The sequence below is a fragment of the Paenibacillus sp. BGI2013 genome (assembly GCF_002843485.1).
Lineage (GTDB): Bacteria > Bacillota > Bacilli > Paenibacillales > Paenibacillaceae > Paenibacillus > Paenibacillus amylolyticus.
In genome coordinates this window covers 173,014-230,684 of the sequence record NZ_PJFA01000006.1, presented here as the reverse complement: position 1 = coordinate 230,684, position 57,671 = coordinate 173,014, and the positions used below count along the sequence as shown (strand labels likewise).

Below are 57,671 nucleotides of genomic sequence, written 5' to 3'. Positions count from 1 at the left end.
ATCTGGGAAGTACCTGAGCCAATGTGGATTCCACCGGAGAACAGGTCGCTATTCACCATTCTGGATTTTGCAGATGAAGTCACTGAAATGAAAAGTCCTTATATTCCATTTGGTGCAAATGTGGCTTTTCGTTTATCTGTCTTTGATCAACTGGCTCCCTTCCGTGAAGATCTTGGAAGAGTGGGGAATAATCTTCTCTCCAGTGAAGAGAGTGAGTTAATTGCAAGAATACGGACAAAGTTCAAGGTATATTACACGCCATACGGCGCGGTACAACATAAAGTAGCCAAAGAGCGAACGACAAAGAACTGGTTTCTGCGCCGAATCTATTGGCAAGGTGTGAGTGATGCCATTCGTGATCAGGATCGTGGTGTTGTGCGTACGGCCAAACATGGCATCAAGCTTGCACAGGGGATCACAACCTCACTGATCTACATTTATAATTCAGATCGGTTCACACGTCAGCTTGCCAAAGTATGTTACCGAAACGGCATGATTGTTGGGTCGCTTCGTCAAAACAGTAAGGGATGAGGATCGCTATGGCGCAAGTTGCACTTCGCAAAGTATTCAGAGGAAACGGCTTAATGAGTGCCATATTTCAGACAAGTGGGACCAATCTGCTCGTCATGACACTGACGATGCTGTCTTCCATTTTGACGTCACGCATGTTCGGGGTAGAGGGAAAGGGTGCGTTTTCGGCCATTCTATTCTGGCCTGCGCTCTTAACCGGATTGGTCGGATTCGGACTACCCACTTCTATCATTTATAACATCAAACAGAGCGCAACCGAGAAGAGTGCACAGTATGTTCGGTTAAGCTTTCTTTTTCAAGTTCCGGTGTGCATCATCATTGGTATTGTGGCCTGGTTTGGATTACCTTTCTGGCTCTCCAGCTTTCCGCCGGAGGTCGTGCAGATATCGAGATGGTATACGATTGCAACCGTTCCTGTACTTATTGTCATCAATCTCATATCAGCCCTCTCGCAGAGTCGGGAGAAATTCGCTGTATATAATGGTATCCGGTTAATGATCCCCCTGTTTAATGTAGGCGGGCTTTTTGTGTTATGGGGCCTGGGCATGCTGAGCATTCAGCTCGCGGCTGCGATCTATTTTGTAACCAGCTTCTCCGTGGTGGCGTGGGCTATCTATGCCAACCGTAATGAATTAAGACTGAGATGGTTCAAGGATCGGGTGGACCAGAGTTCGGCCAAGAAACTTTTTGGTTATGGCAGCAAGGTGTATGGTGTTGAATTGTTAGGAACGCTGTATACCCAGTTTGATAAAATCATTATTTTGGCTTTGCTCACCCCGCGTGATTTTGGACTGTATTCCGTCGTATTTGCGTTATCCCGAATCTACAATGCGGTTCAGACGGCCATTAGCAATGTTGTTTTTCCAAAAGTGACTGGATTGCCCCAAGAGCAGATTATTCGAACAGTTGGCAGAGCCTTCCGCATCTCGCTCATGGTCATGATGATCATTGTAATACCCACCATGTTTGTGGGGAACTACCTGATGGGTCTTCTGTTTGGCTCCGAATTTTTGGAAGCGAGCGTAGCATTTTATATTTTGGCTGTGGAATGCATTATTGGTGGTGGCTCCTGGATTCTGGCATCCGCATTTAATGCACTTGGTCGGCCTGGACTTGTGATGATCAGACAGCTCATTGCACTCTCGGTGACGGTGGCTTTGTTCTTTGTATTCACCCCGCTGTGGGGGCTCAACGGAATTGCAATTGCTTTATTGATCGGGTCCATTGTACGAATGGTGGTTACTGTGGCTGCGATGAAGATTGTATTTAAGGTGAAGTTTGCCGCCATGTTCTATGACAAGGAAGATCTGACGTTTCTCTATGAACGGTTAAATAAAAAAAGAAGAAGAGTCACCCAAGGAGGAGATGGAGATGCTGGGCACTAACAATATTCATCCAATGGAAGAGTTGAAGGGACATTTACGTCAGATTTTGAAGGTCATTCCACCGCGTACCGAAATCTATTATTTGGATTACCCGGTGCATAGCAATGGTGGCGACTTGTTGATTATGAAAGGTACTGAGGCTTTCTTCCGGGACAATGATATTCATGTACGTGCCAGATACAGCATTCTGGATTGCCCTTTATCCCTCAAGGTTCCGGAAGGTATCACGATTGTGTTGCACGGGGGAGGTAACTTTGGTGATCTGTATCCTGCCCATCAGAAATTGAGAGAACGAATGATTGCCCAACATCCGAATCACCGGATTGTCATTCTGCCACAGACGATGTTTTACAAGAGTGATATTGAATTGAAAAAGACAGCCCAAGTATTCAATCGTCATAAGGATGTACACTTTTTTGTCCGGGACACCTTATCTTATGAGATAGCCAGTAAAGAATTTCAACAAACCAATGTGTATCTATCCCCGGATATGGCGCATCAGTTGTGGCCTTTGAAGTCCAAGAGCAAGCCTACCGCAGAGATGTTGTATTTCTTTCGTAAAGACATTGAGAAAACTCAGAATCAGGTGCATTACGAATCCGTCAGTGGACCTAAGGCCACGTTTAAAGACTGGGAGACATTGTACAACCGGGTAGACCGGAAGATCATTCGCATGATTACATCCCGGTTGAAGTCAGGGAAAGGTAGCTCTTTCGCCCGCTGGTTGTGGTACAAATACTCTGATCGGATGGTACATACGGCCATTAAGGAATTCAATCAATACCGAACCATCACGACATCCCGTCTGCATGGACATATTCTGGCCTGTCTCCTGGATCAACCGAACATCCTGCTGGATAATTCATACGGCAAAAACTCGAATTATTATGCAGCTTGGACCAAGAGCAATCCGGCAGGCAGACTGGAGTCCAATCAGACCAGCACATATAACAAGCCAACCGAGACAGGCAAGGGAGCAAGTACGGTTGTGTTGTCGGATGGTGCAGCCCTATGAGAAGTATTCTGTTATCCGGCGGTTCTGGCAAACGTCTCTGGCCGTTATCCAACGATTCCAGATCCAAGCAATTTCTTAAAGTTCTTCATGGGCCAGAGGGAAGTCCGGAATCCATGGTACAGCGGGTATGGCGACAGCTGAATCATGCCGGACTTGCATCAGAGGCGCTTATTGCGACCAGTTTGCCACAGGTGGAGATTCTGACTTCTCAGCTGGGAGACGATGTGAGACTGGTTGTGGAGCCTGAGCGCAGAGATACGTTTCCTGCGATTGCGCTGGCAGTCTCCTATCTGTATTCCGTAGAGAGTGTGAGTCTGAATGAGACAATTGCAGTGTTGCCTGTGGATCCCTTTGTTGAAAAAGAATTCTTCGAAGTGCTGGCAACCTTACCGGAGATGCTTGATAAGTCTGGTGCTGATCTGGCCTTGATGGGAGTTGTGCCGACATACCCGTCAGAGAAGTACGGATACATCATTCCGCAATTCCTATCTTCCAGTGAAAATAACAATGAATACGTGAATGTAGCGAAGTTCCAGGAAAAACCCTGCGAATCCGATGCGGTCCTCATGATTGAGCAGGCCGCATTATGGAATTGCGGGGTTTTTGCTTTTAAACTTGGTTATTTGATTAATCTGCTCATTGAGATGGAACTGCCGATCCAGTATGACGAGATGCTGAAGCAATACGAAAGATTGAACAAGATCAGTTTTGATTACCAGGTTGTCGAGAAGGCAAATCAGATTATCGCTATTCCGTATAACGGCTTCTGGAAAGATCTAGGCACGTGGAACACACTTACGGAAGAGATGGGAAGCTCGGTAGTAGGAAAAGGGTGGATTACGGGAGATTCCCTGAATACCCACCTGGTCAATGAATTGAACATTCCGGTTGCCATATTGGGCTTGTCAGATGTGGTGGTTGCCGTGAGTCCGGATGGCATTCTGGTCAGTGACAAAGAAGCCAGCCCACGGATCAAGGAAATCTTGAAGAATGAGGATCAACGCCCCATGTATGAGGAGCGTAGGTGGGGTTGCTACCGGGTTCTGGATTATACAAGAAACGAAGCTGGCGGCGAGGTTCTCACCAAACGAATCTGCATCAGTGCCGGGAAAAACCTGAGTTATCAATACCATTTGCTTCGCAATGAGGTATGGACGGTTGTATCGGGAACAGGGGAATTGATTCTGGATGGGCAGAGCCGAATGATCGGGCAAGGAGATACAGTGATCATTGACCGGAGTATGTTTCATTCCGTCAGAGCCGTTACGGAACTGGAGATCATTGAAGTACAGATCGGCAGCCAGCTGATTGAGGAAGATATCGTTAGAGTGTCTACCGAATGGCAGGACATTGTTCAGACATATGTGAAGCACGCGTAACCAACACATTAGAACATGGGGGAGATTATGGAATGAATATTACGGTGATTGGCACAGGGTATGTGGGTTTGGTATCGGGCGTATGTTTTTCGGAACTGGGAAATAACGTGATCTGTGTCGACAACAATGTGGAAAAAGTGAATATGTTAATGGACGGTCATGTTCCGATCTATGAACCGGGTCTGAAGGATATCATGAATGCCAATATGAAAGCAGGAAGGCTGTCCTTCACCACCAACATTCAGGATGCTATCAGTCGTTCGGATATCATCATTATCGCGGTGGGTACGCCATCCCTGCCTAATGGCGAAGCAAATCTGAGCTTTATTGAGCTTGTCGCGCGAGAAATAGGTTCTTATATGGATAATTATAAAATAATAATGACTAAAAGCACTGTTCCTGTCGGAACTAACGATCGTATTCAGGAATGGATCAGCAGTTTGACGAATCATCCATTCGACATGGCATCGGTACCGGAGTTCCTGCGAGAAGGTACCGCTGTCCAGGATACGCTCTATCCTGACCGGATAGTCATTGGGACACATAGTGAGCGGGCAGTCGCCACGTTGAAAGAGCTGCATCAGCCATTAACCGATCAGATTATTGTTACGGATATTCGCTCGGCCGAAATGATTAAATATGCATCCAACGCTTTCCTGGCAACCAAGATCTCATTTATCAACGAAATCTCTAACATCTGTGAAAAAGTAGGAGCAGATGTCAGCCGTGTTGCCGAAGGCATGGGCTATGACAGACGAATCGGTGCCTCCTTTCTCAAGGCAGGCATTGGTTACGGAGGTTCCTGTTTCCCTAAGGATACACAAGCTCTGATTCAAATTGCAGGTAATGTGGATTATGACTTCAAACTGCTGAAGTCCGTGGTGGAAGTGAACAAAGATCAACGCTTCAACATCATTCGTAAACTGGAAGATGCACTAGGCTCACTCGAAGGGAAGGAGATTGCCATCTGGGGGCTTGCTTTCAAACCAGATACCGATGACGTTCGTGATGCTCCGGCGATTGAGATCATTCAACGTTTGCTTGAGCAGGGAGCGGTGATTCGGGCATATGACCCCATCGCTACCGAGAACTTCCGCAAAGAGGTGGATTCCCCATCCATTACGTGGGAAGAGCGTGCCATGAAAGCGGCGGAAGGTGCTGATGCACTCTGTGTTCTGACGGAATGGAAAGAGTTCATGGAGGTTAATCTGACTGATTTGGCAGCGCATATGAATCAACCCATCCTGATTGATGGAAGAAACATCTACGGAGAAGATCAGATTAAAGATACGTCCTTTCAATACTACTCCGTTGGTCGTCCAGGTCTAACCAATATCGATGGAAGAAAAACGGCAGTCATCTGACGGAGGCCATAACATGAGACGCGGGATCAAAATAACATTAGGTGCCATTTCCCTTGTTGCAGTTGTCATGATTGGATATTCTGTGTATCTGTATTCGCATGTTAAATCAGCGGCGGATCAAATGTATGAACCCCGGGAACCCATCAAGCAGGTATCTATTGTAGACCAGCGGGGTGGGGGAGATTTCCCTGTGGACATGGAGAATGAAGAACCTTTTAATGCTTTGATTATGGGTGTGGATGAACGTTCCAATGATCGGGGGCGCTCCGACACCATGATTGTATTAAGTGTTAATCCTGCGAAACAATCCGCACTTATGTTTAACATTCCCCGAGATACCAGAACGAATATTGTTGGTCACGGCACGGAGGATAAGATCAACCATGCCTATGCTTTTGGGGGCGTTAACATGTCTGTGCAGACCGTGGAACAATTGCTCAACGTTCCCATACATTACTACATGAAAGTGAATATGGAGGGCTTTGCACAAGTCATCGACATGGTGGGTGGAGTGGATGTGAATAACCCGTTTGCATTTGACTATGAGGGTTACCGGTTCGAGCAAGGGAATATTCATCTGGATGGTGAAGCTGCTTTGGGATTTTCGCGGATGCGTTATGATGATCCGAAGGGAGATCTCGGGCGGAATGACCGCCAGCGGGAGATCATCAAACAAGTGCTGAAGAATACGGTTCAGGTATCCAACGTGTTGCAACTGGAGACGTTGCTGGACGAAGTCAGTGCTCACGTCAGAACCGACGTTACCTTTGATGAGATGAAGCAGATGTTCTCCAATTATCGTTCGGTACTGGATCATATTGAATCCGTTGAGATTAAAGGCACGGGCAAGAAAATAGACGGAGTGTATTACTATATCGTGGAACAATCGGAACGAGACAGGATACATCAGATGATTGAAGAACATTCAAAATGATCGGATAGGGCGGTGAACCAGATGCGTATCTCCAGGCTAATGAAATTGTCCCTGATTGTGCTACTAATGTATATGCTCATGATACCGGCAAGTACAAATTATGTTCAATCAGCTCAAAACTATCAATGGAAGAATATACCTATTGGTGGTGGGGGGTACGTTACAGGCGTGGTTATTCATCCGACTGAGCCTGATCTGGTTTACGCTCGAACTGACGTTGGAGGAGTATATCGGTTGGATGCAGCTTCAGGAGATTGGGTCCCACTACTGGATCATTTTGGAGATGAGGACAGCAATCTGTACGGCGTGGATGGAATTGCGCTGGATCAGCAAAACCCCAATGTCGTGTATATCGCTGCTGGGAAGTACGGGAACGTGGGGCCGAGTGATATTCTGAAATCCACAGATCGGGGAGAGACCTGGATTCGAACCGGACTTAATCTTCGTAATGAATCAAATGGAAATATCCATCGAGCCATGGGAGAGAGCATCGCGGTTAATCCCACGAACTCCAATTACCTGCACGTGGGTACACGATATGATGGATTGTACACTTCCAGTGATGGTGCAGCCACGTGGAGCAAGGTATGGGATGTACCTAGCGGGCTATCTGGTGAGGGAATTCGAAGTGTAGCTTATGGATTGAATCCGGTGACGAAGCAAGGTCAAGTTGTGTATGCGGGGGTTCGCGGCATTGGTGTGTATAGCAAAGCACCAAGAAGCAATGGGCAGACCACTTGGCAACTTACCGGGAGAAGTCCCGAATATCCTGCACGTATGACTGTGGCGAAGAACGGGACGTTGTATGTGACCACGGATAATCAGGGCGTCTACAAGTTCAATGGTGTGCAGTGGACAAATATAACACCCAGCTCCAGTTACTCATCTTATTATGGAATCACGATTGATCCCAATAATGATAATCACATCCTGACAGCCGTTCGAACAGGCGGAGATAATCTGCCACTGTATCGTTCCGTTAATGGCGGACAGAGTTGGACAACAGTGAGCAAAACGCTGGTATCCAAACCGTCCTGGTGGACACCCAACATGTTTTTCTCAGCCACATCCAGTATCAAGTTTGATCCACATAATCCGGGCACCGTATACGCTACAGACTGGTTTGGCGTGTACAAGACGGAAAATATCAATGGTACCAATGGATTGACTGGCAATACAGCGAGTACTTGGGAAGCCATTACCGATGGTCATGAAGAAGTCGTCGCACTCACGGCATCCACACCACCTCAGGGTGTTTCATTCTTTAGTGGTTTAACGGATCAAGTCGGATTTAGACATGAAAATGTAACCGATGTTCCTCTTAATAAAATCCCGCTCTCAGGTATGCGAGAAATTGTGAGTATTGACTATCACGAGGCAAATCCGAATTACATGATATTTCTGGGAAGCAGTGACTGGTATGGTACCACCACACGTTTATTTGTCTCTTCCAATAACGGAGTTACGGTAACTCCAATGAATGTTCCGGCTGGCTCCAAACTGGGGAGGGTCGCCTACTCGGCCATCAATCCAAATGTAATTGTTTATTACCCCCAGACCGGTAATCCGGTCAGAAGCACGAATCGTGGCGCAACATGGCAAAATATGAATGGTGCCCCTTTTCAGGCCATCGGGGGGAATATGGTCTTTGCCTATAATCATCCACTGGCTGCGGATCGCATCAATGGATATAAATTTTATATGTATGCTGCTGGTTATCTGTATCGGTCTACGGATGCAGGTGCAAACTGGTCCAAAGCGAATACGGTTCGCCTTCCGATTAATACGGATATCAATACAAGCTTCATTAAAGTCGAGGCTGCACCTGGCGTGGCGAATAATGTATGGGTGAGTCTGGGAACCGATGGATTATATGCATCAACGAACTCGGGAAATACATTTTCCAAGATCCAGGGTGTGCAGAATTCCAAATTATTTGCCTTTGGTAAAGCTCAGCCCGGCAGATTGGTTCCAGCTGTCTATGTATATGGCACCGTAAATAACGTGCATGGATTCTTCCGTTCCGATGATATGGGGGTAACCTGGAATAATATAGGTCCTTTAGGTAATGGAATCGGGCTGGGCAATGAACCGCAAATTATGGCGGCAGACCGTCAAATCTATGGTCAGGTATATGTAGGTACAAATGGCAGAGGCATGTATGTTGGATCAATAGAATAACGAGAGAGATATGAAAGTGGTGAAGATCAAAATGATGGAGGAGGGCTCCGGGCGCACGAGACAAAAGCATGTACGAAGAACGTACGGATTTCTCATTGCTCTGCTGTTGATTGTGATCTGGATTCTGGTCATCTGGTCCATGTCCACGCAATCCTCTCAACAGCAAGACATTCAGCCTTGGCTTCATAAATGGTCTCAAAAATTGCACATCGGTTTTACACTTCCCGATGTGCAATTCACTTACGGGGAGTATGAGTATTCGCTGAAGCAACGGCCGTATGATTTTGCAGAGTTCATCTTTCGCAAGAGTGCGCACTTATTTGTATACGCTGTGCTCGCCGTGCTTGTGTACGGCGGGCTGCGGTACAGAAGAACATCCCTTGTGACGAGTATCGTTTCTGCTCTGGCTGTGGTACTTATCATCGCATCCATTGATGAGTATATTCAGCAGTTCAGCCCGGACCGGACAAGCTCGATACGTGATGTTGGAGTAGACTTGCTCGGCGGCTGCTGTGGGATTGCCATATATGCAGGACTTCAGTCCATGATCCGAAGGATCAGAAAAGGAAAGCGTACTTCCATTCACAGCGAGTGATTTCCCAGGAAATTAGATGTATCGTTCAACTTCTACTTGTCTGCCATCCATCATAAGTATGGAGTAGGACAAGGAGGACTGGACATGCTGCGAAGAAGGAACCGGAATGCTTTGCTCAAAAAGATCGGGTTCATCGCGATCATTGTATTATTGCTGTGGTTGATTGCCAGAACCATTCCGTATCTGTTTCAGGCAGATACATCGGATGAAGCTGCTGCTGTTGCCGAAGAGTTTTACAAATATGAGCAGACGGGTGACTTCGGCAGTTCATGGGAACTCTTTCATCCCCTGATGAAAGAGCGGTTTCCCAAGAGTGCTTACGTACAGAACAGAGCACATATATTTATGCAGCACTTTGGCGTGGAAACGTTTGAGCTGGAGATGGAAAAGCCGGAGCGCGAGTTCGATGTAACCGTGATCGATGGCGTTAAGCCATTTTCTGAAGCCTACAGAATCCGGGTCACCCAGAAGTACTCAGGTACCTTTGGCCAATTCGATATTGTGCAGACCTGTTATCTGGTAGAGGATGGCGATGAGTGGACCTTACTTTGGTATTATCCAAATCAGAAAAACGAGGATACCTCGCAGGTCGACAATAGTGACTGATCAGGAAATAATATTAACCCATACATTGAACCGAATTGTATCATTTACCTCACATGAGGCTCCATAAATGCGAGACTTTTGTCGCATTTATGGAGCTTTTTTTGCGTTTTGCTTGTTTTTATGGCTGCAAAGCCTTGACATTAGTCCCGGTGTCAAGTAAATTACGAGATAGATACAAAATGTATCAATTTTCAGCGTCTAACGACAAATAACAAGGACTTCTAAGCTCCTTGTGAGGGGAAGGAATATCATTGATCGAAACGGGCCGCTTTTACTGTGTCAGTTGTGGGATGATTGTGTCGGTCACTAGAAGCTCTGTCGAAATGAAGGAAGAGGGCAATGGAGGCAATCACGTATTTCGCACCGGATTCTACCGGAGTGAAATGCCGCTTGGATGCTGTGAAGCGTGTGTAGTTGAAGCGAAACGTCAGGGGAAATCCCAGTTTGCGGGGCAATATACTAAAGATTATGATACACTATGTGCATATGAGAAACGGGCATGAATGATGTGCTCGTCCATGAAGGAGGGGATTGAATGCAGCAGGAGCCGGTCGTCCGGATTCAGGGCGTCAGCAAGATCATATCCTCCCGATCATTGGTCAGCGACCTGACTCTGGATATTTCTCCGGGGCAGGTTTTTGGTTTTTTAGGACCTAATGGCGCGGGAAAAACAACGACGATTCGAATGATGGTTGGACTGATGTCCATCAGTAAAGGTGACATTTTCATCTCGGGACACAGTGTAAAGAATGAATTTGAGAAGGCGGTAGCCCAGGTAGGAGCTATTGTGGAAAATCCGGAAATGTACAAGTTTCTGACCGGGTACCAAAATCTCGTTCACTTTGCTCGCATGTCGCCGGGAGTTACGAAGGAACGTATTGCGGAAACAATTGAGCGTGTGGGGCTCACAGCTCGTATTCACGATAAGGTCAAAACCTATTCACTGGGCATGCGCCAGCGTCTGGGTGTCGCGCAAGCGATATTACATAAACCGAAGCTGCTTGTACTGGATGAGCCGACCAATGGTCTGGACCCACAGGGTATACGGGAACTGAGAGATTATTTGCGTCAGCTCACCCAAGAGGAAGGCATTACGGTCTTTGTATCCAGTCATCTGCTGTCAGAGATGGAACTGATGTGTGATACGGTTGCCATCATCCAGAATGGCAAGTTGATCGATGTAAGAAACCTTCGGGCTGAAGCAGGTTCGGATGCATTAATCGAAGTTGCTTTTGAGCTGAATGATGCAGATCGTGCTTCGGATCTGATTCAGGGTGCTGTCGTACAGGGCAATGTCCTGGTGATGCGGGTGTCTCGTGAGCAGATTCCGGATATCAATGCCAAGCTGGTTAGCGAAGGGTTTCAGGTGTACGGTATTCGTAACGTGACTCACACCCTGGAAGAACAATTCTTGCAAGTTACTGGGGGTGGAGGCATTGGGTAGTTTTGGTAATCTGATATTGAACGAGAATATGAAAATTTTCCGTCGTCCCCGTACCTGGATCATGTTATCAATTCTGGCGCTGATCTCGCTATTAATGCCAGTGTTACTGCGAGAAGGCATGGGGTCCAATGAAGTTTTGTACTGGGAAGCGGCTGTAACGACCATCCAGGTTACATTTTTCCTGAACACGATCTTTTGTGTCGTGATTGCAGCGGAATCGGTCGCAGGCGAATTTACCTGGGGAACCATTAAGCTATTGCTGATCCGTCCATGGTCACGAAGCAAAGTTCTTGCTTCCAAATATCTGACCGTCGTTGGCTTCAGTATTGTCAGTACATTGCTGGTCATCGCGATGGCCATGCTGATGTCTTATATCCTTTTCTCCCATGATGCTCCGGGAGGAAGCAGTAGTCCGGCTACGAATGCTCTGACGTTATGGGGATATTTGTACGTTGATCTGTTCATTACGCTTGCGATTGCCTTTATGGTGTCCTCCGTATTTCGTTCAGGTGCACTTGCGATTGGATTATCCCTGTTCATTATGTTCTCACAGAGTATCTTCTCACTCATATTCAATCCGGTCCGTTATGAGTGGGCCAAGTATGTTCTATTCAACAACATGGATCTTAGCAAATACATGACCTCCGGGGCGGATTTTGCGCTAATGGGTGGTCCAAGTGCAGGAATGACACTGGGTTTCTCCATTGCAGTTCTGGCGGTGTATTACGTTATTTTCATGGTGATTTCCTGGGTTGTATTCAGCAAGAGAGATGTGGCAGGCTAACGCCTGCTTCTTTTTTTTGCTCCAATGTTTGTTTTGGAAAGAAAATAAGTGTATATTCAGCATCGCCTGTGGCATGACTGTCATTTAAGGGTACTTAGTATCAGTAGCGTTTTTCATAATTCGAATTTCACCGCTCACAGGTACAAGATATAGACGAATAGGATCATTTCGATCTCTATCTTGCTGATTGGAAGACGCTCAGGGGATTTATGAAAAAAGCTCTCATAAGTAAATGACTAGATATACATATGAACGCCGCAGTCACTTTGGCAGAGCAGCGCATGGAGGGATCACGTTTCTTGATAAATAACAAGTTCTATCGCATATGCACAGCGATTATTCTGCTGCTTCTCATCGTGTATCTGGGGGAAAAAGTGAACTTTATTTTCAGCCCCCTGACCTCACTGATTCACATCATCATCATTCCGCTGCTGATTGCTGGTTTCTTCTATTATCTGCTGCGCCCGCTCGTCGATTATATGGAAAGGCATAAGATCAAACGTGCATTGTCAGTTCTAATTATTTATGTCGTAATTGCACTAATACTTGCAGGTTTTAGTGTGCTCGTATGGCCTTCCCTGCGTGAACAATTGATGAATTTCGTGGAGAATGCTCCAGCGTTGGTCACTTCACTCAGCGATCAGTTGAATGCACTTGAAAGGAGCAATGTTGTATCCAGATACCTGCCTGATGATTCCAATCTATTCTCACGATTATCCGATGTTCTGAGCCAAGGGATCACTCAGGTAACCAATTATGTCTCCGGGTTATTCTCCGTGGTATCCAATCTGGTTATTATTCTGGCAACGTTCCCGATCATGTTGTATTACATGCTTAAGGAAGGCAGCAAGTTTGGAACGAATCTAACCTTATTGTTGCCAAGACATTATCGGAAGGATGGGGAAGAAACCGTCCATGAGATCGATGAAGCACTAAGCAACTATATTGTTGGCCGGGTTATTGTTAATGTAGCCTTGGGGATCCTGATGTACATCGGTTTTCTCATCTTAGGTTTGCCTTACGCATTGCTGCTGACGGTTGTATCGATTATTCTGAACTTCATCCCTTATGTGGGTGCTTTGCTGGCAGCTATTCCAGTTGTCATTGTTGCGTTTATCGAATCACCTTCGATGGCGATCTGGTCACTGGTCATCATTGTAATCGCACAGCAAATTCAGGATAACCTGATCTCACCGTATGTCTATGGCAAACAGCTCGATATTCATCCACTGACTACCGTTATCCTTTTGCTCGTGGGTGCTGACCTGGGAAATATCTTGGGTATGATCATCGTGATTCCCCTATATATGATTCTGAAAATTATAGTTCGCAAAATCCATTATCGGATTGTCGAAGATAAGACTGAAACTTAAATGGAATTTGAAATACAACGCTATCATGTGTGCCACTACTAATGTTTGTTATTGAATCACATCGATAAGCTCATCAGGATAAGCCGCATATCAATGGTGAAGGGGCAAGCAAGTTTGCCCTCGCCATTGGTATGCGGCTTTTTTTATACATATTGCTCACTCATGTTATACCTGTTATACTTGATATATAACAGACAACAAAAGAAGGTGAGCCCTTGATTATTCAACTGGATATGCAATCCGAACTTCCCATCTATTCGCAACTTGTTTATCAAATTATTGAAGGTATTGCTAGTGGTGAGTTACAGCTAGGTGAGGCGTTACCTTCGGTTCGGAATTTGGCCGCAGATATCGGTGTTAACCTTCACACCGTCAATAAGGCTTATACACTACTCAAGCAAGATGGATACATTCTGGTTCATAGACAAAAGGGAGTTGTAGTGAACCCTGATGGAATGCCTGGTTTAACGGATGATTTTTTGAAAAAGCAGCAAAGAGAATTAAGACCGATTATTGCGGAAGCGATCTGTCGTGGAATGACTAAAGAAGAATTATCTGCAGTGTTAGACCAAATGTATGATGATGTGAAGATGGGTCACAACAAAGAATAATGGAATCAAGGGAGTGTGTTATGTATGCAGCTATTTAGTATATTACCTATCATTTTAATCTTTGCTCCATTAGCCTTACTTCTATCCTTTACACCATATCTGACAAGGGAAACCATTAGCTTTGGGGTTACGGTAAGTCAATATAATTACTACACACCCATCTTACGTAAGCTAAGAAGTACGTTTGCTACAGTAAGTCTGATCGGAAACGGGATGATTATACTTGTCTGTCTGTATTTTCTCCGATCTGCTCATGCAGATTCTACCGCAATGATTACCGGTGTTAGCACAATGATATTTATTGTGTACTGGGCAGCGCTACACATCTTATTTTATTTCAAGATGAAAAAGATAAAAGGAACACTTACAACTGTAGAAGCACCTCAAAGAGTGAAAATCGATACCACCTTCCGCCAAAATAGACTCACCTATTCCAACTATTGGTTTCTCATTCACATGGCTATTATTGCAGCCGTTGCGATCATTTCGATCCTGAATTATAAGGCACTACCTAACGTCATTCCAATAAAATATGATCTTCAGGGCCATGTCACTTCCAGTGTGCCTAAAACTTACCTCTCGGTACTGGCTATTAATCTTGTACAGCTAGGAATCATTGCACTTATGATGTTGGTTAACTGGAGTATTAAATCAAGCAAACAACAGCTTACTACGTCTAATCCGGGCCAATTTGCTGCTAAAAATATTCAATTCCGCCGTAAATGGTCCCTATTTACGCTTGTAACAGGCTTACTTCTTACCATCTTATTTTCCTTCATTCAGATCAATATGTTCGTCCCTAATCTGGTCTTGTTAACAGTTATTAGCTTCATCACTCCTGTGGTGATCGTGTTAGGTGTTGTATGGCTGTCTCTCACAGGCAGACAAGGCGGTGGCAAAATTCGTAATCAACAAGAGGATCACGAACGATCTAAGGAGCAGCCTGTGAATGACGATGATTATTGGAAGCTTGGGTTTATTTACTTCAATGCCAATGATCCTTCTTTAACCATAGAAAAGCGTTATGGAATAGGCTGGACAATTAACTTCGCTCGTCCACTATCTTGGGTCCTGTTGTTATTCATCATTGCTATTGTTGTTATAAGCATAGTCCTGAGCCAATAAATGCTCATAATGCTATGCATATAATAGATGAAATTAATTATTAGGAGGAGTTATTACAATGAGCAATTGGAAAAAGCTATTACTTTCTCTTACTTTCGTAGGTCTCATCCTTCCGGTAACATCCATCTCAGAAGCTGCTGAAAAATCCGCTGGTAGTGAAAATCTTGTTCCTATTCGTGAGATTGCAGAAAAGAATGGGGCAGAGGTATCTTGGCAACAAAAGACAGGAGAAATCACAATACGAAAAAGTGAGCTTACGATTGTAGTTAAGGTAGGAGAGAAACAGGCGATGGTAAATGGGCAAGCCATATCCTTAGACAATCCTGTTCAGTTAACGAAAGGAACTACCTATATGGATGGGGCATTTCTTTCCGAGACGCTGAAGGCAGCACCTGAGGATATATTCATTTCCCTTATTCGTGAGGGCGATGGCAAGGAGGCTGTCAAGTATGTTCATACCTCTGTGAGTGGAGTGTTGTCACCCACGTTGTTGAGTCAGCTGTGGGGAGCTTTAGAAGGACAAAATGGCAAAATTACAAGTGAAGCCATAGCTAAGCATGTAGAAAATAATACAGTGCATCGCAATGTTACCTATACGTTCAAAACAGAGCTAACTCGTTTAAATATTACGGTCAGAATGAATCATAACGGACTTGTGGATGATTTGCATATTGCCGCCGCTACGCCAGATGTGTATCAAAAACCAAGCTACGACGACCCATCTACCTATACAGAACAAGACATTACGGTTGGTCAGGGTGATTTAGCTTTGCCAGGGACATTAACTTTGCCCAAGGGAGAGGGACCTTTCCCTGTTGTCATTCTGGTACACGGATCTGGGCCTAGCAATCAAGATGTTGCCATTGGTGGTGCAAAGCCGTTTCGCGATCTTGCGGTAGGTTTAGCTTCACAAGGAGTTGCTGTATTAAGATACGATAAGGTCACGTATGAGCATACCTATAAGGTGGCTTCACAGCCTAAATTTACATTAAAACAAGAGAGCGTAGATCAGGTAAACGATGCAGTGGAATTGCTTAAAAAGAATGCACATATTGATTCTACAGCGATTTTTGTAGCTGGACATAGTCAAGGCGGGTTTGCAATGCCGTTAATCATTGCTGAGGATAAGCAAAATGATATTGCAGGAAGTATTTTACTTGCTGCACCAAGTAGTAGTTTTGTGGATGTGCTTACCGAGCAGCAGGACGAATTGGTAGAGCGGATGAAGCAGCTTGGTTTAGACACGGATGTCATTCAAGGGCAAGCTGATTTTTATAAAAATGTGGCTGCGATGGTTAAAGATCCAAAATATTCTGTAGATCATCTTCCTGAGGCGTTTCCACTTCAACCTGCTTATTGGTGGTTTGAGCAGAGAGATTATGTGCCTGCGGAACTGGCTAAAACACAAAATACACCTATGCTTGTTATACAAGGCGAAAACGATGTACAAGTGTCTATGAATCAATTCCAAACCTGGAAATCGTCTCTTCAAGGTCATTCCAATGTAACGTACAATAGCTATCCAAAGGTAAATCATCTTTTATCCAGCTATGATGGGCTTTCAATCGGTCAAGAGTACGCTGAGCCATCTAATGTCTCCAAAGCCATTATCAATGATATTGCGAAGTGGGTATTAAAATCAAACTAAAAACGGGAGTTCCATTCTTGGGTTGAATGATAACTTGAAGAAGTGACGGATAGGGCGAGATATAATAAGAAGAGGAGCACTTACCAAAATAGGCAAGTGCTCCTCTTCTTATTTATAAATTTGCTTTATTTAGACCAATTGGACTCTTTCTCGTCTTCATCTGTATAATCAGACATGGTCAGTGGTTCCTTGGGAACAACGGCCACTTTGTAGAACCGATTTTTGTCTTTTTCCAGCAAAACAAAGATTAGATTCTCGAACTCATATTCTTCCTGTTCGTTCATCTCGGGACGATGGCTGTAGAGCCATCCACCAATGGTGTCCCACTCATCTGCATCCAGGCTGGACATAAACATGTCGTTCACCTTCGATAAGGAAACCTTGCCATCCATAATGACATAGTTCTCATTGATGACTTGAATATCTTCCACTTCGTCTGCGTCGAACTCGTCGCGAATCTCACCAACAATCTGCTCAAGCACATCCTCGATGGTTACAATTCCGGAAGTTCCTCCATATTCGTCGACAAGTACGGCGATATGTACGCCATCCTTCTGCATTTTCTTGAGCAAGTCCTTCACAGGAGTTGTTTCGTGAACAGCCGATACAGGCTGAATCAGGGAGGATAGATCAACAGGTTCATCGTTTCCGTAAAGTTCCAGGAAGAATTGTTTCGTATTAATGATACCGATGATATCGTCTTTACTCTCATTCACTACTGGAAAACGTGTATATTGTTCTTCACGAATGATCTCCAGGTTTTCCTCGTTTGTTCTATTCACATAAAGGCAGACCATATCGGTCCGGGGTACCATGATTTCTTTGGCTAACATCTCATCAAAAGCAAAGATCCGGCTTACATAACCGAACTCGGCTTGGTTGATTTTACCACTTTCAAAGCTTTCATTAATGATGATCTGCAACTCTTCTTCGGAGTGTGCATCTTCATGTTCAGAAGCAGGTTTGATTCCGAACAGTTTCACCAGTTGGTTCGCTGAGCCGTTTAACAGCCAGATAAAAGGATACATAATTCGGTTAAACCAGATGATAGGTGTAGACGTCAGCAGTGCAACAGTCTCGGCTTTCCGGATTGCAATCGTTTTTGGAGCGAGTTCACCAACCACAACATGCAGATACGTGATGGAAGCAAACGCGATAACAAACGATAAGAATGAAGAAACCGCCTCAGGAATTTGCAAGCTTTCAAACACAGGGTGGAGAATCTTCTCTACCGTTGGTTCACCCAGCCAGCCCAGTCCCAGAGATGTGATCGTGATTCCAAGCTGGCAGGCAGACAAATATCCGTCCAGATTGGCAACGGCTTGTTTAACAGCCAGCGCACGCTTGTTTCCTTCTGCAATCATTTGATCGATCCGGCTCGGACGAACCCGTACCAGAGCGAATTCCACTGCAACAAAAAACGCCGAAAGTCCTATCAAAAAAGCAACCAATACTAAATTTAACGCATACCTCTCACTTTCCATTCACTGCTCTTCTCCTTTAGGTAATAAGTTTTTAACGATTATTATATCTAATTTTACGTAAGAAGACCACCTCAAGACAAAGAAATGAGGAAGAGTCTGGAAGGTGAAATGAGCAGATTGGCGTCACAATGCGAATCTGCTCCATCATTAAACTGATATGTAGAAGGTAACACAGTCAGAATATACAATGAACGAAGTACAAATTTGAATTTCCAGAATCAAGTATTCCGTCTGCTTATGTAAAGTTTTATCTAAGCAAACGTTACGAATAGGGGGTACATTGGGTATCTATGATTAGCTGTATACATAATCGTCAAAGATGTGTAGGTGAGAGAAAGGCAAGGCCATGAAGCTTGCCACTTGAGGAGGAAGCCGAATGTTCTGGCTGGTCATTATATTACTCGTATTTATTTTCCAGGCAGCCACAATTCTTTTACTGGAATTTCGTAATCCGGCTAAAGCTGTGGCTTGGCTGTTTATTTTGTTCTGCGTGCCTTTGATCGGTTTTGTGGTGTACTATTTCGTGGCGCAGGACTATAACAAACGAAAAAAACTCCGCAAGGGTGGATCGCGCATCTTCCGTGAAATGAAGGAAACGATCTGGGAACAAGCCCACATCATTGGAGATGTCGAACAGATGCCTGGCGATCGTTTCAGCCACCAGCATCGATTGTTTAACCTGTTATCCCATCTGTCGGAGAGCCCGATTACAGGTTGTAACCACAGTACGGTGCTCACAAATGGTGAAGAGGCGTTTGCGGCAATGCTGAGGGAAATGGAAAAAGCAAAGCACCATCTGCATGTGGAATTTTACATTTTCCGTGATGATGTCATCAGCACCAAGTTTCAGGATGTCATGATTCGCAAGGCTCAGGAGGGCGTGAAGGTTCGGTTTATTTGTGACGGTCTCGGCAGTCACAAGATGAGCTGGAGTTTTATCCGCAAACTGCAAGATGCAGGTGTGGAGTTTCATTATTTTCTACCGCCACTGATTGCAACGATTGACCGAAGAGTCAACTACCGGAATCACCGTAAAATTGTTGTTGTGGATGGACAGGTTGGTTTCGTAGGTGGCATCAATGTAGGCGATGATTATCTTGGACAATATCCGGAGATCGGTTTTTGGCGGGATACACATGTGCAGATTGAGGGAGATGCCGTATATTTCCTGCAAAGTACATTCCTGAACGACTGGAAATTGGCTTCCGGTGAGCGAATTACCGAACCCCAACTTGCGGAATTATTTCCACCCCATATCTGTAGCGGGGAAGAACGAATTCAGATTCTGGCCAGTGGGCCGGATCAGGACTGGGATGCCATTCAGGAAATGTGTTTTGGGGCCATTTCGGTAGCTTGTGAACGGATATACATTACCACACCTTATTTTATCCCTGATCCTGCCCTGTATGAGGCACTCAAAACAGCTGCTGTCAGTGGCGTTGATGTGAAAATTATCATTCCATATCAATCCGATTCAAAGCTTGTTCATTTGGCATCCCTTTCATATGTAGAGGAACTTCTGCGAGCAGGTGTTGAGTTCTTCCAATATCGCAAAGGTTTTGTACATGCCAAAGTGATGATTGTGGATGAGTTGCTTGCAACGGTAGGCACGGCCAATATGGATATGCGCAGTTTTTTTTGCAATTTTGAGTTAACGGCTGTCCTGTTCGAGTCCTCTCCGATTCGTCGTTTGATCACTGACTTTGAACGTGATCTCGGGGAATGCAGTCAGATCGATGGGGAGTTATTTCAGAAGCGTTCACGACGGCAAAAAGCCGCAGAAATGCTTTCTCGGATGCTTTCACCGCTTCTTTAGCCGATTTAGGGCAGATTTCTGAAGATAAGTTCACTTTTTGTGAATTTATCTTCTTTTTGCTAAGTATTTTGCGCAAATTTGATCTTTTATGATATAATAGATATATAAATCATGTCTTGGCGAAGGAGGGGAGTCTGCGGGAAAACAGGCTCCCTTTTGCTCTCTTTTGAAAGTGCAAACCGGGATGAATAACATTTTGAATCCATTTTATATCGCCTTTAGATGCTTGCGCTGTATAGCCGGGGCACATATAGAACGCAGTTTGCTGTTCTCCATATGTAGATTCACCCTGAGTATTTAAATGATTTATAAAATGGATTCACACACTGATTTAACGGGGGGGATACCATGTCCAATGTAACGGTGAAAGAACTAACAGCCAAGCAAGCTGACCGCGGGGTCAAAAGCTCGGTGTTTACATTAAAGCTGCTGCAACGTATTGTGATGATTCTGATCGGTGCTGCACTAATGGCTGTATCGCTTGAAGTGTTTCTCGTACCGAATGGTGTTATTGATGGTGGGATTACGGGGATTTCAATTATGGTGTCAGAACTTACACATCTGCCACTCGGAGTGTTCCTGACCTTGCTCAACTTGCCTTTCCTGATTCTGGGTTACAAGCAGATTGGTAAAACATTTGCGTTATCCACGCTGCTGGGGATCGTGGTCATGTCCATCGGGACATCATTATTGCACCATGTGCCTGCATTAACACCAGGGGAGCCTTTGCTCGGAGCTGTATTTGGCGGATTGATCCTGGGTGTGGGTGTTGGACTTGTCATTCGGTCTGGCGGTTCACTGGATGGTACGGAGATTGTGGCGATCTTGCTTAGTGAGAAGTCACCTTTGTCTGTAGGACAGATCGTATTGTTCATTAACGTGTTTATTTTTGCAGGTGCAGGATTTGTATTCGGCTGGCCGAATGCCCTGTATTCCATGATTGCATATTATATTGCGATGAAGATGATTGATATTGTGAATGAAGGACTTGACCAGTCCAAATCGGTATGGATCATTAGTGAGAAATATCGTGATATCGGTTCAGCCCTGACAGACCGTCTTGGTCGTGGTGTAACTTTCCTGGATGGAGAGGGCGGATTCAGCGGCGACGAGAAAAAGATCATTTTTGTCGTGATTACCCGTTTGGAAGAAGCGAAGCTGAAGACCATCGTTGAAGATTGGGACCCGCAAGCCTTTGTGGCTATCGGTAACATTCATGACGTGAAGGGCGGACGTTTCAAGAAAAAAGGTATCCATTAGCGATTGATATATACATGAATGATAATAGCCGACACCCTTGTGATGAGGGAGTCGGCTATTTTTTCTTCAAATGTTTGAGAATGAGCTCTACCGGTTGGGGTTCAACAGCTGCGATTAAATCACCGGTTTGGTTCAAACGTTCAATAATGTTCATCAGATGATAATCCTGGATGGAGACGTTGCTTCTAACCTCATCCCAGGTAAGGGGTGTAGAGACAGTGGCACCTGATTTGGCACGTGGTGTATAGGGAGCGGCAAGGGTCTTGCCTCCATAATGCTGGAGATAGTCAAAATAAATGCGGTCTCCACGGTCCTTTTTAAGTCGTTCCAGTGTGAACAGATCCGGGTGCTTCTGAGTGACATATTTGCCGACGAAATAACCAACCTCTCTCAATTCATCAAAGGTTACACCTTGCACAATGGGAACGATGATCTGAACTCCTGTTGCGCCCGAAGTTTTGGGAATGGACCTCAGACCAAGGGAAGTCAGGGTTTCGCCAACGATGAGTGCAGCTTGCATGATCCGCGGTTCATGTTCCTGAGAAGGGTCCAGATCAATCATCCATTCACTGGGCAGATGGCTTCCCACAGTATGCAGAGAAGGATGAAATTCAAGTGCAGCCAGATTACCAAGCCATAACAATTCGGGAAGTCCATTCATGACCACATATCGGATGCCGTCGTGAACTTCAGTGCGCACATAATCTGGTACGGGCTCAGGGGCATTCTTTTGATAGAAAAATGTTCCTCCAGCGCCGTGGGGATACCTTATCGTGGTGAGAAGTCGATTGCTCGTATACGTGAGCAGATAAGGAGCCAGAGCGGCCAGCTTTTGCAAATAGATGGCTTTGGTAACACCCGCTTCCGGCCATAAGAGCTTGTCCGGGTTGGTGACCGTCAGCTCAGTGCCTTCTATTATGATGGTTCCTTGGATCTTAGGGGCCATACAGGACACCTCCTATTGTGTAATGAGTCTTTGAATCACTAGGCTGAAACACGAGTGGTGCGATCTTCTCCTCATTGAAGAAGCTGGTTCGCCAGACAATCCTCACGGGTTACATCCGCGAAGGTCTGAATACTGGGATGGCGCAGAGTGTGATGATGAGTCAGCTCCATATATTGCACTTTGACTCCTATTCGCGGTTCCACCCAGGTGGTCTCTGCACTGCGCTCGGGTACATTATGGAATGGTCTGTCCTGCCTGATCAGAGGCTCGACTTGATGTGTGAGTTCCCGCCACGTATTGGAGTTCAGTTTGCCAGTCCCAACATGACCAATATAGACAAAATCAGGCCCGTCATATACACCGACCGCAACTGCATTCACAATACCGCTCCGGTACGTGACTCCCCCGATCATGGCATATACGTCATGCATGATTTTGACCTTCTGCCAGCGCTGATCCTTGCCCTGTATGCCATAACTGCTGGTGAGATCCTTGCAGACAATGCCTTCCATCTGATGTTGTCTCATGACCGTAAGCAGGGAAGCGGCATCAAGTGTATTGGTGACCTCCTGAACATGGGGAGCGGTGTTAAGGACCTCGTGCAACAGGCGCTGTCGATCCGCCAAAGGCTGATCCGTCACCCATTTCCCCTCATAGAACAGGATATCAAATACCATATATGTGACCGGAATCTGATGTATGGCTTGGGCGATACCTTCGGGTCTGCTCATCCGATCCCGCCGCAGAACATGATAAAACGAAGGTTTTCCGGTGTCTGGGTCCAGCGCAATAACTTCTCCATCCAAGATATAGGAGGAGCCTGAGCATAGATTGCGAGGTGTTACCAGCTCGGGATACTGTGCGGTTCGATCATGTAATCTGCGATTCACCAGACGCAGCTCCTGCCCGTCCTCATAGGCAAGCATACGGACTCCATCCCACTTGATCTGGGCAATCCATTGCGGCCCTGTGGGCAAAGTATCTCTGGATATGGGTTCGAACGGAATCAGCGGTTTGAACATGGGGAACTCCTCTCTCGTACACCAATTAGCTCAGGTTAATTCGGAATTTTACTATATTTTTTGAAGCGGGACTTCATATGATGCACCAGAATGAGCAGTAACGGAAGTGCTATACCACAGGTCAGATCCCAATCAATCCAATAGGGAATAACGACCTTGAGATAAAAGTTCTCGTTTGGAGAGATTAGAATAGACATGGCGAGAATAAGCATGGCACCCGGCAGGATCAGCGAACGGTTACTGGACAAGCGAAACAGGTGAGCGACGCCCAGGACAAAACCGTAAAAGAACAGAGCGGCTTTGAAGAAAACAGCGATAATCCAGACCGATGCTATGAAAGCTTCGATGCGTTGCATAAAGTTTCCGATATTGATCTTCTGTGAAAGGTTGAATGAAGCGAACCAGTGATGCTGGGTCATCCATGGTCCCATAACGAGCAGACACATACTTAGCGTCAGCGTGAGTAACAATCCGCCAATCATCCCTGCTAACAGAATGTCCTTCTCCAGATGGGGCTCATTTTTAGTGTAGGGAAAAAGCATCATGAAGATGCACAACTCGCAGTAGGGATATGTGAGTACAGCAACAAAACCTTTGAATGGATCAAGAAACCCTTGTGCCAGCACAGGTTGGATGTTGGCCAAACGTATATGGGGGATTAGACACACCGTCAGAATAAGTAGAAACAACACGATCAGAGGAAGAAAGACCTCAGCAGTTTTACCAATGCTCTCCAGACCCGACAGAAGCCCCCAGACAAGCGAACACATAAAAACCAAATGCAGAATCAGTAATGGAGATTCCGGCAAGATCTGAGTAGACATAAAATCGCCAATCTCCCTAATGAACGTTGAGGTACTGATCAGGAAATAAAAGAGATAAAAAGAGCCAAACAAGGTTCCGATCCAGGGTCCCAGTGTTCGAAGAGCATTTTGAATCAGATTCAACCGGGGATGCAGTTTGTAGGCAACTAGCATAATGAAGAGTATTCCCAAGCCCCCTGCGACTCCCAATAAGGCTGATAACCAGGCATCCTGATGAGCGTAGGATGTGATCATGGAAGGGAAGACCAGAATCTGCTCCCCAATGGTGCACAGGAACATGAGTGAAGCGAGCTGTCTAACAGTCAAACGTCCCTTTTCGATCATGAGGTATCTCCTTAACATATCTTGTCTATGTATTGGTTAGAATGCACCAATTGTGCCAGTTTTATAAAAGCCAACTCAAAAAGCCCGGGTAACTGATCTCTCTGTGATGTAGAGAAATCAGTTACCCGGGCTTAATAAAATGAGGTTAAGCAAGCATATTGTAACGCCTAAACTAAATCAGTTCGCAGTTGTCAGACGTATACGAATATTTTGTGGGTCTACCGTAAACCAGGTACCCTCCACTTGGGTAACGACTGCACCGGATTGACGCAATTGTTCAAGTGCCTGATCCAATTGTTCCTGTGTGGCGTACACAATGGTGAAGTAGTCAATTCCTGTAGCGTTATCTGGATTAACAGGTGCGTTCACTCCCGCCCAGATATTAAGTCCCAGATGATGATGATAGCCACCTGCGGATACAAAGAGTGCTGACATGTTGGCGAAGTTACCCACGATATCAAAACCGAGTATGCCGGTGTAATAGTTGCGTGCTTCTTCCAGGCTTCGGACGTGGAAATGTACATGACCAATAACGGTGCCAGCAGGCAGGCCCTGCCAAGGTTCATTCTCCGAGATGGCAAACAGGCTTTCCGCATCAACAGGATCACTTGCCATCACGTAGTTATTGTCGCTATCCCGTTTCCAGGTATCACGTGCACGGTCGGCATAGATCTCAATCCCGTTCTGATCGGGATCGGAGATATAGAAGGCTTCGCTGACCAAGTGATCGCCTTGGCCGATATCGATACCGGATGCAGCCAGATTACGAAGAGCAAGACCCAGGGACTTGCGGTCAGGCAGCAGGATGGCGAAATGATACAAGCCAGCGTGTGAGCGTTCCGGCAGGGTAATTCCATCCGTGAGCTCTTCCAATCGCAGCAGGGACTGTTTTCCGTCGGCTGTCAACGTGGCCACTTTGCCACTACGCTCCAGTAATTTTAATCCAACCACTTCGGTATAGAACTTAATTGAACGGTCTAGGTTCATAATTCGCAGACTCACTTCACCCAGATGGGTTGTGGCAGGGATTTGATATGTTGTATTCATGATTGTTTCCTCCTGATAATAGATAATATGGGTGCTCGTTTAATTGTGTATATGCGTTGAAAACGGATTATTTAATTGCATACTGTTGAAGTAGAATTACAGGGTGACTGTATATTCATAAATAAGTTACTTTTCATAAGTTAATATAAAATATAAATCAGCTTTCGTCAATTGTATTTTGCAATTATAACTGGAGTTTTAGTGGAATGAATTGTTCCAATAGTTCTGTAAAACAAAAAAATCCGACTGTAAAGCCGGACTTGAGTTGAACGCATTACACACGCATATAACGGAATCGGTCTTGCCTTAGCGACATTCAAACTTTTGGTTTGGTTGTCGCCTTTTTTCTTTTGGCTGGTGCAGCAGGTGTATCGGATTCTCCTCCGGCAACCGCTTGAGCAGGCGTTTTTCGCGGTGCACGTTTCTTAGGCTTGGCCGTTGTTGTCCCAGGGTCAGCCGGAATAGGCTTCACGGCCTCGATACTTGCCTGCAAGGCAGCCATTAAATCCATCACATTGGCTTCAGGTTTGGCTGGAGCAATCTTGATTTCTTCACCTGCCACTTTGTGCTGGATAAGATCCAGCAGTTTGCTGCGATAGTCATCGGTGTATTTACCGGGTTCAAAAGGTGTGGACAATTGATCAATCAGCAACTTTGCCATCGTGAGTTCCTTTTCATTTACGTTCTGCACTTCCGGCAAGTTGGGCACCTGGGAGACAGGACGAATCTCGTCCGGATAGAAAATCGTCTCCATGGAGAGGCAATCTTCCAGCACGCGTATGGCAGCCAGGCTGCTCTTCGAGCGAATGGAGATTTTGGCGATGCCAATTTTGCCGGTATCCCGCATTGCGTTCATCAACAGCTGGTAAGCATTTCCACCAGCCTGATCGGGCGATAGGTAATATGTTTTCTGGAAATAGATCGGATCAATCTCAGTCAAGTCGACAAAATCCAGTATGGTAATGGTTTTGCTGGTGGAATCATTTAACGCTTCCAATTCATCTTTCTCGAAGAGAACAAACTTTCCTTTTTCATATTCATAGCCTTTGGTGATCTCTTCCCACTTCACATCCACTTCACAGGAGGGACATTGACGAACATAAGCGAGCGGGCTGCCGCAGACTTTATGGATGTAGCGCATCGAGATGTCTTTGTCTTCGGTAGCCGAGAACATTTTGACAGGGACATGCACAAGGCCAAAACTGATTGCACCTTTCCAGACGGTATGCATAGATCGGCTCCTTTCATTGAGGTACCTTTATATTTAATAGTATGGGCATCTGGCGCGAGGGATAATCGTCTTGTAGACGAACGAATTCGTATGGTTCGGCGAGACTCGGGGATGATAACAGAAACATGTTTGGATTCCGACAGGAAGACGAGCATGGAATTAGGTAGTTATTCTCGCAGCACATATGCCGGGAGGTGCAATATTGAAGAATAGACGTGATGAGGAAGAAGCACACAAGCATGCATTTTCTCCGTACCCTCTTGCTGAAGCCGAAAGTGCTGAAGAATTCTATACACCTGCTACAGCTGTAAACTGGGAAGCGGTCACTTCGGAAGAATTGCCCCTTGATCGTGAGTCGTTCATGCTCGACATTGATCGGATGGTGAATGAAGGGTTAGGCGGGGGACAGGTTACGGAAGATAACGGTTATATTGGTGAAAGTACAACAGATAGCATGGTTCGAGAGTCACATGATGATCCGGAAGGGGAGTATGAATAAGATGATGGATGCAAAGCGCGCCAAAGCGATCTATGATTCGAAGGATACCATTGCCGTTACGCTGGAGGGAGATCCAGTCTGGATCGAGAATGTGGATGAAGCCAATGGCATGGCAACCGTTCAGGTTGGCAGCAGGCCGGGAAATACCCAGACGGTTCGTGTGGATCGTTTGGAGGAGTAGATACAAGTAGCATATCGTTATTGAGGAATTCGAGAATAAATAAAAGCTCAAATATATGCATAACACGGCCGGTACCGAGAGGTGCCGGTTTTTGGTTTTTCCTAATAGGTGTCTGAAACTTCGAAGGAAGCAAGTTTTGAGACACGTCTAATAATGCACGTTATATTTCCGCTCGCCTCCTTGGATGTTGCGGGGGAAGAAAGGGACCGATATAATAAGGTTCAAAGTGAACTCAGGCGGCTGGACCGCCAAAGGTGGGGCGAATATTGAATCAGACGCACGAGCAGTGGGTGTATCAATCCCATGGCATTGCAGATACAGAAGCACTCGCTTCCGCACTCGCCAGACAGGCAAACGCCGGCATGGTGATTGCTTTGGATGGTGATCTGGGGGCGGGAAAAACGGCATTTTCACAGAAATTTGCCTGGCATTTGGGTGTACGTGATGTGGTAAGCAGTCCCACATTCACGCTAATCAAGGAGTACGAAGGGCGTCTGCCTTTATATCACATGGATGTATATCGCATATCGCTGGAAGAAGCGGATGAGCTTGGACTTGATGAATATTTCTATGGAGCCGGAGTCAGTCTGGTGGAGTGGTCGAGTATAATTCCCGAATTGCTGCCGCAAGAGCACTTGCATGTGCAGATTGAAACAACGGGCCTGGAGGATCGAACGATTACACTGGATGGGTACGGCGAGACTTATGCAGCCATATGCCGACAGTTCAGACAGAATGGAGTCAAATGATGATGGAAGATTTACAAAAAGAGCCGCGTCAGCGGTTTTTGGCGTTGGATACATCCACCGCAGTGATGGCAGCTGCGATGATGGAAGATCATGCGCTTCTGGAAGAACGCAATGAACGGGCTGAGCGTAACCATTCGGTACACGTCGTACCGGTGATGGAGCAGCTGCTGGCCGCCAGCAACACACAGCCTGGGCAACTTGACGGCATTGCCGTTGGCGTTGGCCCAGGCTCGTACACGGGCATCCGCATTGCGGTGACCGCGGCGAAGACACTGGCCTGGGCGTGGGACATCCCCGTAGCCGGGGTGTCCAGCCTTCAGGCCATCGCCTGGGGCGGCTGGCACAGCGGCCTTGCCACCAAGGCGGAAGCTGCGGCAGAAGATGCCGCAGCAGGGGCTGGCGGAACGCCATCCGCGGACCAGGGCAGCACAGGTGCTGCCCCAGTCCACTGGATCGTTCCGCTTGTGGATGCACGGCGCGGTCAAGCGTGCACCGCGCTGTTTGCCTCCGCCGGGAGCGATGCGCCCCGGCGTCTGGCGCCTGATGCCATCCGCAAGATGGACGGATGGCTGGAAGCTCTCGCCGCCCGCATGGCGGAGGCGGCGCCGGAAGAGCGGCCCGTAGCCGTCTGGATCGTCGGCGAGACGGGCCCTCATGCTGCGGCAGCGGCGGAGCTTCGCTGCCCCGCAGGAACGGCGCTCCAGCTCGTACCTTATGAGCTGGAAGGCCGCTGGGTTGGGCGCCTTGGCGCCGCCGCGCTGCTTGCAGGTCAGCGTGATGACGTGCATGCGCTGGTGCCGAACTACACCCAGCTGTCTGAAGCGGAAGCCAATCTGCTGCGCAAAGGCTGAAGGGGGAGGGGAAGCAGATGGACAATGTGGCGAATAATAAGCAGGAAGCAACGCTTCAGTTCAGGTTCATGACACTCGCGGATATTCCCGATGTGATGGAGATTGAACATGAGGCCTTTACCCTGCCCTGGACGGAAGAAGCATTTCAAAATGAATTGACACACAATCATTTTGCTAAATATATGGTGATGGAATTAGATGGAAAGGCCATTGGCTATGCAGGTATGTGGACAATCATGGATGAAGCCCATATTACCAATATTGCAGTCAGAGGCGCGTACCGTGGACGCAAGCTTGGTGAAAAGTTACTGGATGAATTAATGAGCACAGCGGCTTATCTCGGGATGGAACGAATGACGCTGGAGGTCAGAGTCTCGAACAGCATTGCTCAGCGTTTATATCAGAAAAAAGGGTTTGAATCGGCGGGTCTTCGTAAAGGATATTACTCCGATAATGGGGAAGATGCGATGATTATGTGGGCGAACTTGCCGTCTGCAGGCCGGAGCGGCGAAGAGGAAGGAAGCGTACTGGATTCATGAACGAAATTAATGAAAAAATAAATTCTGCACCATCCTACATTTTGGCGGTGGAGACAAGCTGTGATGAAACATCGGTAGCAGTAGTCAAAGATGGACGGGAAGTGCTGTCCAATCTGATCTCAAGTCAGATCGAGACCCATAAGGCATTTGGTGGTGTTGTACCTGAAGTGGCTTCACGCAAACACGTTGAAGTCATTACGTTGATGCTGGAACAGGCGATCGAACAGTCCGGCATTCGTCCGCGTGATCTAAGTGCAATTGCCGTGACGCAAGGTCCTGGACTGGTCGGGGCATTGCTGGTAGGAATCGTTGCAGCCAAAACGCTGGCGATGGCTCTGGGCAAACCGCTCATTGGCACACATCATATTGCGGGGCATATCTATGCCAACCGACTTACTCATGAACTGCAATATCCAGCGATGGCACTGGTCGTATCTGGTGGACATACAGAACTCGTGCATATGGAATTCGAGGGTAAGTTCAAACTGATTGGTCGTACACGTGATGATGCTGTAGGCGAAGCGTATGACAAAGTAGCACGTGCACTGGGTTGTCCTTATCCGGGAGGCCCGCATGTGGACCGGATGGCGTCTGAAGCGGAGGATGTAGTGCCATTACCACGGGTATGGCTGGAAGCAGGTTCGTACGATTTCAGTCTCAGTGGTCTGAAGTCTGCTGTACTGAATGTGCTCAACCAGGCCAAAATGCGCGGAGAAACCTTGGAGCCGTCTGCGGTTGCACGTGGTTTCCAGGAAGCTGTTGTTGAAGTGTTGGTGGAGAAAGCCGTTAGAGCAGTTCGTGAATATGGTTCACGTCAACTGTTATTATGTGGTGGTGTTGCAGCTAACCGTGGGTTACGCTCGGCATTACAGGAGCGATGCACGAAGGAAGGGCTTGAACTGTTAATCCCGCCAATGGAATATTGTACGGATAATGCGGCCATGATAGGAGCAGCTGCGTATCTTAAATGGCAGCGGGGAGAAATTGCTGAATTTGATGCGAAGGCAGATCCGGGACTTTCTCTGGAGGAATGGTCCGTTCAGTCCTTATAGCAAACAGTTTGAGATTAAGAGTTGACAGCAGGGATGTAAAGAATGTATATTTAGTTACAAATTTAAACAGGAATTCAGATTCCTGAACTGATAAACGCGATGAACAGGAATAGTAAGGTTATTCCCGGTCTTAGAGAGCTGCGGTATGGTGCAACGCAGTCGAAGGAAACCTGAAACTCACCTGGAAGCGGAACGATGGAACACGGTGACTCCCTGGGAGAATCCGAAGGCCGATCATGGCCCAAAGTACATGGTTACGGGTTGCCTCCGTGAATGGGCCGTTGTCGGTAGAATCGTTGTTACAAGGATCAACTGACGATAACTGAGGGGGCTTTCAGGCTGCTTCAAGTGATCCGGATATGCGAAAGCATTCAGGGGTTGTCTTGAATGAACAGGAAGGAAGTCAACAAGAGTGGTACCGCGAAGGTGAACAGCCTGTCGTCTCTTGCATTATTGCATGAGGTGGCAGGCTTTTTTGATTTTCAAAATAATGAAGTTAGGTCATATTATAAATGTGATGAACGGGAGCAGTAGAATGATAAAGCGCTCAGAGAGCTGCGGGGTGGTGCGACGCAGTGGCTGGAATCATTCGAATCTCGCCCGGGAACGGAGTTGTGGAAGCGTGGGGACGATATCAATCGCCCAGTTGTCCTGATGGACAACAACATGTGTTACACAGCAACGGTTAACCCCCGTTATAGGGTGTTTCTCCGAGTGCGAGTAGTGTCGTGCGTGCACGCACATCCAGCGGATTTCGGAGACGACGAGGTGGATGGAGTCCGGCGCAAGCCTGGCCCATCAAGCGAGAGTGGTACCGCGGAGGGGATAATAACCCGCCGTCTCTTATATGAGATGGCGGGTTATTTGTATTTGCTGCCGGCAGCAGGGTGGGCATGGGAAGAACCATATGGAGATTGAGAATCAGAAGGTCAGGGTGTAAGTCGACGTACACTCTGTCATGAAGGTAAGCAGGATATACAACGAACGAGTAATGAACATTGAACAACAAGTATAGGCACTAAACATTCAACAGGATTTATAAAAATTTGATGGAGGTTGATGAATATGACAACAACTAATAACAAACGCATGATTGAGATTTTTGATACAACGCTGCGTGATGGAGAACAGGCACCGGGAGCAAGTCTGCAGCCCGAGCAAAAGATTGAACTGGCACACCAACTGGCTTCTCTGGGTATCGACGTCATTGAGCCTGGATTCCCGATCTCCAGTCCAGGTGAGTTCGCGGCGGTTCAGGCGATTTCGAGACAGTTGCAGAACGTGGAGATCTGTGGATTCGCGCGTGCGGTCAAAGGTGATATCGATGCAGCTGTTCAAGCAACAGCGGATGCAGCACGGCGCCGAATTCACCTGTTTATCTCTTCTTCGGATATTCATATTGAGCATCAACTGCGCCGTCCGCGCAGTGAAGTGGTGGCTACCGCTCGTGAGATGGTATCTTATGCACGCCAGTTCACGGACATCGTAGAGTTCACAGCGATGGACGCTGCCCGTACCAAGATGGACGATCTGATTGAAATGGTTGAAGTCGCCATTGAAGCTGGAGCGAGCATTATCAATCTGCCGGATACGGTCGGATATGCCCTGCCACATGAGTATGGTGAGATGTTCCGTCGGGTGCGTGAGGGTGCAAGAGGCGGCGATCAGGTTCGCTATAGTGCCCACTGTCATAATGATCTGGGCCTGGCCGTAGCCAATAGCTTGGCTGCGATTGCCAATGGAGCTACCCAGATTGAAGTGACTATCAATGGTATCGGAGAACGGACGGGGAACTGTGCACTGGAAGAGCTGATTATGGCGCTGGAGACTCGGGGAGACGCAATTGGTGCAACGACGAACATTAAGCTGAATCAGCTGTATGAGACCTCACGTCAGATTAGCCGTGCGATGCACTTCCCGATTGCGTACAACAAGCCAGTGGTGGGACGTAATGCATTCCAGCATGAATCTGGCATCCATCAGGATGGTCTGCTTAAGAATCGGAACACCTATGAGATTATGGACCCTGAAGCGCTGGGTATTCCACGCAGCATGATTATTCTGGGCAAACACTCCGGTCGTCACGCCCTGAAGGATCGGGTTCGCAAATATGGTTTTGAGCCGGATGAGCAGCAGATGGAGCAATTGTATGAGGTGTTCAAAGAAACCGCAGACCAGCAAAAAGTGGTCAGTGACGACCAGTTGTTACAGATGGTTAGCCAGACCATGAATATTCCTGCACAGGACTATGAATTGGTTGAATTGCAGGTGACGGCGGGCAGTATGACGGATCGAATGGCCGCCGTTCGCATTCGCACAAGCGCTGGAGAACAATCTTACTCTGCTGTTGGCGGTGGACCCGTGGATGCAACCATCCGTGCGATTGGTCAGAGCATTTCCGATGATATTGCATTTGTAGATATGGAGATGCATGCCTTGAGTGGTGGAGAGGGTGCAAGTGCAGAAGCTGTAGTTACCGTGGAGCGTGCAGGACGTGAGTTCCGGGGAACAGCAACACATAATGATATCGTCATGGCTGCCGGTTTGGCTTATGTAGCGGCTTGTAATGCTGCTGGGCTGAAGGCCGAGTCTTCCGAACATCATGAACAAGAAGCACATGCGTAAAACATCTTTTGCCAGATCGCATCTACAGCGGCAGTAGTAGCAATTGCAATTCGTTGTAAATATGCATGGCATATAGTAAATAAATGACGGGCAGGCCTTGAACGACAAAGGTCTGCTTTTGTCTTATTATGGAGGTATATTGAGGAGTGGAAGGATGCATTTGTCAAGGTGTGACTATAGTTATCCACATATCCAGTGTAATTTGTGGGTAACTATCCCAAAGCCAAACCAGCATAGTTTTCGAAACAAAAAGGGTTTAGGGGATAGAATGACTCCTTACTATCCACAAAGTTGTGGATAAAGTGGATAACTTGGTGGATAAATATGGTTTTTGTGTGCAAAAGGCTATTCTACCGCTGTATAATTAAGCTTATTAATGTGCTTGCTATCTTGCTTTCTTGTGGATAAGTGTGAGGGGCAGGGGGGTAAAAATATTTCTCTTCATTCGAGTAAATTTGACAAAAGTCAAAACAGCTCCCCTAACCTCCGTATGTTAGAGTTCAATCTCAAGGAACATAAAGAAGATAGGGTGCATAGCTTCAATACGCATCCTCAACAAACAAAAAGCTGATCCCAATAAGGAATCAGCCGGTGGTACTACTATAATTGTATGACGCGATCAAGCCATGGTCTGAGTCTGTACTATTCGTACTATTCCATAGCTAGTTCTTCCCAGTCCTCGTAGGCTTTGGTGAGTTCTGCTTTGTGTTCCTCCGATTGTTGCTGGAGTTCTTGCAGCTTCATATAATCCTGATAGATTTCAGGCAGAGCCATCTGTGCCTCGAGTTCGGTAATCTTCGTTTCCAACACCGCAATCTGTTGTTCCAAAGCTTCCTGCTTGCGTTGTCGGTTACGCTCTTCACGCTTCGCCTGTTTTTCCGCTTCGAATGAAGCCGCTCCGGATTTTTCGGTTGTGGATGTGTTCAGATCGGATTTGGACGAGTTCTTGGACGAAGCCTGACGTGCCTCAGCAGCTTCACGTGCGATGTCCTCAAGCTCCTGTTTTTTCTCCACATAATCATCGTAATTACCGAGATATTGTTCTGTGCCGCCTGGATGAAGTTCAACAATGCGTTCAGCCATTTTATTAAGGAAATACCGGTCATGGGAGATGAACAGCAGGGTGCCTTCATAATCCATTAATGCCGCTTCCAGCACTTCTTTGGCAAACAGGTCGAGATGGTTCGTAGGCTCATCCAGAATGAGCATGTTGGCTTCCTTCAGCATCAGCTTGGAGAGAGACACACGTGCTTTCTCACCGCCGCTGAGGGAGGAGATTTTCTTGAGCACATCGTCACCACTGAACAAAAAGTTCCCCAGTACGGTCCGAATGCGTGCTTCTTCCATCCCGGGATAGGCACTCCACAGTTCTTCCAGAACCGTGTTGGATGGATTGAGCCCAGTCTGTTCCTGATCGTAATAGCCGATCTGCACTTTTGTTCCCCATTGGATCTCTCCGGTTACCGGACGTAAACTTCCCGTAAGACACTTCAGCATGGTGGATTTACCAATACCGTTTGGTCCAATCAGAGCAACCGTTTCCCCGCGTCGCAGATCGAAGGATACGTTGCGGAACAATGGAGAAGCCTCGTCATAAGCGACAGACAGCTGATCCACTCGAAGCACTTCCTTGCCTGACATAACGGCGGTTTCGAAGGAAAAATGGGCTTTTTTCAAATCTCCCATCGGTTTATCAAGCCGCTCCATTTTGTCGAGGGCTTTGCGCCGGCTTTGCGCCCGTTTGGTCGTCGAAGCACGTACGATGTTTTTCTGAACAAAATCTTCCATCTTGGAGATTTCACCTTGCTGTTTCTCATATTGCTTCATCTGAGTTTCATACTCGGCAGCTTTGAGTTCCATATAACGGCTGTAATTGCCCGTATATTTTTTGGAGCGGTGACGTTCGATCTCAACGATGGTTGTTACAAGTCGATCAAGGAAGTACCGGTCATGGGATACCACGAGCAGTGCGCCTGAATAACCTCTCAGATAATCTTCCAACCAAGTAAGGGTGGCGATATCGAGATAGTTGGTAGGCTCGTCCAGCATGAGCAGATCGGGTGCCTGAAGCAAAATACGAGCTAGCGCAAGACGTGTCTTCTGCCCGCCACTCAGAGTAGCAATGGGGGTGTCTGGCGAAAATTCGCCGAATCCCATCCCGTGCAGTACGCTGCGAATGCGGGTTTCCATCTCATAACCGCCATGGTCCTTGAACCAGTCGGAGCGTTTCGCATAACGTTCCAGCAGGTCAGCATACTTTTTCTCGTCTTCCATCTGGGCAGGGTCGGCAATATCGCGTTCCATCTGACGCAAATCAGCTTCAGCCTGTGTCAGGTGAGCGAAGACGTTCATCATTTCTTCCCAGATGTTACGGTCGGATTGTAGCCCGCTGTTCTGAGCCAGGTAACCGAGCGTCGTTTCTTTGGACTTGAAAATCTGTCCTCCGTCATAGGACATTTCACCGGCTACAATTTTGAGCAAAGTGGATTTCCCTGCACCGTTTACACCAACGAGGCCGATGCGCTCGCGTTCTAATATTTGTAAGTTCACGCCGTCCAGGATTGGATCGACACCAAAACGTTTGATAATTCCGGATACTTGCAGCAGCATAAAATTAAGTTCCTCCATAGGTCCAGTTCTTGATATGACAACTATATCCCAGTTTACATGAAATACAGAGCAATTGCACCGATTGGGAACGCATGGGGCATGTAGTCTTTTTGATCAATCAATGATAAACTGAAAGAAGGCATGTTATTACATGAGGATTTTGCAGAAAATGAATCATTTTAACCATTTCAACAAGATGACAACTGGTCATAACATATAAATTGTTTTTAATGAGAGCTTTTTTCTACCTTCCCTATCAACAGGAGGTTATTCAAGGATATGCAGGATCATGCGGAACTGAAAAGTCAGCTTCGATCCAGACTGAGACAGAGCCGTGATCTGATGGATGCAAACATGCGTCAGCAGGCAATGACTAAGATTAACGCTGGAGTGAAGCGGGAGCTGGAGCGCCTTAGACAGGCCAAGAGCAAGGTTGTGAACAAACCACTCGTTATATTCAGTTATTTGTCCTATGGAAGCGAAGCGTCCACAGCTTTTCTGTTTCAAGAGGGCTGGAATCATGGAGATGTGATGTTTGCACCTAAAGTGTTGGCGAATCCACCCCGAATGGAGCTACGGCGAGTGACAGGAGAACAGGATCTGGAGCCAGGCATATGGGGGATACCCGAACCTAAGGATTCCTGTGAAGTCCTGACGCCTGATGATTGGCCGGATATCGATCTCGTATTGGTACCGGGGCTTGGTTATGATCTCCACGGTGGGCGTATTGGTTATGGTGGCGGTTATTATGATCGTTTTGCCGAGACGCTTGCAGCAACATATGTGATGACGGGCAAGAAACCATTGATGGCTGCGATGGTGTTGCCGGGTCAGTTACAGGAGGAGATCCCGATGGACCTGCTCGATCTGCGGATTGATCTGTTGATAACAACCGAAGGTATATTACATATCGAATAAAGGGTTGTGATGTAATTGAGTTCAGAAGTGAACAACGGCCAGGCTTCGGGTGGCAAACTGACCCATTTTAATGAACAGGGGCGGGCCCGGATGGTTGATATCTCAGGTAAGGAAATTACCGTACGTACGGCTGTGGCTGTAACCAAAGTGACTATGAATCCAGATACACTGGAAGCGATTCGGGAGGGCCGAATCGGCAAAGGTGATGTTCTGGCTGTGGCTCAGATTGCCGGGATTCAAGGAGCGAAGAAAACGTCGGACTGGATTCCGATGTGCCATCCGCTGGCACTGACGGGTGTGGATATTCGTTTTCATGATAATGGAGTGGATGAATTACACATTGAAGTTACTGTCAAAACCGAAGGCAAAACGGGTGTTGAGATGGAGGCGCTCACGGCTGCCTCAGCTGCAGCACTGACGGTCTATGACATGTGCAAGGCCATGCAAAAAGATATGATTATCGGTCCAACCATGTTGAATTCCAAGAGTGGTGGCAAAAACGGTGATTACAGCCGATAGGCAATATTTATTTTCATAGAGGAGAAGGGTGATCTTTATGGTGTGGAGAACAGCAATCCTGACAGCCAGTGACAAAGGAGCCCGCGGGGAACGTGAGGATACGAGTGCACAAGTCATTCGGGAGCTGGTGGAAGAAGAGCTGGGTGGTCAAATCGTGGAGTACCGTATCGTTCCGGATGAACCCGATGAGATTATTGCGGCTTTGATTGAGATGACGGATTATTTTCACGCCGATCTGGTGCTGACTACCGGTGGCACGGAGCTGGCCATTCGTGATATTACTCCGGAAGCGACCCGGCGCGTAATTGAGCGGGAAGTTCCCGGGATGGCGGAGGCCATGCGGTATAGTGTAATGAGCAAAAACCGTTCTGCAATGCTGTTCCGCGGGGTATGTGGCATTCGTGGACGCACGCTGATTGTTAATCTGCCAGGTACACCAAAGGGTGTGCATGAACATCTGGCGGCCATTATGGATCAGCTTCCGGAAGCGCTGCTGATGGTTACGGGTCAGTTCAAGCAATAATCGAGCACGGACTCTGGGGCAAGATATCCGATTAGCCATGACCGTTGTTAGATTGTTCTAGTGACATCTCTTTTTTGTGAATTTTGCGGGTTATGTAAGTGGTTACATCTATGGTATGATGGGCTTAAATTAAGAACGCAGCAGAGACATCTATGAACATCTGGCCGAGTATGCGCATCTTCGAAGCTTGAGACGAGGAGGAATATCAATGTTAAGTTCCATTGGACCTACGGGTTTTATTTTGCTGGCCGTGATTGCATTGTTGTTGTTTGGACCCAACAAACTTCCGGAACTGGGGCGTGCAGTTGGGCGTACCTTCCGTGAATTCAAAGAGGGCGCTCGCGAGATTATCTCTGAGGATGACTCGTCCAATCGTAAAGAGCAGGAGAAGGCGAAACCGCTGGCGGCTGAGAGCACACCTGCAGACAAGCCTGCTGATAAACGCCTGCCGGAATAATCTTGACGGCAATGAAAGAGAAATCCCTTCCTGCCGGAAGGGTTTTGTATTTTAAGCTGGCAATAATGGGGGGCAGGCATGACGCAGCAAATGGAAGAAATGTCGATTACGGAACATCTGAGCGAGCTGCGCAAGCGGCTGATTTATGTACTAAGCATTTTTGTGCTGGGACTGATTGCAGGATTTTTTGTGGCGGACCCGGTATACCAATATCTGACCAAGGCAGAGTCGGCAAAAGGTTTTGTGTTACATGCCTTCTCGTTCTGGGACGGGATTGGCATCTATATGAAGATTGCAGGGTTGTTCTCACTTATTATTACACTGCCGTTTACGGTGTATCAGATCTGGAAGTTTGTTAGTCCAGGGCTAAAGCCACGCGAACGAAAAGCAACGCTGAAGTATGTGCCCTATGTGTTTCTGTTATTTCTGACAGGTATGGCTTTCTCGTATTATGTTATTTTTCCGATGGCACTTGCCTTCACAACAGCGATAACGGAGAAGATGGGGCTTGTGGAGACCTATGGGATGAAACAGTATTTCAGCTTCCTGTTTGGCATTGTGCTGCCTGTGTCCCTGTTATTTGAACTTCCTTTACTTATTATGTTTCTGACAGGACTGCGGATTCTGAATCCAATTCGTCTTCGCAAGATGCGCAGAGTCTCTTATTTTGTTCTGATCTTCATTGCAGTGGTCATTACACCTCCAGACTTTATTTCCGACCTTCTGGTGATGATTCCCTTGCTCTTGTTATATGAGATCAGTGTGTTATTATCCGCAATCGTATATCGCAAGCAGCTTGCAGCCGATGAAGAGATCGAATCCCGCTACGTTCGTGCCGAGGATAAGAAACATGCGGGCTGAATGGGGATAAGCTGTAATGTGCCCGGAAAAGACGGTATGTTCTTATCCGGGCTATTTCTGTAGACTGCCGACCACCACGACAGGACAAGCAGGCATATTATGTTCAACAATGGATACAATGGGGAAGGGACTGTTTGTTAACGTTGCAGAAGGGTTAAACAATTTCGTAGAATAAGATTTAGTGAATTGCAACATAGAACCAGGCACAGCGGGTGTAATTTGGCTATGTTTGTGTAAATTCAACGTAAATTCTCGCAGGAATTCGTCAAAAGGACTTGAAATCATGCTTCAAGTTGAGTATCATAAAGTTGGTTGTTAGCACTGAACACTGTCGAGTGCTAATACATATGGCTACAACCTACAATGTAACGTTATATAATTTCAAAAGGAGGCTATTTTTCATGATCAGACCTTTAGGTGAACGCGTATTGGTAGAACCACTGGAGCAAGAACAAACAACTTCTTTCGGGATCGTACTCCCGGACTCCGCCAAAGAAAAACCGCAAGAGGGTAGAATCATTGCAGTTGGTGCTGGAGTATTGAAAGACGGCGTACGTGTAGCTCTGGAAGTGAAAGAAGGAGATCGCGTTATTTTCTCCAAATATGCCGGTACAGAAATCAAATTCGAAGGTAAAGAATATTTGATTATGAAAGAAAGCGATATTCACGCGATTCTCGACTAATTCAAATTTAATCGGATAACCGAACCATATAGCACTACCATTTTCCAACAAAAACTAGGGAGGTTTTCTTAACATGGCTAAAGACATTAAATTCAGTGAAGACGCTCGTCGCTCCATGCTTCGTGGTGTGGACGCATTGGCTAATGCAGTAAAAGTAACACTCGGTCCTAAAGGCCGCAACGTGGTTCTGGAGAAAAAATTCGGAAGCCCGCTCATCACTAACGATGGTGTAACCATTGCTAAAGAAATCGAACTGGAAGATGCATTCGAGAACATGGGTGCACAACTGGTTAAAGAAGTAGCAACGAAAACCAACGATGTTGCCGGTGACGGTACTACAACAGCAACTGTATTGGCGCAAGCGCTGATCACAGAAGGTCTGAAAAACGTAACTGCAGGCGCTAGCCCAATCGGTATCCGTAAAGGGATCGACAAAGCGGTTAAAGCTGCGGTTGCTGAATTGCAATCCATCTCCAAACCAATTGATTCCAAACAATCCATCGCACAAGTTGCAGCAATCTCTGCAGCTGACGAAGAAGTAGGCGAACTGATCGCTGAAGCTATGGAAAAAGTGGGTAAAGATGGCGTTATCACAGTAGAAGAATCCAAAGGATTCGCTACAGAGCTTGAAGTGGTTGAAGGTATGCAATTCGACCGTGGATACATCTCTCCTTACATGATCACAGATACGGACAAAATGGAAGCTGTTTTGGACAATCCGTACATCTTGATCACAGACAAAAAAATCTCCAGCACGCAAGATATCTTGCCATTGCTTGAGAAAATCGTTCAACAAGGCAAACCACTGGTATTGATCGCTGAAGATATCGAAGGCGAAGCACTGGCTATGCTGGTTGTGAACAAATTGCGTGGTACATTCAATGCTGTAGCTGTTAAAGCTCCAGGATTCGGTGACCGTCGTAAAGCAATGCTGCAAGACATCGCTGCCCTCACTGGTGGCCAATTGATCACGGAAGAACTGGGTCTGGACCTGAAATCCGCTGTTGTGGAACAACTGGGTACAGCTCGTCAAATCCGCGTAACAAAAGAAAACACAATCATCGTTGACGGTGCTGGTAACAAATCCGATATCGATGCACGTGTTAGCCAAATCCGTACACAACTGGAAGAAACAACTTCCGAGTTCGACAAAGAGAAACTGCAAGAGCGTCTGGCTAAATTGTCCGGCGGTGTAGCAGTAATCAAAGTTGGTGCGGCTACTGAAACAGAATTGAAAGAACGCAAACTTCGCATCGAAGATGCCCTGAACGCAACTCGCGCTGCGGTTGAAGAAGGTATCGTATCCGGTGGTGGTACAGCGCTCATGAACGTATATAGCGCGGTTGCGGCTGTAGCTCTGTCCGGTGACGAGCAAACAGGCGTAAACATCGTCCTGCGTGCTCTGGAAGCACCAATCCGCACAATCGCAGCTAACGCTGGCGAAGAAGGTTCCGTAATCGTGGAACGTCTGAAAAAAGAACAAACAGGAATCGGCTTCAACGCTGCAACTGGCGAGTGGGTTAACATGATCGAAGCGGGTATCGTTGACCCTGCGAAAGTAACTCGTTATGCATTGCAAAACGCGGCTTCCGTAGCAGCTATGTTCTTGACTACTGAAGCAGTTATCGCTGACAAACCAGAACCAGCAGGTGCTGGTGGCGGAATGCCTGACATGGGCGGTATGGGTGGAATGGGCGGCATGATGTAATAAAGGTGTAAAAACCTTTATTACATCATGTGCCTGGCAGAGTGAATTCTCGTTACGAGGTGACAAGAATTTGTGAAGCAGTCACTGTTACAAATACTCAACAACACAAAAACCACTTCTTAATTAAGGAGTGGTTTTTGTGTTGTTGAGTATTTGTATAATCATAGTTAGTATCAAGAGATATGGAGGGCATATATCATGAAACATATTAGAAAAATGATATTAGCAGTTTTGGTTTCTATTGCTGTTATTTTCTTAATTTATAATTTCACTTCTAATTCTGAACGAAAATTTGTAAAAGTAAATGAAGCTAGTGATACTCCATTAACTACATTCACAGTAATTAATAATGAGAATTTCGCAGGTACTACAAATACGCATCGGTTTGATATTCGGGCAGGATTTAGTTATGTGAAAGTGAGTTTTAAAAACACGGGTTCGAAACACTTCACGTTCACGATCAATGAAGGATCTACTAGTGGAACCGCGATAACGTCTGGCAGTGTTCCAGCAGATGGAAAAGAGCATACATATTATAGTGACAAAGCATTGTCCACTGGTTCGTACTATGTAAGTGCCTCTTCTGCGCAAGGGATGTCGGGTATATTGGATGTCTCTTGGAACTGATGTTAATTAAAGATTCGGATATTCGCTCTAAATGCTGATTTGAAGCCCTGTGATTGAAACCTCGTTCCTATGGTTTCGTATGTACTGTGATACATAGAGAGCTTATCAGTAAAGACTTGAGGAGGAAATGATTTGAGAAAGGGTACAAAGTGGACATTATGGATTCTGGGCTTGATGCTCGCTGCAATTTTTATCAACTTTTTTATGAATCTATATAGCTTTGCTTATGCGCTAATTACTGTGCTTATACTTGCCTTTATGGGATGGGGATTCTTAGCAAAGTTAAAGAACGACGTTCGGCAGCATGAGGATCATCATAGAAGAGAGCATCAGTCTGCGATCGATGATATTGATCAATACACAAGATAGGTAACACATACATGATTTATCACACGTAACGTAGCTTAGCTCTGATTTGATAATCTAGCCAATTGACTTATCAGCCGTTTATGGAGATTGATTTTTCAATTTTTGGTTATTTTATTGTATTGGAGGGATATTATGAAATTATTTAGACTGCCATTGATTCTTTGTGTTATATTACTTTTAGCTATTTTGTCAGCTTGTGATGCGGATGATAGGTTACACGGAAAGAGCGATAACTGGGATGTTTCTCTACAGAGATCAACAGGGAGCTATAGTATTACTTATATAGGTGATGAAAAGCGCATAAAGGATTTTGTGTTTGACCTTACCGGCAATAATATAAAACAACAGGGGAAGGCGCTTGAGGAACAAGGGGTACCGTTCAGTATGTCGGGAACGGCTACTGAGGCGGAGAAAACGAAAGATCCAATTACCTTTAAAATGAGTTGGAACAATCAGAGCGAGATAGTAACTTTTGAGTAACTCTCGCATGGTGGAGGTGTTCATCATTGGTTTGATGGCAATTACTGAATCATTTCTATAGTACACATTACATATCATACGTTAGGCCGTTCCTTCATGGAGCGGCCTTTTTGCACAATCGCATCTTATCTCGCAACAGTTATTTCAAAAGTGGAGTGATCATAATCTTGAATGTTGAAGCGATATTCCAATCTATTTCGAACTGTCGCCCCATCAAAATCGGACTGATTCACATCACGATCCAATAGACCGATATCCTGGATGACATCTTGTGCATCGTTATAGGTGTAATCGCTATTAGTAGTCAGAATGAGTGTAGCGATAGCAGTCAGAAGAATTCCAGCCGTTGGTTTACGCGTATCACCGGTTCCGTACAACCTGACTTCCTGTATGCTCTCATCTGCATTCACTGCACCAACCAAGCGTAATTCGTCATTGAATACATACTCGAAAGTGCCAGTGCCCTGCTCGGGAGAGTCTTTTATATTCAAGCGGGTAATACTCAACCCATTCAGTCGGTATTTGCCTACGGCGCCATTAAACTTGTTTTTAAATTCATCGGTAGTCATGTGGAGGCCAGAAAGTTTAATCTGGGATGAAGGGGTCTGATCTATTTCAGACTGAGTAGAGTTCGAAGATAAATTCAGCATCCCATACAAACCTATTGAAGCAATCGCAAAACAGGCCGTTGTTAGAAAAATAAATCTGATTGGCAACCTATTGCCTTTGCGAATAGATAAGATCATCCCAACAACAAATCCCAAGAAAGCGATCAAGCCAAAAATGAAGAGAATGGTAAACAGATATTGCAAAGTCTCACCTCGTAATAGAGTAATAGCTGGTACAAATCTTTCTTGCACCTCATTCATTATAATGTTCCGATGACAAAGTTCAAACTCCCACTATTCACTGCCCCAACAAAAAAAGCACTGCCGGCATGCTGCCAGCAGTGCTTGCTTGATGTTATACAGGTCTTACCGTAAAGGTGAAGTGATACGCGCGGTTGGCTGGCAAGGTGTATTCGACATGGGTACGTGCGCTCCAGCTGTCATCTCCGCCAACACCCATTTGTTTGTAATTGATGCGGGCGACAGTCTGTGTGCTCTGAGGTAATTTGTACACATGGTCGTTTGCTTCCAGTTCGTCCGGTGTCCACGGCAACGCATTAATTTCAAAGGGTATAGTGGCTTCAACATGAAGCCCAAGCTGACCATTTGCTGACGTAATTTCTGCAAAACGTACATCCGTTTTGTTACCACACTCTTGTGGTTTCAGATATGGAACAAATTGATCTCGAACCGCACCTGTGTAATAACCGAGACGTGCACTGGTCAGACGGTCTGCATAATTATCATGCGGGCCTCTGCCGTACCAAGAGATTGTATCCAAGCGGTTATTCAGTTGTAACAGCATACCGAATTCCGGTAGATCAGGTAAGCCTATGCCTGGAATAAGGGTTTGACTGATTTCCAATACACCATCCGCATCAATTCGGTATGTGATGGACAGCGTACATCCCGGATGTTGATCCCACGTATAATCGGTCGTTACAAGAAAACCTTGTTCGTCTGCATGGTGCTCAAAGCGAATTAATCTGCTGGTAGCGTGAGCATCTCTCCAGAAGGCAGAACGCTCATTCAGGTGGTTCCCCATATCATTGTCTGTCATGGCTCTCCAGAAATTCGGCCGGACAGGTGCGAGCAATTGCTCCTGATTGTTAATCTGATAGGATGTTAACGCGCCAGTGGCTGGATTGAAGCTCAACGTGACTTGGCCTGTAGTCACTTTCAATTCATCTTGCAGATCCTGTACCTGCGGCGCATTGTCTTGTCCTTGACGTATCGGTTGGATTGGACGCAATCTCGGAGATACCACGAACTGATCCCAGGCAATCTCATGACCTACTCCTGCCCATTTGGTTGCCACTTTGGTAACCAGAGATACAGTCAGCACCGCTTCCTGGAACAGATCGGAAGATGGCGTATAAGGGATTCGGACTTCAACCGATTCGCCAGGAGGTACCGCGATATCCAACGTACCGTTCTCTACAGATTTGCCATCGTGAGTTACTGTCCATACGAGCGAATATTCGCTCAGATCCGTGAACAGGAACTGGTTTTTGATGCGCAGCAGGCCGTCTTTGACATCAACGGTTTCCATACGAACGTTCTGATAACATTTCTTCACTTCTTCCAGCTTCGGTGTAACCGTCTTATCCGCCAGAATCAATCCGTTCCCGCAGAAATTGCCATCATGAGGAGATTCACCGAAATCGCCACCATAAGCAAAATATTCTACACCGTCTGCCGTAGTGGTACGAATGGACTGATCAACCCAGTCCCAGATGAATGCACCCTGCAACACATCATATTTATCGAACAAATCCCAATACAGATGCAGACCTCCACAAGAATTACCCATGGCATGGCTGTATTCACAGATGATGTAAGGCTTCTTAGGTCCCTTCATGCGCGCGTATTGCTCCACATCTTGTGGGCTGATATACATCGTTGATTCAATATCGCTTGCCGAATCGGAAGGGCGATAATGGAAGGTCCCTTCATAATGAACGAGACGGGTTGGATCGACTTGTTTCAGATAATCGTACATGGCGATGAAGTTATCGCCGCCGAAGGACTCATTACCCAGAGACCATATAATCACGGATGCATGGTTTTTGTCCCGCTGGAACATCGAGTTACAGCGATCTATTACGTTATTACGCCATTCCGGCTTGCTCGCGGGAATATTGTTCTCGTTCATTTCCTTTTGCCCATATTCCCAGGTACCGTGAGTTTCCAGATTCGTTTCGTCAATGACATAGAGGCCATATTCATCACACAGTTCGTACCAGAGTGACTGATTTGGATAATGGGATGTACGCACCGCGTTAACGTTATAGGACTTCATCAACTCGATGTCACGAATCATGTCTTCCCGTCCAATGGCTCGACCCTTATCCGGGGAAAATTCATGACGATTGACGCCTTTGAACACAATACGTTTGCCATTGATTTGCATCAGGCCGTCCTTCAGTTCAAACTTACGGAATCCGATCCGGCTACGGACTGCTTCCAGTGTTTCACCTGATTCGTCCTGAATGGACAGCACAAGTGTATACAGGTTAGGGGACTCAGCGCTCCATAGTAGCGGCTTCATAACCTCTGCTGACAACTGGAATGAAAGTTCATCCTCGCCCTGGAAAGTAACGGCCGCAGTAAGTGGTTGCTTCAGCACTGTCTGCTGTTGTGCATCATAGAGTTGCGCCTGAACGGACAATCCGGCAGGGGTCTGCGCGGCATTATGATTAAATAATTTCAAATCCAGCAGGAGCTCCGCATCCTGATACGCGTCATCCAGTTCAGTACGAACAAAGAAATCGGCGATCTGAACCGGTGAAGGTGAATGCAGGTATACACCACGGAAGATGCCGCTTAACCGCCAGAAATCCTGATTCTCCAGCCAGCTCGCATCACACCAGCGATATACCTCCACAGCGAGCTTGTTCTCACCATCCGTTAGATACGAAGTGATATCAAATTCTGCGGGCGTGAACGTATCTTCGCTATAACCGACCAGCTCCCCGTTCACCCATACATAAAAGGCTGATTCAACGCCCTCAAAGTGTAGCAGGACAGGCCGACCTTTCCAGTCAGCAGGAACAGTAAACGTGCGGATGTACGAACCCACCGGATTATAAGTTGTTGGTGCAAATGGTGGCTTCAATTCAGGCTCACGCTCGACCCACGGATACGTCATATTTGTATAGTGGGGATAATCGTAACCTTGCAGTTGCCAGTTGGAAGGAACGGCGATCTCGTCCCAGTCACTGGCATCATAGTTGTTCTCATAAAAGGATGTAATCCGTTGCTCCGGTGTCTCCGCGAAGGCAAACTTCCATTGACCATTCAGTGATTCGTACCATGGCGATGCGCTGGAATCATTGGACAATGCTTCTGTTATAGATGGAAACGCTACCATAGAAGCATGTGCGGGTAGACGGTTTACTTGAAAAGTCTCGGGATTATTGTTCCATTCCGGGTATCCATTTGCCGGAGGGGTGTGTACCAGTTTCTTTCGCATAACAGCAACTCCTTCTGAAATGTTATAATATTGTCATTATAGAATTGAATTGATACTTAGAGAATAAAGAATATTGTCCATATATATCACAATATGAAACTAACGATGAAGAAAGTGGTGTACTGGATGGATACCCGGATTTTTTTTGGTAAAACAGAAGAAGCTGCTCGCCTGCCGATCTATATGACCACGGTTGGTTACTGGGAACACCAATATGAAACTGAGCGTCCAGAGGGATTCCCGGATTATCAGATCCACCAGATTATTCATGGTCAGGGGAGACTGATTATACAAGAGGACGAGTATATCGTCGGACCGGGTGACGTTTTCTTTCTGTATCCCGATGTTCCGCATCGATATATGCCCATCAGTGACCGTTGGGAACTGGCTTGGGTCTCGTTTCAGGGGAGAGAGGCTAGCCAGTTATTATCTTATGCGGGGATTACCGGTTCACGCGTATGCAGACTCAGGACAGCCACGCTGCTGCGTGGCCTGGAGCAACTTCTGGTTAGAGGAGAGAATGACGGTGATACGGATTACGCAGATTACGATGTTGAATGCTCCAAACAATTATATGCCCTGCTGCTGGATCTGAAGCCACTGCTCATCGCATCCGCCAATTATAATGATGAACTGGAGCGCTTGAAGCCTGTGCTGCGTTATATCGCAGAGCATCTGGATCGTTCGCTTTCCCTGAAGGAACTGGCCGATGTGGCTGTGGTATCTCCCCAATATTTGTGCAGGCTGTTTCAGAGGGCACTCCACACCAGACCTGTATTTTACGTGAACCAAGAACGGATCAATCGGAGCAAACAACTCATGTTCAGTGAGAGAGAGCTTCGAATATATGAAGTGGCTGATCGGGTGGGTTACGAGAATGCCAGTTATTTCTGTGCGATGTTCAAAAGGCATACAGGCATGAGTCCAGAGCGTTTTCGCAAACTGCACGGACTGAATTGATGGAGTTACAATTTTAGTGCTCCACTCGCGGTAGGAGCAACAGAGTATACTTCGCTTAAATGACATGCCAGATACACCTTCATCCAACCCTCGGAATCGTTCAGATCAACACCTAGAATCTCCTCTATTTTGCGCAGGCGCAGATACAACGTATTGGTATGAATGTGCAGACGTTCGGCTGTGGCTTGCGCAGATCGATTCGCGGCAATGTAGGTTTTGAGTGTGAGTTCAAGCTCTCCTGATTTTTGCTGTTGAAGAGGGGACAGAATTTCGTGAATGTAGTTCTCGATATCGGAAGGTTCCTGGTTAAGAAACAACCGATTGATCCCGATTTCTTCGTAGAGCATCAGGCCCGCTTTGTTTTGTTTCAGCAGAAAGGACAACGAGCGTGTAGCCTCGTCATTGCTTTTGCACACATACTCAAGCCCTTGATAAAGTCCACCGATACCAATGGATAGGGCAGGAGTCTTAGAGGTGGTCCATTTCTCCACAGCCGTTTCCAGCCTGCTGATGATCCAGTGTCTAACCTTGGGCTCGGATGCAGCAGCCAGAATCGTAATTTTGTGATGTGCGCTGAACAATAGATGTTCGCGGGTGCCCAGCTCCTTTTCGATAAATCCAATCAACTTGCGCACCCAATTTTCAGTTGTTTTCATGTCGGGATATTCCCCATAGAGCTGCAATTGAGCGACGAACAAGGACTGATGGGCTGGCAACTGAAAGCTGGAAAGTCGTGCCTCCAACTGCTGTGGTTCTCTATATTGCACGAGATCGCTGAAGAAATCATGGTTTTTCCGATAGGACATCTCGGTGAGTGAGTAGGTATTCACCATCTCCAGCATCACAATAGCTCCGCCTTGTTCCAAAATCACATGATCCAACTGACCTAACGGATGATCTAATTGGATGGCAAAACAGCCAAGCACCAGAGATCCGTTCACAATGGGATAGAGGTAATAATCGCTATGATCCGTTCCACCGGACAAGGTGATGGGGTTAAACTGACTGTCCAGAGCGGTATAGATATCGAGCTCACTTAGCAAGACACTTTCCGGGATGAGCGGGTACCAGTCATTTCTCGCCATGTCCACATAATAGGTGGGAAGTTTCAGCATCGACCCAACCGTCTCAATGATATGTCCGAGGCTCACATGTTCAATGGAAAGTGCCGTGAATTGATTATGAATTTCATTGCGGCTAACGAGATATCGGTTCGTTTCCAGCAGTTCTGAATACATGGTGGCGTTAGAGATGGCAATGGCTGCCTGATCCGCAAATCCCTGCATCACATTCAGATCATGTGGGGCAAATCGTCTGTTTTGTTCAAATTGGTATACCAACATTACCCCGATTTTGTGGGTGTTCATTGTCACGGGAACGGCGATAAGTCCTTTTGCCATAATACCGTCAGGCAGTGAACTTACAATGATATTCGCATTCTCCTGACTAACATTGCCCATATCTTTAAAGGCATCATCCGGTGTGCTATACATTCGGCCAATGCCTTCCTCGTATACTTTTCCCGTAATGCCCTCATCCAGCTCGCCTTGATATTGATACACACTATCTTGAAAACCGACCTTGGCTCTAGGAATCATCTTGCCAGAGTCCGGATCAACCATCATGAACAGCCCGCAGGAAAGGGAGGGGATGACATGGAGCGCATTCTCCATGATTTTGAGTAACAAGTCGTTCAGCTCCAGGGAACAGGTCAGCTCCCGCAGTCCGGTCAACCATCGATCATTGTGTGCACGTTCCTTCTCAATCTGTTGCTTCAGCAGTCCTTCCCGAATCAAAGACTCCAGACGTTCACTCTGTAGCAGGGTAAGTTGCTTCTGGGTATCGATAACCACACGAATGTTGATGTTAGACAAAAAAACAAACGTGTACCTGAGAATCTTCCAGGATGACTCAATCTGTTCTTGATCTGTATATTCAGGTAACTCTCCTTCACGCAACCAGTTATTCCACTGGAAATCATATTCATCCTTGATCCAGATTCCGTACGGAACAGACCCAAAGACTTGAACCATAAATGAGCGAACCGCTTCATGAATCATAGCAAACGTACTCCTTTTGTGTTCACATGGCAAAATGCTTACATATATAACATGATCTTCACTATGCTGTGTGATTTATATTTTGTATTGTGTATATCACCATAATTAATATTAGAATGCTGTTGCTGTCAACAATGACATTATACATATGCAACTTATATAATGTCATTAACTTTAACACGATACAATTTCATCGTAGTACAACAGTAGAGCTGTAAATCGAACATGTGCACGTAATATTTAAGTTGAACTTAACTTTTTACACGAGAACGGAGAGGACAGAAATAACGTGAAGAAGCAAAGCGTTCGCCTAAAAGCTTTCGCAAGAAAGCTACTTCGGAAGCATACGCTATCCCCGGATTTTCCCTTTGGAGAAGGGAATCAAAAAAAATCTGGGGATAACAGCGATCGGAAGGTTATTCTGTCATCGGAGTGGTCAGTGTAAATATTCTTTAGTTGAACTTACAACCAAGTCTGAAAATGAGGTGGAGTACAGATGAGTCAAATTACTGCTTTTGTAGGTGCATTGTTGATTGATGGACAAGGTGGAGAACCTGTTTCTGATAGTGTGGTCCTGGTTGAGAACGGGAAATTCATAGCAGCGGGTGCAAAAGCAACCGTTCCAATTCCGGAAAATGCCGAGCTTGTTGATGTAACAGGCAAAACGGTGATGCCGGGACTAATCGATGCCCATGTCCATGTACACGGGGCCAAAAATCTGAATATGGCTGCGGTGGCGCTGGAAGCCAATGAACTCCAGATGGGGAGAGCACTTCAGGATCTGCCGAAGCTGATCAACGCAGGATTCACAACCGTCAGGGATGTCGGTAGCCATGTTGCTGTATACATTCGCGATCTGATCAAGGAAGGTGTGGTGAAGGGGCCGCGGATTAAAACTTCCCGTCATATGCTCTCTCAGACGGGTGGACATGCAGATATCCATATGATTCCAACGGAACTGAATATCTTCACCGTGTGTGACGGCGTTCCGGAAGTCATTAAGGCAACACGCACGCAGTTCCGTGAAGGGGCGGATTTCATTAAAGTGTGTTCCACAGGCGGGGTACTTTCGGAGAAAGATGACCCTCGCTGGTCGCAATTCCGCATGGATGAGCTGAAGGCGATCGTGTATGAAGCGGAAGCGGTACAGTCTTATGTGGCTGCACATGCGCAAGGTGCACAGGGGATCAAAAATGCGTTGGAAGCGGGCGTACGCACCATTGAACACGGGATCTATATTGATGAAGAAGGCATTGGCATGATGCTGGATCAAAAGGCGGTTCTGGTGCCAACGCTGGCGATTGTACATCGGATCATCAAAGAAGGGCATAAATACGGTGTTCCCGAATTTGGCATCCGCAAAGCCAAAAGTGTATATCAGGAGCATATTGAGAACATGATTATCGCGCGTAAGGCAGGCGTAACCATTGCAGTAGGGACAGACTTCTGCACGTGTGCACCTGTTGAGCATGGCGGGAATGCACTCGAACTTCGATTGCTTGTTGAAGATGTTGGATTTACATCGATGGAAGCGATCGTAGCCGCAACAAGAGATGCGGCGAGAGCGATGCAGATGGAAGCAGAGATCGGTACGATTGAACCTGGCAAAGCTGCTGATCTGCTGGTATTGAATGTGAATCCGTTGACGGATATTGGACTGCTCGAAAACACAGAGAATATCGAACAGGTCTATTTATCGGGTGAGCGCTTGAAATAAGAAAGATGGTTCTACGTGTACTGAACTGCACTGACAACATAGAGAATGGGGAGAAGCCACCATGTTTAGTCAACCGATATATATAGCCACAGTATTGCTTGTTATTTTAGCTATAGGGGAACTGGTTTCGATCTGGTCCAAAGCGCGAATTCCTTCCTTGCTTGTTATTCTGATCGGATATTTGCTGCTGAACTGGGCGGGGTTATTTCCTAAAGGAGTGGTATCCAGCTCTGCTCTGACGGCGTTCGGGGCTCTCATGGTGGCTCCGCTGATTGTACACATGGGAACATTAATACCGTTGAAATTAATACGTTCCCAATATAAAGCAATACTGATCTCATTGTTCGCATCACTCACGGCGACAGGTCTTATCCTGTTAATCGTATCACCGTTCTATGGTTATCCTACGGCTGTTGCGGGATCAAGTCCGGTTGTTGGTGGCATTATCTCATATCTGATCACAACCACGAAGTTGCAGGAGATGAATCTGGGTCATCTGATTACAATTCCGGCTGTTATTCTGGGTATTCATTCCCTCGTGGGGATGCCGATTGCAACCAATATGTTGCGCAGATATGCGTTAAAACTGCAGAAGCAGGGCGCTTTTGAGAACAAGGTTGCAGGGGAAGGCCATGTGAACATTAAAGAAGCGAATGCCAAAACATTCCTTCCACAGCGATTCCAGACCGCACCTATTCTGCTGTTGCTCTTGTTCATTATGGGGAGTCTCTCCATTTATCTAGGCAATGTAACCGGACTTAGCTACAGTATCTGGGCTCTGTTGCTTGGGGTTCTCGGACATCTGATCGGACTGTTCCCATCTCGTATTCTGGATAAAGCAAGTACATCGGGAATTGCCATGATAGGTCTGATCGTAGTCGTTATGACAAGTATGGAGTCGATCACTTTTGATGCGGTGGTTAGTTCCATTATTCCAGTGTTGTTCATTATCGCAATCGGTGTAATTGGGGTGCTGATCGGTGGATTTGTTGGCTCCAAGCTGTTCAAATGGGACCCGCTCAAAGGTCTGCCTGTGGCACTGACTGCACTATTCGGTTTTCCGGGGGACTACATCATTTGTGAGGAAGTAAGCCGTTCAGTTGGACGTGATGAAAATGAACGCAAAGCCATCCTCGATGAGATTTTAACGCCAATGCTGGTAGGTGGATTCACAACGGTCACAACAGCATCCGTGTTAATTGCGTCCATACTGATCAAGACACTTTAAGAGGTTGTCAAAAACGGTCTTTTTGAACACGCACTATAAGAAAAATTGATGTTCTTTTCATCCCAATTTCAGTTTCCATTAAGGTTGGGAAGGTAAGATAAGTCTTGTAAACCCCTTCTCGTGTTAAATAGATGTGTGACTGGCCCTATCGGATTGTCCTCCGGTAGGGCACTTTTTTTTCTTCATTTCTGCGGTTGGTGGTATGATAGATGAATACATAATGTGTAACCAACTCTAGTGACCGGAGGATGTAATTGTGGATCACAGTTTGCACCCGTTGTTTAAGCCTATTCAGATGAATGGAACGTACCCTAACAGTTATTATGTTGAGAAAGTACCTGCTGCTGGTCTGATGGCTTATGTGGCCTGTTATTGGGAATCAGGATCTCTTCCGAACACACATGCGGATGTTGCTAAGAGAGAAGGTCCAGAGCGATCGATGATGACGGTACCTGCCCGGGTATTACCGGATGGTTGCACGGACATGCTGATTACATACGACCCGGTCTGTTCAAAGCACTCCTATGCTTACTGTGGCAATTATACACATCCGTTCGCTGTACCTGAGCCATCCGATGATGGCTCCCCTGCTGGAGACTACACCTTTGGTGTCCGGTTCTTCCCGGGTGGAGCGCATGTCTTCCATGGCATGCCTCTGGAGTGGTTTACGGATAAGCGAATTACACTTCAGGAATGTTGGCCGGAGAAGCTGAACGAGCTTCAGGAACGGATGGCCGAAACGAATCATTTTGCAGAGCGAGTAGAGGTTATGAATGCGTACTTGAGTCCGTTGCCCGTGCAGGCAAGCACATCGGAGAACGATCTGATGAAAAACGTGCTGCACCGCATCTTTATAGATGGGGGACGTATGAGTGTCCAAGAGCTGGCGATGCGTGAAGTGATCAGTGAACGGCAGTTGCATCGCAAGTTCTCGGAATGGATAGGAATCAGCCCCAAGCGATTCAGTGAGGTGGTTCGTTTTCATCGTGTGTTGAGCGATATTCATCAAGGGAACACGGCAGACTGGGCAATGCTTGCCCAGAATCATGGATTTTTTGACCAAGCCCATCTGATTCGGCAATTTCGTAAGTTTTATGGAGAGACTCCGTTGACGGCAGCCAGGGAGCATGGCAGGATGTTGTCCGATTTGTACAATAGATCTGTAGCACCTTCGGTTATACTTAAATCGTGAGAATAAAAGATAAGGGAGACATCATATATGAATGGAACATTGCAGATTCGGGATCACTTGTTAAATGAATTGGAAACAGGCGTACGGACGGGGGCTGCGTTAATTCGCTTGATCCGTTCGGAGGATTGGTCTTATCGTCCACAGGAGAATATGCGTTCATTGGTGGAGCTAGTGCATCATTTTATCCAAATCACGGCATCGGATCTTGCCATTATGCAGGAAAAAGGTGAAGCTGAGGTTGGGCTGGTAGAGAATAGTCTGTCGGGGATTGAGGATATCGAGAAGCTTGAAGCAACATTATGGAGCAATTTCGAATCCTACAAAGCTTATATCAAAGGATTGAGCGAAGACGACTTTTTGAATCGTTCAACAAAAGCTTTTTATATGGAACATGGTCACTTGCAGGTTCAATGGCAGATTGAAACGGTAACACACGTATTCCATCACCGTTCGCAGCTGTATAACTATCTCAAGCAGCAGGGCCATGAACTGAACTTTTTCATGCTGTATGCGTAATTAAACTAAAGTAAGCTTAGTTGGCTCCACCGGATGGTCCGGTGGGGCTTTTTTTGCGTACATTCGTCTATCAATCTATGAAGTCTATCAAAATTGGACATTATGACGCTGGTAATTCACCGTTTCTTTAATAGATTTCAAGCATAGAATACCGTATCAAAGCAAAAAGGAGGTGATTTCAATGGCCATCCTTTTACCGCAACAGTTTTACAATCTTCCAGCCGGTGTAGGCAAGTCCTACTATGAAAACTTGGCTGGAGGCACAAATGCCAGCGCTACAGTGAACAACTTTGGACCTTTTCCGGTATCTCTCGTGATCACACGTGTTAATGCACCAGTAGTCACTTACGTTGTTCCTGTAAACAGCAGCCTTACCATTTCTGCTGGTGGAGTTCTGGTGTTTGCCTTGTTAGCTAACCTTGGAGGCGCAGCTTCCGGAACAATTCAATTTGCCGTAGGTGATTTGTAATTGGTGTAGACTGGAATGGAATGACCTCTGTCGGACATCTTGTCGGCAGGGGTTTTTCTTTTTTTTATGTGGAACCTTCTGGATTGAAAGTGATATTATACTAGAGTCTTATTATTTGATTAATAGGTTGTTATAAGAATGAATTTCTTATACAGCGAGAGAAAGGGAGATTTGATGTTTAGAAAGATGTTCATCTGTATTATGGGGGTAAGCTTAGGATTGTCTGTAATTCTGTTACCACATGTTGCTCAGGCTGCGAGTGAGTTGGCTACTCTGGAGTATGGCAACGGGGCTACATATTATGGAGAGATCAAAAATGGAAAACCTCACGGGAATGGAACCATGACCTGGGGGAAAACCAAAACTTACAAAGGAAGCTGGGCACAGGGAAAACGTTCGGGACATGGTGTTTATAAAGTTATAACACGCAGTGAGGACAGAATTACAGAGTCCAAGTATGATGGGAACTGGAAGAATGACAAGAAAGATGGTAAAGGTAAACTTCATGTTAACGAAATAGCTTTGACTGGATATATGCTGGAATCGCGAATCCAAACAGGGACATTTGCAAAAGATCAGTGGATTGCAGGCTATGATGTACGAAATGGGGAATATGATCCGCCATATTCGTTTCTTTACAAAGATTCGAAATTGAGATTTGAAATCTTAGGGTATGCCGGAGACATTTGGAATGATTTGAAGAGTGGTTATATATTCTCATTTACATATAAAAAGGGAAAAGTATATAAACATATTGGTGTTGGAGAAGAGTATATTTCCAAGCAATTCAGCTCTTTTATAAAAAGTGTAGAGAAAGAGATCAAGCCTCACATCAATCAATTTGAGAAATTGGCTAAGCAATTATAAGTGTAATTAGAAGGTATGAACGTATACAGATTATAAATGTTGTTTATCCTGACGGTCATTCGATTAATTTAAGGTATAAGCTGCACGCAGATTGGTGTTGGCATACAGGAGGTTAGTGGATGATGAATAGAACAATCTTATTTGAAACCGAACGGTTGGAATGTGCGACTTGGAACGAAGGAGATCGTGCGCTGGCGTTTGCATTGTGGGGCGATCATGAGGTTGCCAAATGGATTAGCAGCAAGGGGTTCCTGAGCGAGGATGAAGTAGAAGCGAGATTAACACAGGAGATTCAAAGGCAGAAGGAAGCGGGTGTGCAATATTGGCCCCTTTTTGAGAAAGAGTCGGAGGTGTTTGTTGGTTGCTGTGGTCTGCGTCCGTATTCTCCTGAAGAGGAGATCTATGAATTGGGATTTCATCTAACCCGGGATCACTGGGGGAAAGGGTATGCGCAGGAAGCGGCGCGGGCGGTAATTGGTTATGCCTTTGACACAATGAATGTGAAGGCACTGTTTGCCGGGCATCATCCGGATAATGAAGTATCACGTCACATCTTGATCAAGCTGGGATTTGAGTATACAGGTGATGAACGTTATGAACCGACAGGAAAGATGCATCCATCATATGTGCTGCGAAAATAAGAAACCCCCGACCGATGAAGGACAGGGATTGAGGGCATCTAGTTTCCTTTTTTTATAGAACTAGTTCATTCGAAACAATACGATGTGCGGTGACGATTTGCCCGGTGCTGTCTTTTCCCCACACTGAAATTTCAGTTGATGCAGCTGCGCCTCCACCCGTTGTGAATACATATTCGTATCCATCCAGGTTGGCATAGTAGGTTTGAGAGAAGACTTGCCCGGGGGTCAGATTAACGGATTGCAGCACATATAAGGTCCTCGTTCCATTCAGGAAATAACCTTCAATGAGTACATTGGACGTATTGATGGAATCGGTGTTGACCATTTTGATGGTGACCTGTTGTGTAGGCCTGCTGCCACCGGAGAGGTTGTTCTCGATCGGGCCTGTAGAAAGGACTGCCATAGGTCCATCTCCTTTTTTTATGAATGACTTTTTCTGAGAAAAGCTAGAATAGCATATGTTAGAATCGACAAAAGCGTTTGGACAAAGAGATATATGTACTGAATGAGAAGGAGGGACTGAATCTTCTGTCCCAAGGAGATAAATGTTTTCATGCTTTTTTTATTTCACTTTCAGCTTCTATTAAGGTAGCAGAGGTAAGATAAGTCTTGTAAACCCCTTCTCGTGTTAAATAGATGTGTGACTGACCCCGCCGGGCGCCGGTGGGGTATTTTTTTGTTTTATTTTCAAATAAACAAAACTAAACAAAGATTAATAAAAGGTTAATTCTGTGTTTGTTATTGACTATCAAATATAA

The 57,671-nt window shown here is 46.2% G+C and carries 54 protein-coding genes and 1 other annotated feature (1 of these 55 running past the window's edge); of the genes, 43 read left to right on the top strand and 11 right to left on the bottom strand.

Annotation, left to right across the window (positions count from 1 at the left end; translation table 11 throughout):
* The 16 genes from CXK86_RS16975 to CXK86_RS16900 form a co-directional block, all read left to right on the top strand.
* A protein-coding gene (locus CXK86_RS16975) for a glycosyltransferase (protein WP_257467889.1) crosses the window boundary here: on the top strand, window positions 1-531 show its 3' portion. It extends 453 nt beyond the left edge of the window; 531 of the gene's 984 nt are visible here — the last part of the coding sequence; its start codon lies beyond the left edge, outside the window; the stop codon is at window positions 529-531.
* A gap of 8 nt (window positions 532-539) precedes the next feature.
* Window positions 540-1,916: a lipopolysaccharide biosynthesis protein gene (locus CXK86_RS16970; RefSeq protein ID WP_076251440.1), complete on the top strand. Its 1,377-nt coding sequence runs from the start codon at window positions 540-542 to the stop codon at window positions 1,914-1,916.
* Complete coding sequence (locus tag CXK86_RS16965; protein WP_036611316.1) at window positions 1,903-2,931, top strand: polysaccharide pyruvyl transferase family protein; 1,029 nt, start codon at window positions 1,903-1,905, stop codon at window positions 2,929-2,931. Before CXK86_RS16970 ends, CXK86_RS16965 begins: the two co-directional genes overlap by 14 nt.
* Window positions 2,928-4,310, top strand: a complete 1,383-nt coding sequence (locus CXK86_RS16960) for a sugar phosphate nucleotidyltransferase (protein ID WP_076251442.1) — start codon at window positions 2,928-2,930, stop codon at window positions 4,308-4,310. Before CXK86_RS16965 ends, CXK86_RS16960 begins: the two co-directional genes overlap by 4 nt.
* A 32-nt stretch (window positions 4,311-4,342) precedes the next feature.
* A complete protein-coding gene (locus CXK86_RS16955; RefSeq protein WP_036611311.1) occupies window positions 4,343-5,674 on the top strand; it encodes a UDP-glucose dehydrogenase family protein in 1,332 nt (443 codons plus the stop codon).
* A 13-nt stretch (window positions 5,675-5,687) separates the two neighbouring features.
* A complete protein-coding gene (locus CXK86_RS16950) occupies window positions 5,688-6,608 on the top strand; it encodes an LCP family glycopolymer transferase (RefSeq protein WP_036611307.1) in 921 nt (306 codons plus the stop codon).
* Between the two features lie 12 nt (window positions 6,609-6,620).
* Window positions 6,621-8,789, top strand: coding sequence for a sialidase family protein (locus CXK86_RS16945; protein WP_180361783.1), 2,169 nt, complete (start codon window positions 6,621-6,623; stop codon window positions 8,787-8,789).
* A gap of 19 nt (window positions 8,790-8,808) precedes the next feature.
* Entirely contained in the window at window positions 8,809-9,384 is a 576-nt protein-coding gene (locus CXK86_RS16940; RefSeq protein WP_218973871.1) for a VanZ family protein, read from the top strand.
* Window positions 9,385-9,468: 84 nt separating this feature from the next.
* Window positions 9,469-9,990 carry a hypothetical protein gene (locus CXK86_RS16935; protein WP_036611303.1) on the top strand — a complete coding sequence of 174 codons (522 nt, stop codon included), beginning with the start codon at window positions 9,469-9,471 and terminating at the stop codon, window positions 9,988-9,990.
* A gap of 296 nt (window positions 9,991-10,286) precedes the next feature.
* Entirely contained in the window at window positions 10,287-10,493 is a 207-nt protein-coding gene (locus CXK86_RS16930; protein ID WP_152683015.1) for a hypothetical protein, read from the top strand.
* Window positions 10,494-10,525: 32 nt separating this feature from the next.
* Window positions 10,526-11,434, top strand: coding sequence for an ABC transporter ATP-binding protein (locus CXK86_RS16925; protein WP_076251448.1), 909 nt, complete (start codon window positions 10,526-10,528; stop codon window positions 11,432-11,434).
* Window positions 11,427-12,218: an ABC transporter permease gene (locus tag CXK86_RS16920; protein WP_076209619.1), complete on the top strand. Its 792-nt coding sequence runs from the start codon at window positions 11,427-11,429 to the stop codon at window positions 12,216-12,218. Before CXK86_RS16925 ends, CXK86_RS16920 begins: the two co-directional genes overlap by 8 nt.
* Before the next feature lie 299 nt (window positions 12,219-12,517).
* On the top strand, window positions 12,518-13,591 hold the full coding sequence (locus CXK86_RS16915) for an AI-2E family transporter (RefSeq protein WP_083684469.1): 1,074 nt from the start codon (window positions 12,518-12,520) through the stop codon (window positions 13,589-13,591).
* 215 nt (window positions 13,592-13,806) lie between these two features.
* Window positions 13,807-14,202 carry a GntR family transcriptional regulator gene (locus tag CXK86_RS16910; RefSeq protein WP_036611299.1) on the top strand — a complete coding sequence of 132 codons (396 nt, stop codon included), beginning with the start codon at window positions 13,807-13,809 and terminating at the stop codon, window positions 14,200-14,202.
* A gap of 24 nt (window positions 14,203-14,226) precedes the next feature.
* Window positions 14,227-15,327, top strand: coding sequence for a DUF1648 domain-containing protein (locus tag CXK86_RS16905; RefSeq protein WP_076251450.1), 1,101 nt, complete (start codon window positions 14,227-14,229; stop codon window positions 15,325-15,327).
* A gap of 58 nt (window positions 15,328-15,385) precedes the next feature.
* Window positions 15,386-16,975, top strand: coding sequence for an alpha/beta hydrolase family protein (locus tag CXK86_RS16900; RefSeq protein WP_101314135.1), 1,590 nt, complete (start codon window positions 15,386-15,388; stop codon window positions 16,973-16,975).
* 125 nt (window positions 16,976-17,100) lie between these two features.
* Here the strand turns inward: CXK86_RS16900 and CXK86_RS16895 are convergent, their stop codons facing one another.
* Window positions 17,101-18,459: a hemolysin family protein gene (locus tag CXK86_RS16895; protein WP_036668939.1), complete on the bottom strand. Its 1,359-nt coding sequence runs from the start codon at window positions 18,457-18,459 to the stop codon at window positions 17,101-17,103.
* Window positions 18,460-18,835: 376 nt separating this feature from the next.
* Between CXK86_RS16895 and cls the strand changes: the two genes are divergently transcribed.
* A complete protein-coding gene (gene cls, locus CXK86_RS16890; RefSeq protein WP_076251454.1) occupies window positions 18,836-20,275 on the top strand; it encodes a cardiolipin synthase in 1,440 nt (479 codons plus the stop codon).
* Window positions 20,276-20,623: 348 nt separating this feature from the next.
* On the top strand, window positions 20,624-21,535 hold the full coding sequence (locus CXK86_RS16885; protein WP_036668942.1) for a YitT family protein: 912 nt from the start codon (window positions 20,624-20,626) through the stop codon (window positions 21,533-21,535).
* Between the two features lie 55 nt (window positions 21,536-21,590).
* Here CXK86_RS16885 and ligD read toward each other — a convergent pair whose 3' ends face one another.
* The 5 genes from ligD to ku form a co-directional block, all read right to left on the bottom strand.
* Complete coding sequence (ligD, locus tag CXK86_RS16880; protein WP_076251456.1) at window positions 21,591-22,481, bottom strand: non-homologous end-joining DNA ligase; 891 nt, start codon at window positions 22,479-22,481, stop codon at window positions 21,591-21,593.
* 71 nt (window positions 22,482-22,552) lie between these two features.
* A complete protein-coding gene (locus tag CXK86_RS16875) occupies window positions 22,553-23,503 on the bottom strand; it encodes an ATP-dependent DNA ligase (RefSeq protein ID WP_076251458.1) in 951 nt (316 codons plus the stop codon).
* A 35-nt stretch (window positions 23,504-23,538) separates the two neighbouring features.
* Entirely contained in the window at window positions 23,539-24,651 is a 1,113-nt protein-coding gene (locus CXK86_RS16870; RefSeq protein ID WP_076251460.1) for a GerAB/ArcD/ProY family transporter, read from the bottom strand.
* A gap of 177 nt (window positions 24,652-24,828) precedes the next feature.
* Window positions 24,829-25,698, bottom strand: coding sequence for a VOC family protein (locus CXK86_RS16865; RefSeq protein WP_076251462.1), 870 nt, complete (start codon window positions 25,696-25,698; stop codon window positions 24,829-24,831).
* A gap of 316 nt (window positions 25,699-26,014) precedes the next feature.
* Window positions 26,015-26,929: a non-homologous end joining protein Ku gene (gene ku, locus CXK86_RS16860; protein WP_076251464.1), complete on the bottom strand. Its 915-nt coding sequence runs from the start codon at window positions 26,927-26,929 to the stop codon at window positions 26,015-26,017.
* Between the two features lie 202 nt (window positions 26,930-27,131).
* Here ku and CXK86_RS16855 point away from each other — a divergent pair, with 202 nt between their 5' ends.
* The 7 genes from CXK86_RS16855 (at window position 27,132) to CXK86_RS16825 (ending at window position 33,425) form a co-directional block, all read left to right on the top strand.
* The gene (locus CXK86_RS16855; RefSeq protein ID WP_036668952.1) at window positions 27,132-27,428 is read left to right on the top strand and encodes a hypothetical protein; all 297 of its coding nucleotides are present in this window, start codon (window positions 27,132-27,134) and stop codon (window positions 27,426-27,428) included.
* Window positions 27,429-27,432: 4 nt separating this feature from the next.
* Window positions 27,433-27,609, top strand: coding sequence for an H-type small acid-soluble spore protein (locus CXK86_RS16850; RefSeq protein WP_026081228.1), 177 nt, complete (start codon window positions 27,433-27,435; stop codon window positions 27,607-27,609).
* A 266-nt stretch (window positions 27,610-27,875) separates the two neighbouring features.
* Complete coding sequence (tsaE, locus tag CXK86_RS16845) at window positions 27,876-28,358, top strand: tRNA (adenosine(37)-N6)-threonylcarbamoyltransferase complex ATPase subunit type 1 TsaE (protein ID WP_036668953.1); 483 nt, start codon at window positions 27,876-27,878, stop codon at window positions 28,356-28,358.
* A gap of 2 nt (window positions 28,359-28,360) precedes the next feature.
* Window positions 28,361-29,209 carry a tRNA (adenosine(37)-N6)-threonylcarbamoyltransferase complex dimerization subunit type 1 TsaB gene (gene tsaB / locus CXK86_RS16840; protein ID WP_036669213.1) on the top strand — a complete coding sequence of 283 codons (849 nt, stop codon included), beginning with the start codon at window positions 28,361-28,363 and terminating at the stop codon, window positions 29,207-29,209.
* Between the two features lie 17 nt (window positions 29,210-29,226).
* Window positions 29,227-29,748 carry a ribosomal protein S18-alanine N-acetyltransferase gene (rimI, locus tag CXK86_RS16835; protein WP_076251466.1) on the top strand — a complete coding sequence of 174 codons (522 nt, stop codon included), beginning with the start codon at window positions 29,227-29,229 and terminating at the stop codon, window positions 29,746-29,748.
* Window positions 29,745-30,800, top strand: coding sequence for a tRNA (adenosine(37)-N6)-threonylcarbamoyltransferase complex transferase subunit TsaD (gene tsaD / locus CXK86_RS16830; RefSeq protein ID WP_076251469.1), 1,056 nt, complete (start codon window positions 29,745-29,747; stop codon window positions 30,798-30,800). The genes rimI and tsaD overlap by 4 nt, the downstream gene beginning before the upstream one ends.
* 508 nt (window positions 30,801-31,308) lie before the next feature.
* Window positions 31,309-31,647 (top strand) — a binding site (T-box leader).
* Window positions 31,648-31,865: 218 nt separating this feature from the next.
* Window positions 31,866-33,425, top strand: coding sequence for a 2-isopropylmalate synthase (locus CXK86_RS16825; RefSeq protein WP_091033768.1), 1,560 nt, complete (start codon window positions 31,866-31,868; stop codon window positions 33,423-33,425).
* A 651-nt stretch (window positions 33,426-34,076) separates the two neighbouring features.
* Here the strand turns inward: CXK86_RS16825 and CXK86_RS16820 are convergent.
* Window positions 34,077-36,035, bottom strand: a complete 1,959-nt coding sequence (locus tag CXK86_RS16820; RefSeq protein ID WP_101314134.1) for an ABC-F family ATP-binding cassette domain-containing protein — start codon at window positions 36,033-36,035, stop codon at window positions 34,077-34,079.
* Window positions 36,036-36,314: 279 nt separating this feature from the next.
* Between CXK86_RS16820 and CXK86_RS16815 the strand changes: the two genes are divergently transcribed.
* From CXK86_RS16815 to CXK86_RS16770, 10 genes are all read left to right on the top strand, one after another.
* Window positions 36,315-36,953, top strand: a complete 639-nt coding sequence (locus CXK86_RS16815; protein WP_101314133.1) for a 5-formyltetrahydrofolate cyclo-ligase — start codon at window positions 36,315-36,317, stop codon at window positions 36,951-36,953.
* 15 nt (window positions 36,954-36,968) lie between these two features.
* A complete protein-coding gene (moaC, locus tag CXK86_RS16810) occupies window positions 36,969-37,472 on the top strand; it encodes a cyclic pyranopterin monophosphate synthase MoaC (protein WP_223869015.1) in 504 nt (167 codons plus the stop codon).
* 37 nt (window positions 37,473-37,509) lie between these two features.
* Window positions 37,510-37,995, top strand: coding sequence for a MogA/MoaB family molybdenum cofactor biosynthesis protein (locus CXK86_RS16805; RefSeq protein WP_017690080.1), 486 nt, complete (start codon window positions 37,510-37,512; stop codon window positions 37,993-37,995).
* Window positions 37,996-38,203: 208 nt separating this feature from the next.
* Window positions 38,204-38,452 (top strand): twin-arginine translocase TatA/TatE family subunit, encoded by a 249-nt coding sequence (gene tatA / locus CXK86_RS16800; protein ID WP_036611264.1) that lies wholly within the window; start codon window positions 38,204-38,206, stop codon window positions 38,450-38,452.
* A 78-nt stretch (window positions 38,453-38,530) separates the two neighbouring features.
* Window positions 38,531-39,313 carry a twin-arginine translocase subunit TatC gene (gene tatC, locus CXK86_RS16795; RefSeq protein ID WP_017690078.1) on the top strand — a complete coding sequence of 261 codons (783 nt, stop codon included), beginning with the start codon at window positions 38,531-38,533 and terminating at the stop codon, window positions 39,311-39,313.
* Between the two features lie 401 nt (window positions 39,314-39,714).
* Window positions 39,715-39,996: a co-chaperone GroES gene (gene groES / locus CXK86_RS16790; RefSeq protein ID WP_017690077.1), complete on the top strand. Its 282-nt coding sequence runs from the start codon at window positions 39,715-39,717 to the stop codon at window positions 39,994-39,996.
* A gap of 73 nt (window positions 39,997-40,069) precedes the next feature.
* Window positions 40,070-41,704: a chaperonin GroEL gene (gene groL / locus CXK86_RS16785; RefSeq protein ID WP_036611259.1), complete on the top strand. Its 1,635-nt coding sequence runs from the start codon at window positions 40,070-40,072 to the stop codon at window positions 41,702-41,704.
* Between the two features lie 198 nt (window positions 41,705-41,902).
* Complete coding sequence (locus CXK86_RS16780; protein ID WP_101314132.1) at window positions 41,903-42,331, top strand: hypothetical protein; 429 nt, start codon at window positions 41,903-41,905, stop codon at window positions 42,329-42,331.
* Between the two features lie 132 nt (window positions 42,332-42,463).
* On the top strand, window positions 42,464-42,700 hold the full coding sequence (locus CXK86_RS16775; RefSeq protein WP_101314131.1) for a hypothetical protein: 237 nt from the start codon (window positions 42,464-42,466) through the stop codon (window positions 42,698-42,700).
* 132 nt (window positions 42,701-42,832) lie between these two features.
* Window positions 42,833-43,180, top strand: a complete 348-nt coding sequence (locus CXK86_RS16770) for a hypothetical protein (protein ID WP_101314130.1) — start codon at window positions 42,833-42,835, stop codon at window positions 43,178-43,180.
* Window positions 43,181-43,305: 125 nt separating this feature from the next.
* Here the strand turns inward: CXK86_RS16770 and CXK86_RS16765 are convergent, their stop codons facing one another.
* The gene (locus CXK86_RS16765) at window positions 43,306-44,040 is read right to left on the bottom strand and encodes a hypothetical protein (protein ID WP_180361782.1); all 735 of its coding nucleotides are present in this window, start codon (window positions 44,038-44,040) and stop codon (window positions 43,306-43,308) included.
* A gap of 103 nt (window positions 44,041-44,143) precedes the next feature.
* Window positions 44,144-47,263 carry a beta-galactosidase, LacZ type gene (gene lacZ / locus CXK86_RS16760; RefSeq protein WP_101314129.1) on the bottom strand — a complete coding sequence of 1,040 codons (3,120 nt, stop codon included), beginning with the start codon at window positions 47,261-47,263 and terminating at the stop codon, window positions 44,144-44,146.
* Window positions 47,264-47,368: 105 nt separating this feature from the next.
* Between lacZ and CXK86_RS16755 the strand changes: the two genes are divergently transcribed.
* The gene (locus tag CXK86_RS16755) at window positions 47,369-48,223 is read left to right on the top strand and encodes a helix-turn-helix transcriptional regulator (protein ID WP_257467884.1); all 855 of its coding nucleotides are present in this window, start codon (window positions 47,369-47,371) and stop codon (window positions 48,221-48,223) included.
* A 5-nt stretch (window positions 48,224-48,228) separates the two neighbouring features.
* On the opposite strand, the gene CXK86_RS16750 is transcribed toward CXK86_RS16755, so the two are convergent.
* Window positions 48,229-50,283, bottom strand: coding sequence for a helix-turn-helix domain-containing protein (locus CXK86_RS16750; RefSeq protein WP_101314127.1), 2,055 nt, complete (start codon window positions 50,281-50,283; stop codon window positions 48,229-48,231).
* A gap of 496 nt (window positions 50,284-50,779) precedes the next feature.
* On the opposite strand from CXK86_RS16750, the gene CXK86_RS16745 reads away from it, so the two are divergent.
* The 7 genes from CXK86_RS16745 (at window position 50,780) to CXK86_RS16715 (ending at window position 56,913) form a co-directional block, all read left to right on the top strand.
* On the top strand, window positions 50,780-52,000 hold the full coding sequence (locus CXK86_RS16745; RefSeq protein ID WP_101314126.1) for a metal-dependent hydrolase family protein: 1,221 nt from the start codon (window positions 50,780-50,782) through the stop codon (window positions 51,998-52,000).
* Between the two features lie 61 nt (window positions 52,001-52,061).
* The gene (locus CXK86_RS16740; RefSeq protein WP_036668987.1) at window positions 52,062-53,228 is read left to right on the top strand and encodes a hypothetical protein; all 1,167 of its coding nucleotides are present in this window, start codon (window positions 52,062-52,064) and stop codon (window positions 53,226-53,228) included.
* A 256-nt stretch (window positions 53,229-53,484) separates the two neighbouring features.
* Window positions 53,485-54,420, top strand: a complete 936-nt coding sequence (locus CXK86_RS16735; protein ID WP_101314125.1) for a helix-turn-helix domain-containing protein — start codon at window positions 53,485-53,487, stop codon at window positions 54,418-54,420.
* Between the two features lie 27 nt (window positions 54,421-54,447).
* Window positions 54,448-54,936: a DinB family protein gene (locus CXK86_RS16730; protein WP_101314124.1), complete on the top strand. Its 489-nt coding sequence runs from the start codon at window positions 54,448-54,450 to the stop codon at window positions 54,934-54,936.
* A 181-nt stretch (window positions 54,937-55,117) separates the two neighbouring features.
* Window positions 55,118-55,405: a hypothetical protein gene (locus tag CXK86_RS16725; protein WP_101314123.1), complete on the top strand. Its 288-nt coding sequence runs from the start codon at window positions 55,118-55,120 to the stop codon at window positions 55,403-55,405.
* Window positions 55,406-55,606: 201 nt separating this feature from the next.
* Window positions 55,607-56,272: an MORN repeat-containing protein gene (locus tag CXK86_RS16720; protein WP_179087871.1), complete on the top strand. Its 666-nt coding sequence runs from the start codon at window positions 55,607-55,609 to the stop codon at window positions 56,270-56,272.
* Between the two features lie 122 nt (window positions 56,273-56,394).
* Window positions 56,395-56,913 (top strand): GNAT family N-acetyltransferase, encoded by a 519-nt coding sequence (locus CXK86_RS16715; RefSeq protein WP_257467883.1) that lies wholly within the window; start codon window positions 56,395-56,397, stop codon window positions 56,911-56,913.
* Between the two features lie 52 nt (window positions 56,914-56,965).
* Here the strand turns inward: CXK86_RS16715 and CXK86_RS16710 are convergent, their stop codons facing one another.
* Complete coding sequence (locus CXK86_RS16710; protein ID WP_036611232.1) at window positions 56,966-57,316, bottom strand: hypothetical protein; 351 nt, start codon at window positions 57,314-57,316, stop codon at window positions 56,966-56,968.
* Window positions 57,317-57,671: the final 355 nt, after the last annotated feature.

Bases quoted from the DNA above. Each gene is read 5' to 3' on its own strand.
- CXK86_RS16950 (WP_036611307.1), top strand. From the start codon at position 5,688: ATGAGACGCGGGATCAAAATAACATTAGGTGCCATTTCCCTTGTTGCA.
- ku (WP_076251464.1), bottom strand. From the start codon at position 26,929: ATGCATACCGTCTGGAAAGGTGCAATCAGTTTTGGCCTTGTGCATGTC.
- CXK86_RS16720 (WP_179087871.1), top strand. From the start codon at position 55,607: ATGGGGGTAAGCTTAGGATTGTCTGTAATTCTGTTACCACATGTTGCT.
- CXK86_RS16755 (WP_257467884.1), top strand. From the start codon at position 47,369: ATGAAGAAAGTGGTGTACTGGATGGATACCCGGATTTTTTTTGGTAAA.
- CXK86_RS16905 (WP_076251450.1), top strand. From the start codon at position 14,227: ATGCAGCTATTTAGTATATTACCTATCATTTTAATCTTTGCTCCATTA.
- CXK86_RS16725 (WP_101314123.1), top strand. From the start codon at position 55,118: ATGGCCATCCTTTTACCGCAACAGTTTTACAATCTTCCAGCCGGTGTA.
- CXK86_RS16730 (WP_101314124.1), top strand. From the start codon at position 54,448: ATGAATGGAACATTGCAGATTCGGGATCACTTGTTAAATGAATTGGAA.
- CXK86_RS16875 (WP_076251458.1), bottom strand. From the start codon at position 23,503: ATGTTCAAACCGCTGATTCCGTTCGAACCCATATCCAGAGATACTTTG.
- CXK86_RS16815 (WP_101314133.1), top strand. From the start codon at position 36,315: ATGCAGGATCATGCGGAACTGAAAAGTCAGCTTCGATCCAGACTGAGA.
- CXK86_RS16820 (WP_101314134.1), bottom strand. From the start codon at position 36,035: ATGCTGCTGCAAGTATCCGGAATTATCAAACGTTTTGGTGTCGATCCA.
- CXK86_RS16965 (WP_036611316.1), top strand. From the start codon at position 1,903: ATGCTGGGCACTAACAATATTCATCCAATGGAAGAGTTGAAGGGACAT.
- CXK86_RS16750 (WP_101314127.1), bottom strand. From the start codon at position 50,283: ATGATTCATGAAGCGGTTCGCTCATTTATGGTTCAAGTCTTTGGGTCT.
- CXK86_RS16740 (WP_036668987.1), top strand. From the start codon at position 52,062: ATGTTTAGTCAACCGATATATATAGCCACAGTATTGCTTGTTATTTTA.
- cls (WP_076251454.1), top strand. From the start codon at position 18,836: ATGTTCTGGCTGGTCATTATATTACTCGTATTTATTTTCCAGGCAGCC.
- CXK86_RS16805 (WP_017690080.1), top strand. From the start codon at position 37,510: ATGGTGTGGAGAACAGCAATCCTGACAGCCAGTGACAAAGGAGCCCGC.
- CXK86_RS16955 (WP_036611311.1), top strand. From the start codon at position 4,343: ATGAATATTACGGTGATTGGCACAGGGTATGTGGGTTTGGTATCGGGC.
- ligD (WP_076251456.1), bottom strand. From the start codon at position 22,481: ATGGCCCCTAAGATCCAAGGAACCATCATAATAGAAGGCACTGAGCTG.
- CXK86_RS16870 (WP_076251460.1), bottom strand. From the start codon at position 24,651: ATGATCGAAAAGGGACGTTTGACTGTTAGACAGCTCGCTTCACTCATG.
- CXK86_RS16710 (WP_036611232.1), bottom strand. From the start codon at position 57,316: ATGGCAGTCCTTTCTACAGGCCCGATCGAGAACAACCTCTCCGGTGGC.
- CXK86_RS16960 (WP_076251442.1), top strand. From the start codon at position 2,928: ATGAGAAGTATTCTGTTATCCGGCGGTTCTGGCAAACGTCTCTGGCCG.
- CXK86_RS16770 (WP_101314130.1), top strand. From the start codon at position 42,833: ATGAAATTATTTAGACTGCCATTGATTCTTTGTGTTATATTACTTTTA.
- CXK86_RS16970 (WP_076251440.1), top strand. From the start codon at position 540: ATGGCGCAAGTTGCACTTCGCAAAGTATTCAGAGGAAACGGCTTAATG.
- CXK86_RS16900 (WP_101314135.1), top strand. From the start codon at position 15,386: ATGAGCAATTGGAAAAAGCTATTACTTTCTCTTACTTTCGTAGGTCTC.
- CXK86_RS16825 (WP_091033768.1), top strand. From the start codon at position 31,866: ATGACAACAACTAATAACAAACGCATGATTGAGATTTTTGATACAACG.
- tsaD (WP_076251469.1), top strand. From the start codon at position 29,745: ATGAACGAAATTAATGAAAAAATAAATTCTGCACCATCCTACATTTTG.
- CXK86_RS16895 (WP_036668939.1), bottom strand. From the start codon at position 18,459: ATGGAAAGTGAGAGGTATGCGTTAAATTTAGTATTGGTTGCTTTTTTG.
- CXK86_RS16745 (WP_101314126.1), top strand. From the start codon at position 50,780: ATGAGTCAAATTACTGCTTTTGTAGGTGCATTGTTGATTGATGGACAA.
- CXK86_RS16850 (WP_026081228.1), top strand. From the start codon at position 27,433: ATGGATGCAAAGCGCGCCAAAGCGATCTATGATTCGAAGGATACCATT.
- tatA (WP_036611264.1), top strand. From the start codon at position 38,204: ATGTTAAGTTCCATTGGACCTACGGGTTTTATTTTGCTGGCCGTGATT.
- tatC (WP_017690078.1), top strand. From the start codon at position 38,531: ATGACGCAGCAAATGGAAGAAATGTCGATTACGGAACATCTGAGCGAG.
- CXK86_RS16865 (WP_076251462.1), bottom strand. From the start codon at position 25,698: ATGAATACAACATATCAAATCCCTGCCACAACCCATCTGGGTGAAGTG.
- rimI (WP_076251466.1), top strand. From the start codon at position 29,227: ATGGACAATGTGGCGAATAATAAGCAGGAAGCAACGCTTCAGTTCAGG.
- groES (WP_017690077.1), top strand. From the start codon at position 39,715: ATGATCAGACCTTTAGGTGAACGCGTATTGGTAGAACCACTGGAGCAA.
- CXK86_RS16925 (WP_076251448.1), top strand. From the start codon at position 10,526: ATGCAGCAGGAGCCGGTCGTCCGGATTCAGGGCGTCAGCAAGATCATA.
- CXK86_RS16885 (WP_036668942.1), top strand. From the start codon at position 20,624: ATGTCCAATGTAACGGTGAAAGAACTAACAGCCAAGCAAGCTGACCGC.
- tsaB (WP_036669213.1), top strand. From the start codon at position 28,361: ATGGAAGATTTACAAAAAGAGCCGCGTCAGCGGTTTTTGGCGTTGGAT.
- CXK86_RS16715 (WP_257467883.1), top strand. From the start codon at position 56,395: ATGAATAGAACAATCTTATTTGAAACCGAACGGTTGGAATGTGCGACT.
- CXK86_RS16935 (WP_036611303.1), top strand. From the start codon at position 9,469: ATGCTGCGAAGAAGGAACCGGAATGCTTTGCTCAAAAAGATCGGGTTC.
- lacZ (WP_101314129.1), bottom strand. From the start codon at position 47,263: ATGCGAAAGAAACTGGTACACACCCCTCCGGCAAATGGATACCCGGAA.
- groL (WP_036611259.1), top strand. From the start codon at position 40,070: ATGGCTAAAGACATTAAATTCAGTGAAGACGCTCGTCGCTCCATGCTT.
- CXK86_RS16780 (WP_101314132.1), top strand. From the start codon at position 41,903: ATGAAACATATTAGAAAAATGATATTAGCAGTTTTGGTTTCTATTGCT.